The sequence below is a fragment of the Haemophilus haemolyticus genome, from assembly GCF_001679045.1.
In the GTDB taxonomy this organism is placed as follows: domain Bacteria; phylum Pseudomonadota; class Gammaproteobacteria; order Enterobacterales; family Pasteurellaceae; genus Haemophilus; species Haemophilus haemolyticus.
Genome location: NZ_LYCK01000001.1, coordinates 303,479 through 361,149 on the forward strand (window position 1 = coordinate 303,479; position 57,671 = coordinate 361,149).

Below are 57,671 nucleotides of genomic sequence, written 5' to 3' on the forward strand. Positions count from 1 at the left end.
CGCATCCAAACCACGTTTTTTAGAGAGTGCGTGATACCAATGATTGCCGATATACACATGGCCAATTTCATCGTGCAAAATAATATCCAAAATGTTCACAGCGGCAAAATCTTTACGTTGTGCGATTTTTTCTTGCAGAACAGGTGTTGCATCGAGGCCTCTTGCTTCTAATACACGAGGAACTAACGCCATTCGTTCCCAAATATCGTGCGCGGTGGCTTGCGCCATTTCCCATAATCCAGCATGAGCTTCAAAATCACCATATTGATAACCCAATGTTTTCAAATGTTCATTGACTAAGGAAAAGTGAGTGCTTTCTTCACGAGCGACACGTAACCAATCTTTCACAAAAGCCAAACCTTCGCCAAGTTCTTCTTGGGCATTATGCCCGAATCGCCAAGCTGCATCTAAGCCTAAATTAATCGCATTAAACTCAATATGTGCGATAGCGTGCAATGTGGCAGCATAGCCTTCTTCTGTAGCAAAAGAACGTTTTGGCACATCTTTCGGTGCAACTAAGAGCGGTTTTTCAGGAAAAGCGGCAATATTATCTTGCGGCATGACTTCGGGAAAATCTTCTAATTTTATCAACTGAATTTGTGGCAGAAGATTATCGTAGAGATCATTAACTAAACGACATTTTTCTTGTGGATTAGCTGTTTTTAGTGCGGTTTCAACTTGTTGCCAAAATCGTGTAATAAGTGCGGTCATTTTTTCTCTCTTATTCGTTAAAACGGATCAAGCCTTCTTGTTGTGTTGTTGCGATTAATTGACCATCTTGCGAGAAAATTTGTCCGCGTGCCAAACCACGGCCTCCAAAGGCATTATTGCTTTCAATTGCGTGCAAATGCCAGTGATTTAAATCAAACGGACGATGGAACCAAATACTATGATCAATCGTTGCAACTTTCATTCCTTTTTGTAAAAAGCCTTTTTCGTGCGGATGAAGTGCGGTCAAAATACAGTGAAAATCGGAAAAATAAGCCAATAAACATTGCTGAATTTTTATATCAAGCGGCGTTTCACCATTGGTTTTAAACCAAGAATATTGCTCGGCTGGCAATTTTGTCCCATTAAATGGGTTATTCAAATATTTGGTTCTCACCTCAAATGGACGCTCAGCTGCAAATTTTTCATTGAGTGGTTCCGGCAAGGTTTGAGCCACTTTTTGTAGCATCACATTTTCATCTGTAAAGTCTTCAGGCGCGCCAACATTTGGCATTGTATTTTGATGTTCAAAACCTTTTTCAGGCACTTGGAAAGAAGCGGTTACATGACAAATGGTATTTTTATGTTGAATGGCTTTTACGCGTAATGCAGAAAAGTTACGCCCGTCACGCAAGGTTTCCACATCGTAAATAATCGGATATTGACTGTCTCCTGGAGCAAGAAAATAGGCATGACAAGAATGTAAAATGCGATCTTCTGGCGCCACCTGCATTGCCGCAGATAACGCCTGCGCCACAACTTGCCCACCAAATACTTGGCGAAAACCTAAATCTTGGCTTTCACCACGAAAGATTAAATCATCAATTTTTTCAAGCTTAAGAAGATGAATAAGGTTATTGAGAATATTTGACATATTGCTTTCCTTGAGGATAAGAAAAAGTGCGGTTATTTTAGCGGAGATTTTGGGGAATGCCAAAGTTGGAAACAAAAAGCACGCATTAAAAAACGCGTGCTATTGCTAGAGAGTTAAATCAAAGGTGTTTAACTCTTCTTTTCACTTCTTCCTGTTTTCCCGCATTAAATGGGCGGGCATCAGGGCTGCCTAGATAGCCACATACGCGACGAGTGACAGATACTTTTGTGCTATCGTGATTGCCACATTTTGGGCAAACAAAACCTTTACTGGTACATTCAAATTCGCCGGTGAAACCACATTCATAACATTCGTCAATCGGTGTGTTTGTGCCGTAGTAAGGCACGCGATCGTAGCTATAATCCCACACATCTTCCAATGCTTTTAAGTTGTGTTGAATATTTGGATATTCTCCGTAGCAAATAAAACCGCCGCTGGCGAGTGGGGGATATGCCATTTCGAAATCCAGTTTGTCGTAAGGATTTACTTTCTTTTCTACATCTAAGTGGTAACTATTCGTGTAGTAGCCCTTATCCGTGACGCCTTCAATCACGCCAAATTTTCTGGTGTCTAGACGGCAAAAGCGGTCGCATAAGTTTTCACTTGGCGTGGAGTAAAGGCTGAAGGCATAGCCTGTTTCTTTTTGCCAACGTTTTACTGCCTCACTAAGGTGGCGAACAATCGCAATGCCTTTTTCGCGTAATTGTTCATCATCAAAAATATGTCCTTTGTTATATAGCGCATTAATGGTTTCGTGAATACCGATATAGCCAAGGGAAATAGAGGCGCGTCCATTTTTGAAAATTTGTGCCACATTTTCATCCGCTTTTAACCGTACTCCGCATGCGCCTTCCATATAAAGAATGGGGGCAACGCGAGCTTTGGTATTCTCAAGGCGGGCAATACGCGTCATTAATGCTTTTTTCGCAATAGCCAAACGTTCATCTAAAGTGCGGTAGAAATCTTCTTCATTTTTGGACTCCAACGCAATACGCGGTAAATTCAAACTCACTACGCCAAGATTATTACGCCCATCGTGAATTTCGTGGCCGTCTTCTTCGTATGCACCTAAAAAGCTACGACATCCCATTGGGGCTTTAAAAGAGCCTGTGACTTTGACAACTTGATCGTAATTGAGAATATCTGGATACATACGTTTTGATGCACATTCCAATGCGAGTTGTTTGATATCGTAATTTGGATCGCCTTGAGTTTGGTTCAAGCCTTTTTTAATAGTGAAAACCAATTTTGGAAATACAGGAGTTTTATGATTTTTTCCAAGTCCACGAATCCGATTTTTCAAAATAGCTTGCTGAATTAAACGGGATTGCCAGCTTGTACCTAAACCAAAACCAAAGGTCACAAATGGTGTTTGCCCGTTTGAAGTATGCAATGTATTTACTTCATATTCTAAAGATTGGAAGGCATCGAAACATTCTTTTTCAATCAATGCTTTGGCGTAACCTTCAACATCAGGCACGTTCCATTCTTGGGCATGTTTGAGGTGTTTTTCGTAACTGATTTGCACATAAGGGGAAAGTACTTCATCAATACGGTTAATGGTTGTGCCGCCGTAAATATGGCTGGCAACTTGGGCGATAATTTGTGCAGTCACTGCAGTAGCGGTGCCAATGGATTTAGGGGGTTCGATTTCCGCATTACCCATTTTGAAACCACGAGAAAGCATCCCTTCTAGATCCACTAACATACAGTTAAACATCGGGAAGAATGGCGCGTAATCTAAATCGTGATAATGAATTTCACCTTTTTCATGAGCATCTACTACATCGCGTGGAAGAATATGGTGCTTGGCATAATGTTTTGCCACAATTCCAGCAAGCAAATCACGTTGCGTTGGAATCACTTTCGCGTCTTTATTGGCGTTTTCGTTAAGTAATTCTACGTTGCTTTGTTCAATCAAACCTTCAATTTCTTTTGTTAGCTGGCTACGTTTTTCTCGCTCTAAATCACGATCATGACGATATTCAATATACGCACGAGCAACCTCGGGATAACGATTTGCCATCAATTTATCTTCAACGATTTTTTGAATCTGATTAATATCAATCTCGCCTTGATGATGGGTGAAAATCTCATTTCCTACTTCTTGCCCAATTTGGTGGCAATAAAATTCATCGGAAATATTGACCGCACTTGCGGCTTTTTTAATGGCATTGATGATACGTTGAATCTCAAATTCCGCACGAGAACCATCGCGCTTGATGACCCCAAAGTTACTCATGATATAGCTCCAATATATAGTGTTTTTGAAATGCGTGGTGCACTATATATAGATCTAAAAAGATAATCAACACACAATATATAGTGTTTTTAGACCTTTTATCGTAAGAGAATTTTGTTAAAGATTGATTTTATTAGAAAAATATCAAATTAAGTTGTTGAGAACTTTTCTCAAATATTTTTTGATTTTGTGAGCGAGATCAAAGTTTTGATTTTTTAAATGGAGGGAGAGGGTGAACAATAAAATTAATCATATAATTTTTATTGATGGATATAAAAAAACGGACGAAAATTCGTCCGCTCTTTTTATCTTATAGCTTATGCTGCCACCATTACCATCGCTGGGCGAATGACTCGACCATTTAAGGTGTAGCCTTTTTGCAATACAACGCTAATTTGATTGCTTTCAAAGCCTTCAGCCGGTTGCATTGAAATGGCTTGATGTAAGTCAGGATTAAATGCTTCACCGACAACTCCCACAGCTTCCACGCCAAAACGACCAACGGTTGAAACTAATTCTTTTAAGGTAAGTTCTACGCCGTCAAATAAGGCTTTTACGCTTTCATCTTCTTTATTTGCTGGAGTGGCAAGCGCACGCTCTAGGTTATCGATAGTATTCAAAATGTCTTTTGAGAATTTTTCCAATGCGAATTTATGTGCTTTTTCTACGTCTTGTTCAGTGCGACGACGAAGGTTTTCAATTTCAGCACGAGAGCGAAGTAAAATATCCTGTTCTTTGTTTGCCGCTTCTTCTATTTGATTTTTTAGCTGCTCTTCAAGTTCTTGCACTCGGGCAATCGCTTCTTCTAAAGGATCAAGTTCTTGAGAAGGCTCTGTTTGTTGTGTTTCTTCCACAACAGCGTCTTCTTGTTTTTCTACTTCTGGGGTTTCAATTTTTTGTTCTTGTTCTGACATTTTTTTCTCCGTAAATACAAAATTCGCCATAGTCGTTAGCTATAGTCTAACAAAAGACTATATAATGACGAAAATGTTAAATTCAAGTGCGGTTTATTTTATGAATAATTTATATCGTTCCTTTAAAACCATTGGGCTTGTAGGAAAACCTAGAAATGACATTAACCTACAAATGCATAAAAATTTGTTTCACTGGTTAACGGAACGTGGCTATCAAGTAATGATGGAAAAAGATGTTGCTGAAAAACTGGGGCTTCCTGCAGAAAATCTTGCAACACTTGATGAAATTGGTTGCCAAGCACAGTTGGTTATCGTGATTGGTGGGGATGGCAATATGTTGGGGCGTGCTCGCGTATTAGCAAAATATGATATTCCATTGATTGGTATTAACCGCGGTAATTTGGGATTTTTAACAGATATTGACCCGAAAAATGCCTATGCTCAACTTGAAGCTTGTTTAGAACGCGGTGAATTCTTCGTGGAAGAACGTTTTTTATTGGAAGCAAAAATTGAGCGTGCAGGTGAAATTGTATCGACAGGGAATGCGGTGAATGAGGCGGTTATCCACCCTGCGAAAATTGCGCATATGATCGATTTTCATGTATACATCAATGATAAGTTTGCCTTTTCACAACGTTCTGATGGATTAATTGTTTCTACTCCAACAGGTTCTACGGCTTATTCTCTTTCCGCTGGTGGCCCGATTTTGACACCAAACCTTAATGCTATTGCGTTAGTGCCTATGTTTCCACATACATTAACTTCTCGTCCTCTTGTTATTGATGGTGATAGTAAAATATCGATTCGTTTTGCTGAGCATAATACATCTCAATTGGAGGTGGGCTGTGATAGTCAAATAGCCTTACCTTTTACGCCTGATGACGTGGTGCATATTCAAAAAAGCGAGCATAAACTCCGATTGCTTCATCTAAAAAATTATAATTATTACAATGTATTAAGTACCAAATTAGGTTGGTTGAAATCATTTTAATTTTTATAAAAAAGCATAGTAGAAACGCATCATTAAAATACTGTAAAAAAATCCTTTACTGTAAATTAAATCAGTTGTAATATGATTGATATACAGTTAAAGGATTTTGCTATGCTTACTCAACTTACTATCAATAATTTTGCGATTGTTCGCCAGCTTGATATCGAATTGGCGAAAGGAATGTCTGTTATTACTGGGGAAACTGGGGCAGGTAAATCTATCGCCATTGATGCTTTAGGTTTATGTTTCGGACAAAGAGTAGAAAACTCAATGGTACGAGAAGGGCAAGAACGCGCAGAAATTTGTGCGACTTTCCAACTAGAATCGAAAAATCCTGCTTATCAATGGTTGAGTGAGCAAGAATTGCAAGATCCAGATAATCCCACTGAGTGTATTTTGCGTCGTGTGATTAATGCCGACGGACGTTCTAAAGCTTTTATTAATAGTACTCCTGTATCTGCGTCTCAATTAAAAGAAATTGGTCAATATCTTGTTCATATTAATGGGCAGCATGCTTCCCAATTATTGCTAAAAAATGACTATCAGCTTCAGTTAGTTGATAATTTTGCCGCTCATCCTGAATTACTTGTGAAAATGCGTGAAGATTATCAGGCATGGAAAAATCTTCAAAATCAAGTTAAAACCTTTCAACAAAAAGTGGCAGAAAATGAAGCACGTAAACAACTTTTACAGTATCAAGTGGATGAATTAGATGAATTTAATCTTCGACCAAATGAATATTTAGAATTAGAAGATGAACAACGTCGTTTATCTAGCAGTGAACAGTTAACTCAACTTTCTCAATCAGCCCTGCAAATTTTAAGTGAAAATGACACGGTAAATATCGATAGTTTGCTTTATCGTGCGACACAATATATTGATGAATTAGCTGAACTTGATCCGCAATATGCTGAAGTGCAAAGTATGTTGAATGATGCGTTGATTCAAGTGCAAGAAGCAACCAGTGAAGTGCGAAATTTATCAAGTAATATCGAGCAAGATCCTCAACTTTTACAGGAAATCGAACAAAGAATTAGTCAGGCTTTACAACTTGCTCGTAAACATCAAGTTAAACCTGAAGATCTTGTGGAACATCACAAAAAATTAAAAGCAGAATTAACCGCACTTTTAGATTTTTCTGAAAGTGAAGATATGTTGATTGAGCAAGAAAAACTCGCATTTGAACAAATGCAAGAAACTGCTAGAGCATTAACAGCAAGTCGTCAGCAATCTGCAGCTCGCTTAGCGCAGAATGTCACGCAGTCGATAAAACAACTTGCAATGGAAAATGCTGAATTTTATGTAGAGTTGAATACGGATTTAGATAAAGTAGGATCAAACGGTGCGGATAATGTGATTTTTACTTTGCGTAGTAATTTAGGTCAACAACCTCAAGCGTTAGCTAAAATTGCCTCTGGTGGTGAGCTTTCTCGTATTTCTTTGGCGATTCAAGTTTTAACTTCTGATCAATCTGCTATTCCAACGTTAATTTTCGATGAAGTGGACGTGGGCATTAGCGGAAAAACAGCAAGCGTTGTCGGAAAACTCTTACGTCAATTAAGTGAACGTTGCCAAGTATTATGCGTAACTCACTTACCACAGGTTGCTTGTCATGGCCATCATCAATTCAATGTAGAAAAATTTACTGTGGATAATAAAACTGAAACACAAATGACCGCACTTTCACAAGCTGAACGTGTACCGGCCTTGGCAAGACTATTGGGCGGAAGTGAAATTACAGAATTAGCCTTAGCCAATGCGCAGGAAATGCTAAATTTAGTTCATTAAAAATGGGATTTAATTGCTATTTTATGAATTAAATAGCTTATCCCAAAATGCTTGAATAAATGACCGCTCTTTGACAAATTCAGTTTCATCTACAACAGGGGATTTGCCGATCAAATTTAAATGGTGAATAGCATTGCGTAAATCGACATAACTTTGTTTTAAAGCGTCGCAGTCTGTTTGGCTAATAATTTTAGCCTCTGCCATATCATCGAAAATACGTACGTTGTCTGACCATTTTGTTAGTTGTGGGTTTTTCGGGGCATTGGCGAGCATTAAATATTGAGCGATAAATTCAATATCAGTGATACCACCGCGATCTGTTTTAAGGTTAAATTCACCATCTTTTGAATGGGACAAATGCGTGAACATTTTTCCTCGCATTTCCACAACATCTCGCTTTAATTGCTCAAGATCTCGTGATGTAGAAAGTACTTGTTGGCGGATATGCTCAAATTTAGCTTTAAGAGATGATTCACCAAAAACAGGGCGAGCACGCACAAGCGCTTGTTTTTCCCATGTCCAAGCTTCATTTAATTGATAATGGGCAAATGCAGAAAGAGAGCAGCCAATTAAGCCAGCATCGCCAGAAGGGCGTAGGCGCATATCTGCCTCATAAAGTACGCCAGCGGAAGTATTTATGCTGAAAATACTTACAATCTTTTGTGCCAAGCGTAGGTAAAATTGATTGCTATCAATCACTTTTTTGCCACCTGTTGTTTGACTTTCTACGGCATCGTACAAAAATACGAGGTCTAAATCGGATTTATAACCGAGTTCAATACCTCCCAGTTTTCCATAACCAATCACTAAAAATCCTTTTTCATCATTTTGTAAATGTTCAGGTACGCCAAATCTAGATGAAACTTGTTTCCAAGCTAGATTCACAACGACTTCAATAATTGCTTCGGCAAGATAGGTTAAATGATCGCTTACCTTCATCACCGGTAATGCCCCCAATATATCTGCTGCGGCCACTTTTAATAGGGTTGCTTGTTTAAATTGACGTAAAGCATCAATAAGCTGTTCTTCATCATCAGGTGGTAAACGAAGCAAATATTGGTGTAACTCCGCAGGATATTGGGTAAATGGCAATGGATGGCGTAGCGCTTCTGTATTAAGCAATTCATCTAATAAGATAGGATGGCGGGCCAGTTGCTCTGAAATAAGTTGAGACTGTGCACAAAGTTCAATAACTTGCTGAAGTGCACGAGGATTTTCCAATAATAATTCTAAATAAGTCGTGCGACTCGAAATTTTTTCAATAATGTTCAGAATTCGGGGGAGTAAAGTGCGGTAATTTTCTTGCTGAAAAATGAGTGCAAGTACTGTTGGCATCAAATGACTCAAAACATCACGCCCACGCGAACCAATCACTCTGTGATTTAGGTCGTCTTTGAATTGAGCAAGCTTTTCTAAAACTTCGTCAATATTATTTTCTGATATGCCGTTCTCTAATAATGTCTGTTCAATATCCTCAAAATCTGCTTCTAAAAAATCTTGCCATTGGCTATCAGTTTGTGAAGGCTCATCTTGTTCATCACCGATTAATTGAGCAAATACCGCCCGCACTTTTTCTTGTTTTTGTTGTAAAGTGCGGTAAAAATCGTCCCAATTTTCTATTGGATAATGTTTTTCAATGGTTTGATTATTTTCATTTAAACAGGTGAATGTTTTACATGCCTCGACTAAACGAATTTGATCTATTTCATCGGTTGGTAGTGTTTGAGTTTGTTGATCGTTAATTGCTTGTAGAATGTTTTCTACGCGGCGTAAAAAAATATAACTTTCACGTAAATCGTGGAATTGTTGTTCGGTAATTAATCCTAGTTTGGTAATTTCAGGCAAGATCTTTAAGAGTGAATGTTGTTGTAGATTGATTTCTCGCCCGCCTCGAATGAGTTGAAAAACTTGCACGATAAATTCGACTTCACGAATACCACCAGCACCTAGTTTAATATTATCTTTCAAATTACGACGGCGTACTTCTCGCTCAATTTTTCCTTTCATTTCGCGTAAAGATTGAATCACACTAAAGTCAATATAGCGACGATACACAAAGGGGCGTAACATTTTTTGCAATTTTGAAGCGTTGGGATCCTTTGTTTGTGCGCCCAATACTCGTCCTTTAATCATTGCATAGCGTTCCCAATCTCGACCTTGATCTTGATAATATTGTTCCATTGCTGCAAAGCTGAGAACAAGCGCACCGCTGTCACCAAATGGGCGCAATCGCATATCGGTTCGATACACAAAACCATCAGAGGTAAATTCATCTAAGGCAGAAATAAGGCGTTGCCCTAAACGTGTGAAAAATTTCGTATTATCCACAGAACGTCGAGCATTTGTATTCTCAATGGACGTTTCTCCTTGTGATAGATAAGTGAAAATTAAATCAATATCTGAGGAAAAATTTAGTTCAAAACCGCCTAATTTCCCCATTCCTAGAATATAAAGCTGTTGTGGATTGCCTTGTTCATCCATTGGAGTACCCATTTCCGCACAGGCTTGATGATAAAGCCAATCGCGGGCAGCGATAATTAAACTTTCTGCAAGTTGTGAAAGCTGAACAAAAATTTCCTCAACAGTCACAAGATTCAAACTTTGACAAAAACTTAATTTTGCCATTTCAATGTTACGGAATTGGCGTAATGTTTGATAGAGTGCAGTTTCGTCATGTACATTGGCTAACTCTCTATTCAAACGTTCAATGTAGGCAGAGCAATCTGCAAAACAGGGGGATTTTTCCCACCATTGTTTCACCAAGTGCGGGTATTTTTGCAAGACTTTTTCCACAAAGTCAGACATTGCTATGGCATAGCTTAATTGATAAATAGGCAGTTCTGGATGATTTGAATTTTGTTGAATAGCTTCGTGAATTTTTTCTGGGGAAAGTTCTGGAAAAGATTGGCACAGGATTGTGCCAAGAGATTGTAATTTTTGTTCAATGAGGGCAGAAAGTGCGGTCATTTTTTCTAACCTTTTTGATAAGAATCTAAGTGACGTAATACGGTTTCTTTCGCTTGTTGAGGTTGCAAACTATCTAGCCATTGTATTGGTGTTTTCCAACCGCGCAGCCAAGTGAGCTGGCGTTTTGCAAGTTGGCGCGTAGCGCAAATACCACGGAAAATCATTTCCTCGTGATCGTAATCACCTTGTAAATATTCCCACATTTGACGATAGCCTACACAGCGAATTGACGGTAGATTAATATTTAAATCATCACGCGCATAAAGTTTTTCTACTTCTGCTTGAAAGCCTAGTTCAATCATTTTATGAAAGCGTTGTTCGATGCGGTCATGCAAAATATGACGATCTTGCGGGGCAATCGCAAATTGCACAAAATCATAAGGCAAGGATTCGCCTTTTTCTTCCGTCAGCTCTGTGAGTGATTTTCCTGTGATGTAAAAAACTTCTAAAGCACGATTGATTCGTTGAGAATCACTTGGATTAATTCTGGCGGCAGAAATGGGATCGATTTTGGCGAGTTCTGTATGTAATGCTGCCCAACCTTGTTGTTCTGCTTTTTGTTCAAGCTCGGTGCGAATATTTTCATCAGCAGAAGGCAAGGGAGAAAGCCCTTCAATTAATGCTTTGTAATACAACATCGTACCGCCCACTAGTAACGGAATTTTGCCTTGTGCGGTAATATCCGCCATTTCGCGTAGCGCGTCATCGCGGAAATTCATTGCGGAATAGCTTTCTGAAGGATCTAAAATATCAATCAAACGGTGAGGTGCAAGGTCAAGTTCTTCTTTTGATGGTTTCGCTGTGCCAATATCCATTCCCTTATAAATAAGAGCTGAATCCACACTAATCACTTCGACTGGAAGTTGGCTTCGTAGTTGAATGGCTAAATCCGTTTTGCCTGAGGCCGTAGGGCCCATTAAAAAAATTGCGGTTGGTTTCATGAAGAATCTAAATTTCGTCTAATAAAGGCTGCCAATTTACAGGTTTGAGTAATTGGGTGAAGGCCGTGCGATTCGTTTGCGTGAGTAAACGTTCCGTCTCGCTCAATAAATTGAGTGCGTCCGCTAAAGCGTCAAAGGTTTTACATTCTAATTGTGAGCAAAGTGCTGTTAAAAATGGTGATGAATTTTCATCTCTAGTCAGCATTGCCATCACGCATTTTTGTAGATTTTGTGTGCGTAATACAGTTGGCACTTTATTTAAGGTTAAGCGTAATTGTGCTTGATTTTCGATAAATTCAAAGCCAATTTTTTTGAAGGCATCTGAATATTGTTGCCATGCTTGAAATTGTGATTCAGTTAAGCGAAACACGATGGGAATCAATAAAGGCTGTTGTTCAATGTGTATTTGTTTTAACGCTAGTTGCCATTGCAAGCGTTGTAATTTTTCCAATGAAAGCAAAAAGAAATCTTGGTTTTGTTGTAATAACAGCGCGCGATTTTCAATAAGTGAAAGGGCGAGCAGATGTGATGAGTTCTCAATTATTTCAGTTGAGATGATTTTAGCGGTATCTGAAATATTTTGTTGTGATGTATCCTTTTGCTCTGTAGGAGGTAATGAGCGTAACAATTTACCATATAAACGTTGCTCAGTTTTACTCGGTGCATCAGAACGGTAATCTCGATAACCAGTACTTATATGATTTGACAACACTGGCGTATTAGAAAAGTGCGGTTGATTTTGCTGTGGTTTTTCATGATATTGTGGCGCAAAGATATTTTGCCCCGCAGCTGAACGATTAGGACGAATGCTGTAATTTGGTTGGGGCTCACGCACCGCATTTTCTTCGTGATTTTCTACCGCACTTTGGTCTGTGTGCCAATTAAGTTGTTCTTGATTGTTTAGCGCATGGCTGATGCCTTCGTAAATGAAATCATGAATGAGGCGTTGTTGGTGAAAGCGCACTTCATGTTTGGTTGGATGAACATTGACATCCACATCGTGTGGGTTTAAGTCAATAAACAACACAAACGCAGGATAAGCATCGGTTGGTAAATATTGTGCATAGGCTTGTCGAATAGCATGATTGATCACTTTATCTCTCACCATTCGACCATTAATATAGCAATAACTTAAATCATTTTGAGTTCGGCTAAAATTTGGTGTAGCTACCCAGCCCGATAAGTGCAAATCATCGTGTTTCCAATCAATTCGTAAGGCATTTTTGACAAAATCATCACCACAAATAGCTGCGACACGTTTTAGTTGCTGATTGAGCGCTTCAGCAGGACGATATTGACGGATGATTTTCCCATTATGCGTTAATGTAAATGCCGTATTGAATTTTGTTAAAGCAATACGACGAATGACTTCATCAATATGAGCAAATTCCGTTTTATCTGTGCGCAAAAATTTTCGGCGGGCTGGTGTGTTGAAAAAAAGATTGGCAACTTCAACTGTTGTGCCGACAGGATGTGATGCGGGTTTGATTGTGGTTTCCATATCACGACCTTGCGCATAAACTTGCCAAGCTTCAGTTTGCGCTTCGGTGCGAGAGGTGAGCGTTAAGCGCGATATAGAGCTGATACTTGCCAAAGCTTCACCACGAAAACCTAAACTTAAAATCGCCTCGAGATCGTCAAGATCGGCTATTTTACTCGTAGCATGTCGTGCCAAAGCAAGACTTAATTCTTCTTTTGGAATACCACAGCCATTGTCACGAATGCGGATTAAATTTGCCCCACCATTTTCGATATCAATTTGGATTTTATTTGCACCTGCATCAAGGCTATTTTCCACTAATTCTTTCACCACAGACGCAGGGCGTTCTACTACTTCACCAGCAGCAATTTGGTTAGCAAGTTGTGGGGAAAGAATTTTAATCGGCATTTATTTTTCTCTTAATTTAATTTTTTGTCCGCTCAGGGCTTTACCATCTTTTAATTTTGGATTTAGTTTTAAAATTTGGTTAACTGAAATATTGTATTCTCGCGATACAGCATAGATTGTCTGATCTTTTTGAATGACATGGTAAAGCGGGATTTCTTTTTTCTCATCCAATTTTTTAGTGGATGAGGGTTCCTCTTTTTTCGTTTTATTTGAGGATTTATTTTTATCCGTTTTATTTTCTGATTTTTCTATTTTTGGATTATTATTTTTTTCAGTCGTTTTCTCTGTATTTTTCACCGCACTTTCTTTATTTTTTGATGAATTTACTTTTTCATCTTGTGCTTTCTGAGTTTTTCCATTATCTGGAATTTTTATGGTTTCACCAATCCAAAGCGCTTCGCGTTTTAATTTGTTTAACGCCACAATGTCCGCCACTTTGACATCGTATTTATTCGCAAGGCTTCCTAAACTTTCCCCATTTTTGACTGTATGGCGAAGGCCGCTATCTTTCACTGCGTTCTCATTGGTATTTTTATCGGAAGTGCGGTCATTTTTTTCAGTATTTTTTGTATCACTTTGTTTGCTATTCTGAACAATATCATCACTTATGAAAGATTTGACTTTTCCTCCACGGAAAACCACTAATCCCTCATAAATCATATAGGCGATACGACGGCGATAAGCAGGAGAGTTAAGTTTTTGTTCTTCATCAGAATTTGATAGAAAACCTGTTTCCACTAATACGGAAGGAATATCGGGCGAACGTAAAACACCAAGGCTTGCGTGTTGAGGAACGCTGCGGCTTAAGGTCGTCACTTTTGAAAAATGACTTAAAATATGTTTACCAAGCTCATAACCAGTACGTTGGCTATGACCAAATTGTAAATCAAGCACAGTTTGGTCAAGATATTTATCGTTATTGTGTGAAAGTACTTTTCCTGCGCCACCAAGTAATTCGGAGCGTTTTTCATCGTCTTCTAACCATTGACCCATTTCATCATTAGCTCGACGATTTGACAACACCCACACTGAGGCGCCGCGGCGCTCAGGTGATTCCGATGAGTCCGCATGAATGGAAATGAGATAATTCGCTTTAAATTTACGTGCGATTTCTGAACGCTCAGGCACGGAAATATAGTAATCACCACTTCGTGTTAATACACCGCGAAAATTTGGATCTTTATCGAGTAAGGCTTTTAACTCTTTTGCAATCGAAAGAGTGACATTTTTTTCATAAATGCCCAAGTTTCGGCTGATTGCACCTGGATCTTTTCCTCCATGACCTGGGTCAATCGCAATCGTAATTGGGGCTGCAAAAAGAGAGAAGCTAAACGTTGAGAAAAAAAGAAAAAATAAAATTTTAGTTTTCATAAATAAATTAATTAGAAAATTCGCTTATAATATTTTCACCTAAGTTTGTTTGTGCGATTAATTCAATATTTCGTGCATCATCGTAATAATCAATATTTACTAAAATATCCGCTTCCGGCAATATGCCTTGGCCTTTTTCAGACCATTCAATTAAGCAGATGCTATCCGTATTAAAATAATCTCTAATGCCCATAAATTCGAGTTCTTCAGGATCTGCTAAACGATATAAATCAAAATGATAAATCATTTTGCCAGCAATATAGTATTCTTCAACCAGCGTATAAGTTGGGCTTTTTACATTACCCTGATGACCGATACCTTGCAGCATTCCGCGTGTTAGCGTTGTTTTTCCTGCACCAAGATCACCGTTAAGATAAACCATAATTGCTTTTTCGGTATGCAATTTTAAAAGAATTTCAGCAAATTTTTTGCCAAAGCGGAGCATAGAAAATTCATCAGGGATATATTGAGTCAAGCTTTTCATAACGGGTCATGAATGAAGAAAAATGTGGGCTGATTCTACCGCACTTTTGAGGTTCATAAAAGTGCGGTGAAATTTCTAGGGATTTAATTTTATCATTTCATGGTCATCAAATTGCTTGACCAAATCTGCTAGTGGTTGAGTGTTAGGTAAGGCCAAATCCGATGCGATTTCAAATAACGGTACAATGACAAACTCACGGTTATGCATATCATAATGGGGAATCGTTAGGCGCTCGTTTTGAATGATTTCGTTGCCGTAAAGCAAAATATCCAAATCTAACGTACGTTCACGCCAGCGACGTAAACGTACTCGACCTTGCTCATTTTCAATGCGTTGCAATTCATCTAATAGAGCAAGTGGGCTGAGCTCAGTTTCAATTTTTGCAACGGCATTCACATAATCGGGTTGATCTTGTGGACCGAGCGGTTTGCTTTTATAAAAAGAGCTCGTCGTTACCAAATGAGTGTTTGGTAACTGACTTATCGCTTTAAGCGCAGCATGTAATTGTTCTACTGGCGTGTTTAAATTGCTACCTAGAGCAATATATGCAGTAATCATCTTTTCCCTTATTCTGCTGAGCGCGTTGTTTTACGACGACGTGGACGATAGTATTTTTTCTTTGGTTTGGGATGTAAGCGTTGTTGCTCGTGTACCAACTGCTCGCGCTGTTCACCATTGCTGAATTGATATTCGTGCCACCATTTGGCTAATTCAATCGTTTCGCCACCTTCAATTTCCGCACGCATAGCCAGTAAATCAAAGCCAGCACGGAATTTTGGATGTTCCATGGTACGCATTGGTGCTGAACCAGTACGTTTTAATAATTGTAGTTGTAAGAACCAAATATCACGAATGACCGCAGTATGACGACGTGGTGCAGCCAAAGCGCGACAGAATAAATCTAAAACCTCATTACCCGCTAAAGCATAAGCATCATGATTATTTAAACCGCCTTCATTTTTCAAAATTTCCACTTTTTCGCGTAATGGATACCAGAAAAATGCTGCAAATAAGAATGCAGGATTAATACGAAGTTTATCCGCAACACGTTCATCCGTAGAAGTAAGCGCGGTGACGATCATGCGTTCTGCAAAGCTATCTTCTTTCTCTGTAAAATATGCGCTTAATGCAGGGAAAAGTTGTTCAAATAAACCATATTGGCGTAATAAACGATAGGTTTTTACCCCTTGTCCCGCCTGCAATAATTTTAAACTTTCGTCAAATAAGCGAGCTGGCGGAATATTTTTTAATAAAGGCGCAAGTTCACGAATTGGTTGTTCGCTTGGTTTTTCAAGGAACATATCAAGTTTTGCCATAAAACGAATTGAGCGTAGCATGCGCACAGGATCTTCTTGATAACGAGTGACTGGATCACCAATTAAGCGTAGTTTTCCCGCTTTGAGATCCTGAATACCATCAAAATAATCACGTAAGGTATTGTCTTGCGGATTGTAATACAGCGCATTGACCGTAAAGTCTCGGCGTTCTGCATCTTGTTCGATCGTGCCGTAAACATTATCGCGCAGTAACATGCCTTCATTGCTCTGCTTCGCTTGATTTTCATTGCGAGCATCACTGTGATTAGCACGGAAAGTGGCGACTTCAATAATATCTCGACCAAACATAATATGTGCTAATCGGAAACGGCGACCCACTAAACGGCATTGGCGTTGAAAAATATTTTGGATTTGCTCAGGACGGGCGTTTGTTGCAACATCAAAATCTTTTGGTTTTTTACCGAGCAATAAATCGCGGATACATCCACCGACGATATAAGCCTCGAAACCTTGACGTTGCAGTTTTTCCACTACGGTGAGTGCATTACGGCTAAAATCACGCGGTGAAATATCAAATTGAGCCGCTTTAATCACATTTTTATCGTAGCGGTGTGTTTGTTCTGATTTTTTTGCCCGCGCTTTTGGCATTTGAGTATTAGAACGCTCAACTCGTTTAGAATGAGCACTTGTTTTGGCAACCTCTTTTGATTTTTTTGTCTTCTTGCCAAACAAATTTTTGATATAAGTAAGAATAATTTACTCCGTTTTTTTAGTTGGAAATAAATGACTTGGCTCTTTTTCATAAAGAAAAAGGCAAGGGGATTTTTCCGCATTTTTAAATACAAAAAAGTGCGGCTAATTTTAACCGCACTTTTGTATTTTTCAATAGAATGAATTAACCAGCGACTTGTTTTTCGCGGATTTCAGCTAACGTTTTGCAGTCAATGCAAAGATCTGCTGTTGGGCGTGCTTCTAAACGGCGAATGCCAATTTCTTCACCACAACAATCGCAGTAACCGAAATCATCGGTATCAAGTTTTTTTAAGGTTGCTTCAATTTTTTTCATTAGTTTACGTTCGCGATCGCGATTACGTAATTCTAGACTGAATTCCTCTTCCTGAGTTGCTCGGTCTGCGGGATCGGGGAAATTGGTCACTTCATCCTGCATATGTGCAACGGTGCGAGAAGCTTCTTCCACGATTTGTTCGTGCCAAGCATTAAGAATTTTTCTGAAATGAAGAATTTGCTCTTCATTCATATATTCTTCATCTTTTTTCATTTGATAAGGCTTAACGCCTGCTAAATCTAGCAAGCTCAATGATGCTCTTGACATCTCTCACTCCTAATACATACAGAATTTAAGCGTGAACTTCACGACTTCCTGTCTTGTTATTTTAGTTTGTTCCTGACAGCACTTTTAGGAACCCAATTTTTGAGGGCGGTATAAATATCAGAAGTTGTTTATTTTAGCAAGTAAATTTTCCTGAAACATTTATTTTTGCGATATAGATCGCAGAAATGCCAGCAACCTTTTGCACATTGAGACGAATCTATTTTAGGCTTAGAACGATAAGCCTAAAATTGCTATAAAAATGAAATTAAACTTAATAACTTTGGTTATCTTATTGATTGCTGCGGATTTAACGTTGTTATTTCTACCGCAGTCATTGCTACTGCCTTGGCAAGTTGCTCTCGTTATTGCGTTTGCTTTGATTTTTCTTTTTATCTTTATTCGCAGAAACTTCTTAGTTTTTCTTGCTTTTTTTGTCGTTTCTCTAGGGTATGCACATCATTCAGCGATTAGTTTGTTACAACAGGCTCAAAGTATTACTGCTCAAAAACAAGTGGTGACGTTTGAGATTCAAGAAATTTTGCACCAGCAGGATTATCAAACGCTTATCGCCACAGCAACATTGGCGGGTGACTTACGAGCGCAACGAATTTTTTTAAATTGGAAGGCAAAAGAGGTGCCTCAATTATCGGAAGTTTGGCAAGCGGAAATTTCCTTACGCCCCCTTTATGCGAGATTAAATTTTGGTGGATTTGATCGGCAACAATGGTATTTCTCAAAGGGAATTACCGCTGTTGGAACCGTAAAAAGTGCGGTGAAAATTTCTGATGTTTCATCATTGCGCGCAGAAAAATTGCAACAAGTAAAAAAGCAAACGGAAGGATTATCTCTACAAGGTTTATTGATCGCGTTAGCTTTTGGCGAACGGGCTTGGTTAGATAAAACCACGTGGTCAATTTACCAACAAACCAATACCGCGCATCTTATTGCCATTTCTGGCTTACATATTGGGTTGGCTATGGGAATTGGATTTTACTTGGCGCGTGCTGTGCAAGTATTTTTTCCTACCCGTTTTATTCATCCTTATTTTCCTTTAGTTTTTGGTGTTTTATTTGCTTTAATTTATGCGTATTTGGCTGGTTTTAGCGTGCCAACTTTTCGTGCCATTTCAGCACTTGTTTTCGTTTTCTTCGTTCAAATAATGAGGCGACAGTATTCGCCTCTTCAGTTTTTTACATTGGTTGTCGGATTCTTGCTTTGCTGCGCTCCATTAATGCCGCTTTCAGTCAGTTTTTGGCTTTCTTGTGGTGCAGTTGGTTGTTTGATCGTCTGGTATCGTTATGTGCCTTTTTCTCTTTTTCAATGGAAAAATCATCCATTTTCACCAAAAGTGCGGTGGATTTTGAGTGTATTTCATTTGCAATTTGGGTTATTGCTCTTTTTTACGCCTTTGCAACTTTTTCTATTTAATGGCTTATCGCTAAGTGGATTTTTAGCTAATCTTATTGCCGTACCACTTTATAGTTTTTTCCTTGTGCCCTTGATTTTATTTGCTGTTTTTACCAACGGCGCAGTTTTTTCTTGGCAACTTTCAAATAGGCTAGCCGAAGGAATTACTTGGTTAATTTCTGTTTTTCAAGGAAATTGGTTCAATGTTTCATTTAATTTAGCGCTGGTTTTAACCGCACTTTGTGCGGGAATTTTTATGTTAATTATTTGGAGTATTTACCGAGAACCTGAGGTTTTATCATCGAGCTGGCAAATAAAACGAGCAAGATTTTTTACATTAAATCTCAGTAAGCCTTTGCTAAAAAATGATCGAATCAACGTTTTACGATGTTCTTTCGGCATTATGTCGCTTTGTTTTATGATTTTGTTATTTAAACAATTGAGCAAGCCAACTTGGCAGGTAGATACTTTAGATGTGGGGCAGGGCTTGGCAACGTTGATTGTGAAAAATGGTAAAGGGATTCTCTATGATACAGGCCCTGCATGGCAAGGGGGAAATATGGCTGAATTAGAAATTTTGCCTTATTTTCAAAGAGAAGGGATTGTTTTGGAAAAGTTGATTTTGAGCCACGATGATAACGATCATGCAGGTGGTGCTTCGACAATCTTAAAGACGTATCCCAATGTGGAATTTATTACCCCTTCACGAAAAAACTATGGGGAAAATCACCGCACTTTTTGTACTGCTGGACGTCATTGGGATTGGCAAGGGCTACATTTTCAAATACTTTCGCCGTATTCTATTGTGGAGCGAGCAGATAATCCCCATTCTTGTGTGATTTTAGTCGATGATGGAAAGTATAGCGTTTTGCTAACTGGCGATGCTGAAGTAAAAAATGAGCAAATTTTTGCCCGCACTTTAGGCAAAATTGATGTGTTACAAGTAGGGCATCACGGGAGTAAAACATCGACAAGTGAATATTTACTTTCCCAGGTTAGACCAGATATAGCGATCATTTCTAGTGGGCGTTGGAATCCGTGGAAATTCCCTCATTATTCGGTTATGGAAAGGCTACATCGTTATAAAAGTGCGGTAGAAAATACCGCTATTTCAGGGCAAGTAAGGGTAAATTTTTTTAAAGACAGATTAGAAATCCAACAAGCACGCACAGAATTTTCCCCTTGGTATGCGCGTGTAATTGGATTCTCGAGCGAATAAAAGGTACAATGCGTGCAATTTTTACCATTAGATAGCGATTATGCAAGAGCAAAAATTACAAGAAAATGATTTTTCAACCTTACAAACTTTTAAGCGTTTATGGCCAACAATTAAACCTTTTAAAGCGGGGCTTGTTGTTTCGGGCATAGCATTAGTTTTGAATGCGTTGGCTGATTCAGGTTTGATTTACTTGTTAAAACCTTTGTTGGACGATGGTTTTGGCAAGGCAAACCATTCATTTTTGAAAATTATGGCTTTTGTCGTCGTTGGGATGATTATTTTACGGGGCATTACCAACTTTATTTCTAATTATTGTTTGGCGTGGGTATCAGGCAAAGTTGTCATGACAATGCGTCGCCGCTTATTTAAACATTTGATGTTTATGCCAGTGAGTTTCTTTGACAGAAATTCAACGGGGAAATTACTTTCTCGTATCACTTATGATTCTGAGATGATTGCAAGTTCTTCTTCAGGATCTTTGATTACCATTGTGCGAGAAGGGGCATATATTATTTCGCTATTGGCCGTAATGTTTTATACAAGCTGGGAATTAACCCTTGTTTTATTTGTTATCGGGCCAATTATTGCGGTATTGATCACTATCGTGTCAAAAATTTTCCGTAAGTTGAGTAAGAATTTACAAGATTCAATGGGAGAATTAACCGCGACGACTGAGCAAATGTTGAAAGGACATAAAGTGGTGCTTTCTTTTGGTGGTCAGCTTGTAGAGGAAGAACGTTTTAATAAAGTCAGTAACAATATGCGTCGTAAGGGCATGAAAATGGTTACTGCTGATTCTATTTCCGATCCGGTGGTGCAGATTATTGCTTCTCTTGCTTTGGCGGCAGTATTGTTTTTAGCGACGACTCCGTTGATTGCGGAAGATAACCTAAGTGCGGGTTCTTTTACGGTGGTTTTCTCATCTATGTTGGCGATGATGCGTCCATTAAAATCTTTAACCAACGTAAACTCTCAATTCCAACGAGGAATGGCGGCGTGTCAAACACTATTTGCCATTTTAGATTTAGAACCAGAAAAAGATAATGGGACTTACCACGCTGAACCAGCGAAAGGTGCGTTGGAATTTAAGAATGTGAGTTTTGCATATCAAGGAAAAGAGGAAGTTGCATTAAATAATATTTCTTTTAGCGTTCCAGCAGGAAAAACCGTTGCTTTGGTTGGACGTTCTGGATCGGGTAAATCAACTATTGCTAATTTAGTGACCCGTTTTTACGATATTGAGCAAGGTAAAATTTTACTGGATGGTGTAAATATTCAAGATTATCGTTTATCCAATTTACGCGAAAACTGCGCGGTGGTTTCTCAACAAGTCCATTTATTTAACGATACCATTGCGAATAATATTGCTTATGCAGCACAAGATAAGTATTCTCGCGAAGAAATTATTGCTGCAGCAAAAGCGGCTTATGCTTTAGAGTTTATCGAAAAATTACCACAAGGTTTTGATACGGTAATTGGTGAAAACGGTGCGAGCTTATCCGGTGGGCAACGTCAACGTTTAGCGATTGCTCGTGCTTTATTGCGTAATTCTCCAGTATTAATTTTAGATGAAGCCACATCTGCATTAGATACAGAGTCAGAATGCGCCATTCAATCTGCATTAGATGAATTGAAGAAAGATCGTACTGTTATCGTAATCGCTCATCGTTTATCAACCATTGAAAATGCGGATGAAATTCTTGTGATTGATCATGGTGAAATTCGTGAGCGTGGTAACCATAAGGCATTGCTTGAACAAAATGGTGCCTATAAACAGTTACATAGCATGCAGTTTAGTGGCTAATTTGTTGATTATCGAAAACGCGAGTTGAAAAACTCGCGTTATTTTATCCGCACTTATTAGAAAGGATTTTCTATGCCCTTCTGGTATTCCAATTCCAAGCTTATTTGGCTCTTATCGCCTTTTTCTTTATTGTTTTGGTTGATTAGCCAACTTCGTCGCGCCTTATTCTCTTTGGGGCTCAAGTCTTCTTATCGCGCACCCAAACCGGTGATAATTGTGGGGAATTTGTCTGTTGGTGGAAATGGCAAAACGCCTGTGGTTATTTGGCTTGTGGAAGAATTAAAAAAACGAGGTTTGCGCGTAGGTGTTATTTCTCGTGGTTACGGAAGCAAATCTAAAACTTATCCGTTATTCGTCACTGAAAATACGAATCCAATTGAAGGTGGCGATGAGCCAGTATTGATCGCGAAACGTACCAATGCGCCGGTAGTGATTTCCCCGAATCGCCAGCAAGCGATTGAATTACTCTTAAGCCAAGCAGAGTGCGATATTATTATTTCTGACGATGGCTTGCAGCATTATCAATTACAGCGTGATTTGGAAATTGTCGTAATGGACGCTGAGCGCGCGTTGGGAAATGGTTTTGTATTGCCAGCAGGCCCATTGCGTGAATTACCAAGTCGATTAAAATCCATAGATTTTGTGATCACTAATGGTGGAAAAAATCAGTATTCAGATGTAGTTATGCGTCTCGTGCCTCATTTCGCGATTAATTTAAAAACCAATGAAAAACGCCAATTAAATGAATTTCAATCAGGCGTTGGTATTGCAGGGATTGGCAATCCTCAGCGTTTTTTTACCATGTTAGAAAAGTTAGGGATTCAACTACAGCAAACTCAAGCATTTCAAGATCATCAACATTTTGAAGCATCTCAATTAGAAAAACTTGCTGAAAATCAACCGCTCTTTATGACGGAAAAAGATGCCGTAAAATGCCAATCTTTTGCTAAAGATAATTGGTGGTATGTCCCTGTGGATGCGGAGATTATTGAGGCTGAAAAACAACGTGAAAATTTACCGCTCTTTTGGGCCAAAATAGACAAACTTGTGGAGCAATACAGAAATGTCTGAAAAGATTAATCCTCAGTTGCTTGAAGTGATTGCTTGCCCTCGTTGTTTAGCTTGATTGCAATATGATCAAGAAAATCAACGATTAATTTGTTGTTATGAACATATTGCTTATCCTATTAAAAATGGTGTGCCAGTGTTGCTTGCCGATAAAGCTGAAATATTAAAGAATAAGGAATAAATTATGTCATTTACCGTGATTATCCCCGCTCGTTTTGCATCAAGTCGTTTGCCTGGAAAACCTCTTGCTGATATTGCGGGTAAGCCAATGATTCAACATGTATTTGAGAAAGCACTGCAGTCTGGGGCGAGCCGAGTGATTATTGCCACCGATAATGAAAATGTGGCTGATGTTGCCAAAAGTTTTGGTGCGGAAGTGTGTATGACTTCGGTTAATCATAATTCTGGTACAGAACGTTTAGCGGAAGTGGTAGAAAAATTAGCGATTCCTGACAATGAAATCATTGTCAATATTCAAGGCGATGAGCCTTTGATTCCTCCCGTTATCGTGCGACAAGTGGCAGATAATTTAGCAAAATTTAATGTAAATATGGCAAGCCTTGCGGTAAAAATTCATGATGCGGAGGAATTATTCAATCCAAATGCAGTGAAAGTGTTAACAGATAAAGAGGGCTATGTACTGTATTTTTCCCGTTCAGTTATTCCTTACGATCGTGATCAGTTTATGAATTTACATAATGTTCAGAAAGTACAGCTCGCGGATGCTTACTTACGTCATATTGGCATTTACGCATATCGTGCGGGGTTCATAAAACAATATGTGCAATGGGCGCCGACTCAACTTGAAAATCTAGAAAAACTTGAGCAGCTTCGTGTGTTATATAACGGTGAACGCATTCACGTGGAACTTGCGAAAGAAGTGCCTGCAGTGGGGGTCGATACCGCTGAAGATTTGGAAAAAGTGCGGGCAATTTTAGCGGCGAATTAAAATGTTTGATGCTAAAAAATTCTTAGCGGATGTCTCTCACGAACCTGGTGTTTATCGTATGTATGACGATAAAGATCAGGTTATCTATGTTGGGAAAGCAAAGGATTTAAAAAAACGTCTTTCAAGCTATTTTCGTAAAAATCTGAGCAGTAAAAAAACAGAAACGTTGGTGGCATCCATTCATCATATTGACACCACGCTAACTTCATCTGAAACGGAAGCTTTACTGCTAGAGCATAATTTTATCAAGCTTTATCAGCCTCGTTATAACGTATTATTACGTGATGATAAATCCTATCCATTTATTTTATTAACCAAAGAACGTCATCCAAGAATCACTTCCTATCGTGGATCTAAAAAATTTGCAGGTGAATATTTCGGGCCTTATCCTCACGCGGGAGCCGTGCGTGAAACCTTATCGCTTTTGCAAAAACTTTTCCCTGTTCGACAATGTGAAAATTCCGTTTATTCCAACCGCTCTCGTCCTTGTTTGCAATATCAAATTGGGCGTTGTACTGCGCCTTGTGTACAGGGATATGTTTCTGATGAAGAATATAATCAGCAAGTTGAATTAGCCCGTTTATTTTTACAAGGCAAAGATCAACAGGTGTTAGATTATTTAATCGGTAAAATGGAGCAGGCAAGCAGAAATTTAGATTTTGAACAGGCTGCGCGTTATCGTGATCAGATTCAGGCGGTACGTTCAGTTATTGAAAAACAATTTGTATCCAATGAACGTTTAGATGATATGGATATTATGTCCATCGCTTATCAACACGGTTTAGCCTGCGTACAAGTGATGTTTATTCGTCAAGGAAAAGTGCTAGGCAATCGCAGTTACTTCCCAAAAGTACCCGCCAATACGGATTTATCAGAACTTACCGAAACTTTTGTCGGGCAATTTTATTTACAAGCTCATCAAGGACGAAGTATCCCGAATAGCATTATTGTCGATCGTCAATTAGCTGAAAAATCAGAGCTTGAACAACTTCTTACAGATCAAGCCGGCAGAAAAGTGATGATTCAAGAAAGCGTAAAAGGCGATAAGAGTAAATACTTACAGCTCGCACAAGTTAATGCTAAAGCGGCTTTAAATGTACAACTTAAACAATCTTCACGAATGTCAGAGCGTTATCAAGCGTTGTGTGATCTGTTAAATCTTCCTGAAATTAAGCGTATGGAATGTTTCGATATAAGCCACACGATGGGAAATCAAACGGTAGCATCTTGTGTTGTCTTTAATCAAGAAGGTCCAATGAAATCTGATTATCGTCGTTTTAATATTGAAGGGATTACTGGTGGGGATGATTATGCTGCGATGGAACAAGCGTTGCAGAAACGTTATGAGCGTGATTTAGAAGAAGATAAAATTCCTGATATTATTTTTATTGATGGTGGAAAAGGGCAATTAAATCGTGCATTGAATGTATTCCAACATCTTCAAGTAAAATGGGATAAAAATAGACCGCACTTAATTGGCGTAGCAAAAGGTGTGGATCGTCGAGCAGGGCAGGAAGTACTGATCATCAGCAAACAAGACCGCGAAATTCATTTGCCTGATGATAGTTTAGCATTGCATTTGATTCAACACATTCGTGATGAAAGCCATAATCACGCAATAAGCGGGCACCGTAAAAAACGTCAAAAAGCCTTTACACAAAGTGGTTTAGAAACCATTGAAGGTGTGGGCGCTAAACGTCGTCAGGCTTTACTGAAATATCTTGGTGGTTTGCAAGGTGTGAAAAAGGCGACTTTAGATGAAATAGCCTCTGTACCTGGAATTTCCCTTAAACTTGCCGAAACGATTTTTGAAACGCTCAAAAACGATTAATCAATTATCTCTTAAATGTAAATAACGATTGCTTTTCATCATAAAGCCATTATGATCCGCACTTTCGGATTTATTTAACTCTATTATAGGAAAAATTATGTTTGAATGGATTACTGATCCTGAAGCGTGGATATCACTTGCAACACTTGCTGCTTTGGAGATCGTTTTAGGGGTCGATAATATTATTTTTATTAGTATCCTAGTTGGGCGTTTACCTGAAAGCCAACGCCAGTCTGGTCGTATTGTTGGACTTGGTTTAGCAATGCTGACAAGAATTTTACTTTTAATGTCACTGGCGTGGATGATGAAGCTTACTGCACCGTTATTTACTGTGTTTAATCAAGAAATTTCTGGGCGTGATTTGATTTTATTAATCGGTGGTTTATTCCTGATTGTAAAAAGTTTAGGCGAAATTAAAGAAGCAATCAATCATCAAGACCATCATGAATCGGAAAGAAAAAATAAAGTGAGTTATCTTGGCGTATTAATTCAAATTGCAGTGCTAGATATTGTATTTTCTTTAGATTCCGTGATTACAGCAGTAGGTATGGCAAGCCACCTTCCTGTTATGATTTTGGCGATTATTATTGCCGTTGGCGTGATGATGTTTGCGGCAAAACCAATCGGCGATTTTGTGGATACACACCCAACGTTGAAAATTCTAGCTTTAGCCTTCTTAGTTTTAGTAGGAATTAGTTTAATTGCAGAAAGTTTAGATATTCACATCCCGAAAGGTTACATCTATTTTGCAATGGGATTCTCTGTTGTGGTCGAAATGATCAATATTCGAATGAGAAAACGGATTAAATAGAAGATTAAAAATAATTTAAGGGCTGAGTTCTGTGATTTGAGGAACTTGGCCCTTTTAGTTTATTTAGTTAATTTTTATATAACTAAATTATCTATTCAGTTCCATTTCAACATAAAGCAGACTCTTTTAGTGTGGTATTATTTCAATAAAAGTTTTTATTTGAAAGGGGACATAATGAAATTACAACGATTGGTTAAACAATATCAACTAGGTTTACTTTTTCAGCAAGGTCAATTTGGTTTAGAAAAGGAAAGTCAACGTATTGACGATAAGGGGAATATTGTGACGACCCCCCATCCACGAGTATTTGGTAACCGTTCTTATCATCCCTATATTCAAACAGATTTTGCCGAGAGTCAGCTTGAGTTGATTACGCCACCAAATGCTAAACTGGAAGATAGCCTACGTTGGCTTTCTGCAATTCATGAGGTGGTGCAGCGTTCTTTACCTGAAAATGAATACATTTTCCCATTTAGTATGCCTGCAGGATTACCACCAGAAAATGAGATTCAAGAGGCTCATCTTGATAAACAGGAAGATGTTGAATATCGCGAGCATCTGTCTAAACAATATGGAAAATACAAGCAAATGGTAAGTGGAATTCACTACAATTTCCAACTGTCATCTGAATTTGTGAAAGCTGTATTCCTGTTGCAAGATGAATATGTTCATCTTAAAGATTTTCAGAATGCTTTATATATGAAATTGGCTAATAATTTTCTACGATATCAGTGGATTTTAGTTTATTTACTTGCAGCAAGTCCGACAGTGGAAGCCAATTATTTTTCTCGAAATAGCGTACTGAATTTTCCTTTGAAAGAGGGGCAGTTAGTACGTAGTTTACGTTCTAGTCCCTATGGTTACGTTAATTCATCTAATGTTGTAGTGAATCATGATAACCTTGAAAATTATGTAGAAACATTAGAGTTTCAAGTTAAATCTGGCCATTTGATTGCAGAAAAAGAATTTTATTCTAATGTTCGTTTACGAGGTTCGAAAAAAGCCCGTGAATTGCTAGAAAAAGGCGTTCAATATGCAGAATTTCGTTTGTTTGATTTGAATCCACTTGAGCCATATGGTATCAGTCTAGATGATGCAAAATTTATTCATACTTTCTTATTAGGAATGTTATGGCTTGATGAGACAAGTGGTCAAAAAGAAGTAGAGCTTGGTAAACAAAGATTATATCAAGTATCCCTTGAAGATCCTCGTGAGCAAACAGCATTTCGAGAAGAGGGGGAAGCAATATTGCGCCAAATTGTTAATATGTTGAAAATTATCAATGCAGATGAAAGAGCGGTTAAAATTTCGGAAGAAAAATTGGTGCAATTGGCAGAGCCAAGTCTAACAGTAAATGGAAAATTGCTTAAAGCGATTGAGCAGGAGGGAAGTTATAAAGCCTTGGGGGTAAAACTTGCGAAGCTATATAAAGCTCAAGCTTTTAAACGTTTTTACGCTTTATCTGCATTTGATAATATGGAGCTTTCTACTCAAGCTTTATTATTTGATTTAATTCAAAAAGGTGTTACAACTGAAATTTTAGATGAGAATGATCAATTTCTTGCACTTAAATTTGATGAACGCCTTGAATATGTTAAAAATGGTAATATGACTAGCTACGATCAATATATCTCACCGTTGATTATGGAAAATAAAGTAGTGACGAAGAAAGTATTATCAAAGGCTGGTTTTAATGTACCAAAAAGCTTGGAATTTACATCGATTGAACAAGCTGTTACACATTATGCTTTATTTGAAGGGCGCGCTGTCGTTATTAAGCCAAAATCTACAAATTATGGTTTAGGGATCACAATTTTCAAACAGGGTGTTACACATAGAGATGATTTTGTCAAAGCGATTGAGATTGCTTTTCGCGAAGATAAAGAAGTGATGGTTGAAGATTATTTAGTTGGTACAGAATATCGCTTCTTTGTTTTGGGGGATGAAACGCTTGCAGTGTTGTTGCGTGTACCTGCAAATGTTATTGGTGATGGAAAGAACACGGTGCGTGAATTGGTCGAGATAAAAAATTCAGATCCTTTGCGGGGAGATGGTTCTCGTTCACCTCTCAAAAAGATCGCTTTAGGTGACATAGAATTATTACAGTTAAAAGAACAAGGATTAGCACCTGATAGTATACCTCAGGCTGGTCAAATTGTGCAGTTACGTGCTAATTCTAATATCAGTACAGGTGGTGATTCTATTGATATGACTGATAAAATGCATGAGAGTTATAAACAGATTGCTGTAGGGGTTGCTCGTGCGATGGGGGCTAAAGTTTGCGGGGTCGATTTAATTATTCCTGATTTAACAAAACAAGCTGAACCATCCTTAAATTCCTGGGGAGTAATTGAAGCTAATTTTAATCCAATGATGATGATGCATATTTTCCCTTATCAAGGTAAATCAAGAAGATTGACTAAGAACGTCATTAAAATGTTATTTCCAAATATAGAAATGTAGTATCAACTTAAGTTAAGAAATGATCTGTATCCCAAGAGTTGGATTAAACAAACCAACAATTGAGGTGCAGATTTTATTATGGGTAAAAACTACACAATCGAATTTAAATTATAGGTTCTCCAATCTATTCTGAATTGAAAAATGATTATCAGAGAATCGGCTCATTTTTATAATATTCCCTCAGATACATTAGTTGGAACCTAGTTGAAACGCATTGAAAAAATAGCATAAATAGGCTGATTCCTTGTAATCCATTAGAACGACCCTCTATGAAATAAATATGCCCAAATGCCTCCTTCTAAAACGGAAGAAGACTGCTTACGTTTGATAATTTTACAGCTGGAAGCGGAGGTGGCTTATTTAAAGGGGGGCGAATACTCCAACTTTAGGATGAAATCAAACAACGGAAATTATCCAAACGCCAAAGGATTAAACAAAGCTTGTGGTGTCATTTTATTCAGCCCAAGGCTGGCAGTATTAAATGGTGATTTATCGTTGAATCTTGGCTGAACATGGTATCATTCAAAGTATGTCGAGAAAAGGGAATTGCTTGGACAATGCCGCAATGGAAAGTTTCTTTGGGCGATTAAAAACGGAATGTTTTTACAAGAGGGAATTTAACAGTAGAGAGGAGATAATTGATGCTGTCAGGGATTATTGGGATTACTATAATCACCGACGGATTCAACTAAAATTAAAAGGACTGAGTCCGATACAATATCGAAAACAATCCTTTAAATAACAGTCTAACTTTTTGGGGTCAGATCATTTAGACCGCATTTTTTTCGATTAAGCTTTTTTCAAAAACTCAGATTTCAACATGATTTTGCCGCAATCGACGTTATGATCGCCATTTACTAAGCGGATGTTTTTGAATTTTGTACCTTTTTTCAATACTTCTGATGAACCTTTTAATTTTAAATCTTTAATCAAAAGTACATCATCACCATCCGCAAGCAAATTCCCATTGCTGTCTTTTACGATCAGTTGATCGTCATCTGATTCTTGAATTTCATTATTATCCCATTCATTACCACAATCAGGGCAAACAAAATTAATTGAATCGTGGTAAACGTATTCACTTTGACATTTTGGGCAATTAGGCATTTGATCCATTGGGTTTTCCTTCTTGATTACATATAATAGGCGCGCGAGTATAGCAAAAAAGATGTCTTTCGCCAAAGCGTGAAAGTTTTTAATAAATTTTTGAGGAAAATGTATGAAAAAACAAATTCTTGCCTTAGTTTGTGGCGTGATGTTTAGTAGTTCGACTTGGGCACACAATTTGCAATTAGAGCAATCTTTACCATCGGTCAAAGTGAGTGAGTATGGTGAAATTGTACTTTCTGGAAAAGATACCGCGTTTCAACCTTGGGGTTCTGCGGGATTAGCGGGTAAAGTGCGTGTTGTCCATCATTTGGCTGGTAGAACTGCAGCAAAAGAGAAAAATCAGCCAATGATTGATGCTATAAAAGCATCTCATTTTAATCCTGCAAAATACCAAACAACGACCATTATTAATGCAGATGATGCGGTTGTTGGTACAGGTATGTTTGTAAAAAATAGTGCACAAAAAGGAAAACAGGAAAATCCACATAGCCAGGTTGTATTAGATGATAAAAGTGCGGTGAAAAATGCTTGGGGATTAAATCCTAAAGATAGTGCAATTATCGTGTTAGACAAAACGGGAAAAGTAAAATTTGTGAAAGAAGGAAAATTGTCTGATAGCGATATTCAGGCTGTTATTTCACTGGTGAATGGATTGACCAAATAACGTAATACAAAGTAAAAATCCCTAAGCCTTTCGACTTAGGGATTTTTTTAATTCTGATGGCGGAGGAATAGGGATTCGAACCCTAGGAGGGCGTAAACCCTCGCCGGTTTTCAAGACCGGTGCCTTCAACCACTCGACCATTCCTCCGTGATTGATGGGCGTAGTATAATGAATATTTTATTGATGTAAACAGAAATCTCATGATTTAAGTTTAGGTGATGATAATTTATTCATTTTGATGAAATTAATTCTATCAATACCATTGACTTTTTTACCCTTAGCCCTTACTTTACAGAAGAATTTTTACTTATTTTACAAGGAGCTTTTATGCAATCACGTCTTATTGTGGATGCTCAGCAGGAATCTCTACTCAGTACACATAAAGTGTTGCGTAACACGTATTTTTTATTGGGATTAACCATGGCATTTTCAGCGGTTGTTGCGTTTATTTCAATGAGCCTAAACTTGCCATATCCAAATATTATTGTGTTATTAGTGGGTTTTTATGGCTTACTTTTCTTAACAAATAAATTAGCTGATCGTCCTGCTGGTATTTTGGCGGCCTTTGCTTTCACCGGATTTATGGGATATACCATCGGGCCAATTTTAAATATGTATGTGGCACGTGGAATGGAAGATTTGATTATGCTTGCATTCGCAGGAACTGCTATCGTATTTTTCGCGTGTTCTGCTTATGTATTGACTACGAAAAAAGATATGTCATTTTTATCAAGCGCAATGTTTGCATTATTTATTGTGCTATTACTTGGTATGATGGCAAGTTTCTTCTTCCAAATTCCTGCGTTATCAGTCGCAATTAGTGCATTATTTGTTGTGTTTTCTACAATGACTATTTTGTATGAAACCAGTAATATTATCCATGGTGGTGAAACGAATTACATTCGCGCAACCGTGAATATTTATGTTTCAATCTACAATTTATTCTTGAGTTTATTAAGATTACTTTCTATCTTCTCAAGCGATGAATAATGATTGAATTTTGACGTTGTGACCCCACTTTTTAGTGGGGTTATTTTTTGGAATTGGCAATGGAAAAACAAATTTTTGAACATGCAGTCAACGTTGAGGAAGAACAATATCAGCCTAAGCAAGAGTTTCATCATGTAGAAACAAAGCTGGATGAAACATTGGAAGGGGAATTACTTGATGCTCAACTTGAACAGGCATTGAAACCAAAATCAGGTTTTGGAAAAACGGTATTAAAATTTACCGCACTTTTATTTGGCGCAGCGACAGTTGCGCAATCCGTACAGTGGATTTGGGATAGCTATCAACAACATCAATGGATTTATCTTGCTTTTGCTTTAGTCAGTTTAATTGTCATTTTATTGGGGATTAAAGAGATTATTGGTGAGTGGCGACGTTTAGTTCGTTTAAAAAAACGTGAGCAATTGCAACAACAAAGTCAGCAGATTTGGTTAGAGAGTGCGGTAAAAAATGGTGATGTTTTTTCTGTTCATAACGTAGAAAAAAGTAAAGTTCTTTGCTTAGATATTGCAAAATCTCTACGTTTGGAAAATGATTCTCCAGCGGTAATTCAATGGCAACACCAATTAAATGAAGCTTATTCAGCGAAAGAAATTACGCATTTATTCAGCCGTAATGTTTTGTCTTCTTTTGATGCACAAGCTAAAAAATTGATTAGTAAAATGGCCGCTGAATCAGCTGTGATTGTCGCGATTAGTCCACTTGCTGTAGTGGATATGTTTTTTATTGCGTGGAGAAATCTTCGATTAATGAATAAGATTGCTGACATTTATGGGATTGAATTAGGGTATTTTTCACGTATTCGATTGTTAAGAATGGTATTGGTCAATATCGCTTTTGCTGGGGCAACCGAAGTGGCACAAGATATTGGAATGGATTGGCTTTCTCAAGATGTGACCGCAAAACTTTCTGCGCGTATAGCTCAAGGAATCGGTGTGGGATTGCTCACTGCTAGATTAGGCGTGAAAGCAATGGAGCTTTGTCGCCCATTAGCATTTCAATTAAATGAAAAACCAAAGCTCTCACATATTCAACAGGAATTACTTAGCTCGGTGAAAGATATTGTTCTCGGTAAAAATAAGATTTACAAAAAGGAGCAAGTCTGATGAAAATCGAGGTTGTTTATCAACATAGCGATTTTATTATTATCAACAAGCCTGAAGGAATTAGTGTTCATAAAGATCAAGAAGAACAAGGCTTAACAGTACTTGTTGCAAAACAACTGAATGTGCCTAAAGTATGGTTGGTTCATCGCTTGGATAAAGTGACGTCGGGTCTATTAATTTTGGCACTGAATGCTGAAAGTGCGGCTGAATTTTCACGACTTTTTTCTGAACATAAAATTCATAAAACGTATCTGGCATTAAGTAACCAAAAGCCTAAAAAGAAACAAGGTTTGATTATCGGGGATATGAAGAAAGCTCGAGATGGCGCTTGGAAACTTTGCCAAACAAAAGACAATCCCGCAATTACGCGTTTCGAAAGTGTAAGCAGTGAGCCTAATTTACGTTTATTTATTTTAAAACCACAAACGGGGAAAACGCATCAATTACGTGTTGCGATGAAAAGTTTAGGTAGTCCGATTTTAGGCGATGGACTTTATGGTAAAAATACTGAAAAAATTGACCGCACTTATTTGCATGCTGCCCAATTGGAATTTGATTATTTGAATGATTTTATTTCGGTAACTTATTTACCCTCTCAAGGTCAATTTTGGATTAAATCCAGTGTGTTTGAGCAAATTAAGGCTTATCTGGCAAAGCCGTTTTTATCAAAATAGAAATCTCTGTATAATAAAGCCAATTTTACTCTTTAATAGGAACAAAAATGAAATTTATCTCTTTTAATATAAATGGTTTACGTGCTCGTCCACATCAACTTGAAGCCATTATTGAAAGATATCAGCCAGATGTAATCGGCTTGCAAGAAATTAAAGTCGCTGATGAGGCTTTTCCTTATGAAATTACAGAAAACTTAGGTTATCACGTATTTCATCACGGACAGAAAGGCCACTATGGCGTAGCATTATTGACTAAACAAGAACCTAAAGCGGTTCGTCGTGGTTTTCCAACAGACAATGAAGATGCGCAGAAACGCATTATTATGGCTGATCTTGAAACTGATTTTGGTTTGTTGACTGTCATTAATGGCTATTTTCCTCAAGGGGAAAGTCGTGCGCACGAGACTAAATTTCCAGCTAAAGAGAAGTTTTATGCGGATCTCCAACAGTATTTAGAAAAAGAACACGATAAATCGAATCCGATTTTAATTATGGGTGATATGAATATTAGTCCAAGTGATTTAGATATTGGTATCGGAGATGAAAATCGTAAACGTTGGTTACGCACAGGTAAATGTTCTTTTTTACCTGAAGAACGAGCGTGGTATCAACGTTTGTACGATTACGGATTAGAAGATAGTTTCCGTAAGCTGAACCCGACAGCAAATGATAAATTCTCGTGGTTTGATTACCGTTCTAAAGGTTTTGATGATAATCGAGGTTTACGAATTGATCATATTTTAGTAAGTCAAAAATTAGCTGAACGCTGTGTCGATGTGGGTATTGCACTAGATATTCGAGCAATGGAAAAACCTTCTGATCACGCACCGATTTGGGCTGAATTTAAATAGGAAAGTGAAATGGATATGGCAAATTGGCAGAATTATCGTTCTACCGTGAATGGTATGCCCGCCGTTTTTACCGCAAATATTGAAGATGTTGAAAAATATCACGGTAAAGATCTCGATAAAATAGTGCAATTCACTATCGCTTATAAAGCAGATGATGAAACAGGTTTGCCCTCAGAAGTTGAATACGATAAGTTAATTAATCATATATTTAAAATTCTGGCGCAATTAACCGCACTTCCGAATGTATTTTTTGCGGGACATTTTATTTGTAATTCCCAAGCGAAAATGCATTTTTACTGTGAGCATGAAAATCTTATTGTAGAAACTTTACAACAAATTGATTTTGTTAAAGATATTAATGTGCAAAAGGATTTAAGTTGGGATACTTATTTTGACTTTTTGCTTGCTTCTCCATTAGAGATTAAATTAAATGCAACGGAAGAGTTACTTGATTTGCTGAAAAATAAAGATCGTGATTTAAGTGATACGTATCTGGTGGAGCATAGTTTTCATTTTGATGAAGAAGAAAAAATGTTCCCTTTTATGGATGAACTTAGTTTAGGGGATTATTCTTTCACGACATTACAATATTCCGCACAAGCTATTCAGTTTAATGAAGATGATGAACCTTATTTCTTGGTGAAATTAGAGCAAGAAATTTCATTAGATAATGGTGAGATTTTTGAACAAGTAGAACGGTTTGAAAAACTGGCTGGACAATTTGCGGGAGAGTATATCGGCTGGGAATGTGATTCTTTGATGGATGCGAATAAGCAGCTGAATTAGTTCTTTTAGATACTCGTAAGTCATAAAAAAGAGAGATATTTATCTCTCTTTTTTAATGTAATTTAACTTTTCTGCGCATTTTACGCATTAATAAAAATACCCATGGCCATAGTATTCCCGACGCTAAAGCCCCAAAGATTTCTTGCCAGTTAAAAAATGCGGTATGCAGGGAGAATTCGACTAAGAAAATAGCTAATCTGACAATAAATACAAACGCAATCACTAAAAGACTTTGAAACCAAAGCGATAAATTTCTGAGTACGAGATAGTTTTTTGCCACAAAATAAATTGTCACAGAAAGGACTAGGGCATGAATACCTAATGTGGAACCTAGGATTAAATCCCATACCAGACCTAATAAAAATGCCCATCCAATACTGACTTTATTTGGAATAGCCAGAACCCAGTAAAGTAAAACGAGAACTAACCAAGCAGGCTTAAATGCCTGAAAACCAAGTGGCCAGGGGGCGAGTTCTAGCACTAATGCCACGACAAAGAAGCTTAAAATTGTGAGCCATTGTAAAATAAAGCGAGTTTGCATTAATCTTCTTCCCTATGTTCTTGTTGTTCTGACGGTACAGCTTCTTCATTTTGCGGTGCGTCGGTTGGAATTTCAGGTTCAACCGTTGATTGATCCTTATTTTCTTGAAGATTATCGTCTGTTAACGGGGCTTTTTTTACTTTGTAATCAGCTTCATTCGCTTGGCTTTCTAAACGTTTTTGCACTAAATTACGCACTTCTTCTGGAGACATAGATTTTACTTTAGACATATCTAAATTGCTTGGCCAAAGTAGTAATACATAGCGTAAGCGTTCAAGGGCTGCGAGAGGTTTGGCTTTGACAGTTGCAAAGTAATTGGAACCATCGCGTGAAACGCTTTGTACAACCGCTACTGGATAGCCTTCAAGGAAGCGGCCACCAAGACCTGACGTTACAAGCAAGTCGCCTTTTTCGATATCCACAGAACGAGGTACATTATCAAGAGTTAGCTCATCAGTATGTCCAGTTCCACTTGCAATGACGCGAACATCGTTACGTAGAACTTGTACTGGAATAGAATGAGTGACATCAGTTAAAAGCAACACTCTGCTTGTATTTTCACCCACAGAAATAATTTGACCAATGACGCCTTTTTCATCAATTACAGGCTGACCTACATAAGCACCGTCTTTTTCGCCTTGGTTAATAACAATTTGTTGACGATAAATATCAGTTTCTGCAGTTAAAATTTCCGCAATCTTTTTGTATTCATCGGTGCGTAAAGGGGAGTTTAACAATAAACGTAAACGTTGATTCTCGACTTTGAGTTGATCTAGTAAGAGTAAATCTGCATTTTTTTCACGTAATTGTTCGCGTAATACTTTATTTTCGATTTGTAATTTACTGGTATCCACTAAATTATCTGATACCCCATCTAATACGGTACGAGGGCTATTGGCAAGATAATAGAGCCCACCCACTGCAGTTTCCATAGCACTGCGAGCTTTAGTCATTGAATTAGTTTGACCATCAGCTAAGATGAAAGAAAGGGAAGCGGCTACAGCTAATAATAATCGAATGCCAAGCGGGGGGGCTTTACCGAAAATAGGCTTCATTAAGCGTCCTACGTTGAGATAAAAAGATTAAAAGGAAAAGTGCGGTCATTTTTAACCGCACTTTTTATTTTTGGTCTAAATTAAATTTCGTCACTAAAAATGTCGCCACCGTGCATATCGATCATTTCTAGTGCCTCACCGCCACCGCGAGCAACACAGGTTAATGGATCTTCTGCGATAATGACTGGAACGCCAGACTCTTTAGAGAGAAGCGTATCAATATTACGCAATAGTGCACCACCACCAGTTAACACCATACCTCGTTCAAAAATATCAGCTGCGTGCTCTGGTTGACATTCCTCAAGAGCAGTACGAACAGCGGTTACGATACCATTTAATGGCTGTTGAATAGCTTCTAAAACATCGCGTGAGGTTAAGGTGAATGAACGAGGTGCGCCTTCAGCAAGATTGTGACCATGTACTTCCATTTCTTTAATTTCATCACCTTCTTGAATATAGGCTGTGCCGATTTCTTGTTTGATTCGTTCTGCTGTTGGTTCGCCGATAACAGAACCAAAAGTGCGGCGAACATAAGAAATAATTGCTTCATCAAAACGGTCACCACCGATACGAACTGAAGAAGAATATACGATACCGTTTAAGGAAATAACAGCGACTTCAGTTGTACCACCACCGATATCAATTACCATAGAACCAACTGCAGTCGAAACAGGTAATTTAGCGCCGATTGCGGCTGCCATTGGCTCTTCAATTAAATATACTTCACGCGCACCAGCACCGATTGCGGATTCTTTAATTGCACGACGTTCTACTTGTGTTGCACCAGCAGGCACACATACCAGTACACGAGGGCTTGGGCGCATAAAATTACCACTGTGAACTTGTTTGATAAAGTATTGCAACATTTTTTCTGTAACAAAGAAATCTGCGATTACGCCATCTTTCATTGGGCGAATGGCAGCAATGCTTTTTGGTGTGCGTCCAAGCATTAATTTCGCTTCTTTACCTACAGCTGCGATGCTTTTTAGTGAACCAACGCGATCTTGTCGAATTGCAACAACCGAAGGCTCATCTAAGACAATACCTTGACCTTTCACATAAATTAACGTGTTTGCAGTACCTAAGTCGATAGAAAGATCGTTTGAAAAAAGTCCACGAATTTTTTTAAATAACATAATTATCCTATTCTAAAATCAGAGTTAATTTTGCTTGGCTGAAAAAGTGAAATTATCTCATCGCCAAGCACGCAAAAAAATTGTGCTAAATGTACCAAAAAATGTGTTGAAATTACAGTTGTTTTTCGTGTTTTTTACGTTAGTTGCCACTGGCCTTTATCTTGTAGAGTCAGTTGTTGCTGATGTAAAGCTTTCAGCGTTGAACGGTGGCCAACACTGATTAGCGTGGTTTTTGGTAGCTCTTGTTTTAATAGTTGATACATCGCAAATTCTAAACCTTCATCCATGCTTGCTGTGGCTTCATCTAAGAAGGCTACGGCAGGTTTGTGTAGAATCAAACGAGCAAACGCTAAACGCTGTTGCTCACCAAGCGAAAGAATACGCGTCCAGTCTTGTGCTTTTTCTAATTGTTCAGCCAAGTGTCCCAGTTGCACTTTATTTAGTATTTCTACTGCTTGCGTATGTGAAATATTGTCAGGCTTATTGGGATAAGTTAATGCTGAAATCAAATTTCCTTGTGGCACATAGGGTTTTTGCGATAAGAAAAGTTGACTGTTTATTGGGCAACTCACTTCACCTTCTGCGTAGCTCCAGAGCCCAGCGATTGTTCGTAAAAGTGTCGTTTTCCCTGCACCAGATTTTCCTTGAATGAGTAAACTACTTCCTTGCGGTAGCGTAATGTTGAGATCTTCTACCAGAGTGTAACCTAATGGATTTTTAACACTTAAGTTGTTGAAAATAACATCTGTAGGGTGATTGTGGATTTGTATTTGCGATTCATGATTCACCATTTCAATGGCGTAGCTGAAACCGGTTAAACGATCGAGCGTCGCTTTATACCCTGCAAAACTATCATAAGTATTACGGAAAAATGAAAGATTGCTGTGCAATTTTCCAAATACTTGTAAAGTTTGCATTAAATCACCGAGTTTTATTTGTTTTTCAAAGTAACGTCCAACTTGAATTAACAATGGAAAAACAACAGAAACTTGACTTACAACTAAGTTAAATCCTGAAAATTTTAGCGTTCTAAATACTATGACCCACATGTTATGGATGACAGCATTGAATTGTTGGTAAAGCTGATTTTTTTCTACTTTTTCACCTGCATAAAAAGCAATGCTTTCGGCATATTCTTTTATGCGAATTAAAGAATAACGGTAGTTTGCGTTTAAGTGTTCATTAATAAAATTTAACGATATTAATGGACGACCGAGCCAAAATGCAATGAGGGTAGTGAAAATGACATAGCCAAACACTAAGAACACCATCATATGTGGAATTTCCACGCCAACTACTATCATTGGACCGGCTAATCCCCATAACAAAATCGTGTAAGAGATCATAGAGGTGACAGCATCAATGACTCCGGTGCTTAAAGAAAGCGTGGTTTTTACATAAGATTGGACATCTTGTTGAATACGTTGATCGGGGTTATCTAGGTTTTCTGATAAATACTGTGTTTTATAATAGGCTCTATGTGCCATCCATTTATCAACAAGCTGCTCATTAAGCCACTCAATCCAGTTGATGACGAAACGTTGCTCTAAATAATAGCTTACTAATGCTACTGAAACAGAACTTGCGGCAATGACACAGAACAAGCCCATTTGTTGCCAAAATACATGTTCATTAAATTCTTGCAATGATGTGTACATATTTTTGTACCACTCAGAATGTACAAGGCTGATACGTACGCTGAGTAATGTCATCGCAACAATAAGCAGAAAGAATAGGATAGGTTTTATGCTGCGTTTAGGTGAAAGATAGCCACCTGCAAACATCCAAAATTGTTTTCCCCATTGGGTAAAACGCACCAAAAGAAAAATGCCAAAACTAAAGACGACAGAGGTGATGGCTAGCGTTTGTAAAATCCAAATAAGAGAAGTAATGGCTTCTTGGCCGTAATCCATAAATATTCCATCCGAGATAAAAGTGCGGTGAAAAATAACCGCACTTTTTATAAAAGGGTCAAAAATTTTTGGTATTGTAGAGTCTATGCTCAATTTCGCAAGAAAAAATGTGACGAACGTATCATTTTTTGAGTTTGGTTAAGGTTTTCAAAAAACAACTTGGATATAATCCGAAGGAGTTAAATTTCATTTTTAAGGGGTCAATATGAGTGATATTGCAATCACGATTAGTCTTCTTGCCCTTGTTGCCGTAATCGGTTTATGGATCGGGCATTGGAAGATTCGTGGGGTTGGGCTTGGTATCGGTGGTGTGCTGTTTGGCGGCATCATTGTGGCTCATTTCACCAATCAATATGGTTTGCAACTAGATGCGCGTACGTTGCATTTTGTGCAGGAATTTGGCTTGATTCTGTTCGTTTATACGATTGGGATTCAGGTTGGGCCTGGCTTTTTTGCATCTTTAAGAAAATCAGGTTTAAAACTCAATGCTTTTGCCATTTTAATCGTTGTTCTGGGTTCTGTTGCTGCGGTGATCGTGCATAAGGTTGCGGATGTTCCGTTAGATATTGCACTTGGTATTTATGCGGGGGCGGTAACTAACACGCCAGCCCTTGGTGCTGGTCAGCAAATTTTGACTGAACTTGGCGTGCAACAAACTACAGTGACAATGGGGATGTCTTATGCGATGGCTTACCCATTCGGGATTTGTGGTATTTTGCTTGCAATGTGGTTAATCCGCCTATTTTTTAAAGTCAAAGTGGACGATGAAGCCGCTCGTTTTAATGCAGAGAGCGGTCAAGAAAAAGAAAGTTTGCATAACATTTCAGTGAAAGTGACTAACCAAAATTTAGATGGTTTAACGCTGATTGAAGTGCCTGGATTTAGTGATGAGGAAGTGGTTTGCTCTCGCCTAAAACGTGAGGACATGGAAATTGTTCCAAAGGCTAGCACAGAAATTCGTACCAATGATATTTTGCAATTAGTCGGCGATGATGCCGCTCTATCCAAAATGCGCTTGATTATTGGTCATGAGGTAGATGCGCCAACATCTTCTTATAGTGGAGAGATTCGTGCCGAACGTGTAGTGGTTACTAATGAAAAAGTCTTAGGTAAAAAGATCCGCACGTTGGGTATTCATCAAAAATATGGTGTGGTGATTTCTCGCTTGAATCGAGCGGGTATTGAATTAGTGCCAACAGCGAATACAACTTTGCAATTTGGTGACGTACTTCATATGGTGGGGCATACCGATGTGCTAAATAAAGCTATTTCCGTAATTGGCAATGCACAACAAAAATTGCTTCAAGTGCAAATGTTACCTGTGTTCATCGGTATTGGTTTAGGTGTGCTTGTCGGCTCGATCCCATTCTATATTCCAGGTTTCCCCGTTGCGTTAAAATTAGGGCTTGCTGGTGGGCCATTAGTCGTTGCGTTGATTTTAGCGAGAATTGGCACGATTGGTAAACTTTACTGGTTTATGCCACCTAGTGCTAACTTGGCATTGCGCGAAATAGGGATTGTTCTTTTCTTGGCTGTGGTAGGTTTAAAATCAGGCGGAAGTTTCTTTGATACCTTGTTGAATGGCTCAGGTCTTGAATGGATGGGATACGGTATTTTTATCACCTTTATTCCATTAATGATTACTGGTATTTTGGCTCGTCTATATGGCAAACTGAATTACCTTACAATCTGTGGTTTACTTGCAGGTTCCATGACAGATCCTCCTGCTTTAGCATTTGCTAATGAAATTAAAGAAGATAACGGTGCAGCAGCACTTTCTTATGCCACTGTGTATCCATTGGTGATGTTCTTGCGGATAATGTCGCCGCAGTTATTAGCAGTGCTATTGTGGGCAGCATAGTCAAAATAAGTTCAATTTATACAAACAAAAGCGCGGTTAATTTCGCGCTTATTTTTTGCGTGGATTTTGCGCGAGAGGGTATTCAATGATAGAATCTCGCACTTTTATTGCGAAGCGAGAACAAAATGGCACTAGTTGAATTTTTGATGAAAACCTTAGATGGCTTAAAGGGAACAGATATTGTACATTTTGATGTACGTGGAAAATCCTCGATTACGGATAATATGATTATTTGCACGGGTACATCGAGCCGCCAAGTTTCTGCAATGGCAGATAATTTAATTACAGAATGTAAAAAAGCAGGTTTTGAAACTTTTGGTGAAGAAGGTAAAAATACTGCAGATTGGATTGTGGTGGATCTTGGTCAAGCAATCGTACATATCATGCAACGTGACGCGCGTGAAATGTATCAATTAGAGAAACTTTGGGCGTAAATTTTAGTAAAGTGCGGTGAAAAATAACCGCACTTTTTAGATAAGGATGACTTGTGAAAATCACGTTAATTGCTGTCGGAACAAAAATGCCTTCTTGGGTTACAACGGGTTTTGAGGAATATCAACGCCGTTTCCCAAAAGATATGCCTTTTGAACTGATTGAAATCCCAGCAGGCAAGCGTGGAAAAAATGCTGATATTAAACGTATTTTAGAGCAAGAAGGTAAGGCAATGTTAGCCGCCTGTGGAAAAGGCAAAGTCGTGATGTTAGATATTCCAGGTAAACCTTGGACCACACCGCAGTTAGCCGAGCAATTAGAAGCCTGGAAAAACGATGGCCGTGATGTATGTTTGTTGATCGGTGGGCCAGAGGGACTTTCGCCTGAATGTAAAGCAGCTGCAGAGCAAAGCTGGTCGCTTTCACCATTGACATTACCTCACCCGCTTGTTCGTGTTGTGGTGGCTGAAAGTTTATATCGTGCGTGGTCGCTCACGACTAATCATCCTTATCACCGAGAATAGTAAATCCTCATTTTAGTCAGATGAATTTAAAAAGATTCTTCAATACGCCAACTCATGAGCCGTTCCGCGATAAAAAAGCGGAGCGTAACCTTTTTGCACGCCGAACTTTAGTGGCTTTTTTTGGGATTTTGCTATTAACAGGCGTGTTATTCACCAATATTTATCAGCTACAGATTGTTAATTTCGATACTTACCAAACGCGTTCCAATGGTAACCGAATTAAATTATTACCTTTACCTCCAACACGTGGCTTAATCTATGATCGTTACGGGAAATTATTAGCCGAAAATCTTACTTTTTTTGGTTTATACATTGTTCCAGAAAAAACTGAAAATTTAGACCGCACTTTAGATGAATTACGCTACATTGTGGGATTGACGGATAATGATATTGAAAATTTTAAAAAGGAACGTCGCCGCGGAACGCGTTACACGCCTATTTTATTGAAACCGAATTTAACAGAAGAACAAATCGCACGTTTTGCAGTGAGTGGCTATCAATACCCGAGTTTAGATGTACGTCCTTATTTCAAACGCTATTACTTATATGGCGAGATTATGACGCATATTTTAGGTTATGTGGGAAAAATCAACGATAAAGACGTTGAACGTTTGAAAAAAGATGAAAAATTTGCCAATTATTCTGGTAGCAATGATATGGGCAAATTGGGGATAGAACGCTATTACGAAGATGAGTTACATGGCACCACAGGTTTTGAAGAAGTAGAAATCAACAATCGCGGTAAAGTTATTCGTAAGTTACGTGAACAACCTTCAGTAGCAGGAAAAAGTATTTATCTTACTATCGATTTAGAATTGCAGCGTTACATAACAGATCTTTTGGCAGGGCAAAAAGGCGCGATTGTTGTATTGGATCCTAAAGATAGTGGTGTGCTGGCTATGGTGTCCACGCCAAGTTATGACAATAATTTGTTTGTTGATGGTATTTCCTCAGAAGATTATAAGCGCCTATTAAATGATCCTGCTCGCCCGCTTTATAGTCGAGCGACTCAAGGTGTGTATCCTCCTGCTTCTACGGTGAAACCTTTTATTGCAGTGGCTGCACAAACTGAAAATGTGATTAGCCAAAATACGACGATTTTTGACCCTGGCTATTGGGTATTGCCAAATACGACTAAGCGATTCCGAGATTGGAAAAAGAGCGGTCATGGTTATACAGATTTAAATAAAGCAATTACAGAATCATCCGATACTTATTTTTACCAAGTGGCTCATAGTATGGGCATTGATCGTCTTTCTGATTGGATGAAACGATTTGGCTTTGGTATGCCAACTGGGATTGAAATTCAAGAAGAAACAGCTGCCAATATGCCAACCCGAGAATGGAAACAAAAACGCTATAAACGCCCTTGGGTACAAGGTGATACTATTTCTGTGGGAATTGGCCAAGGGTATTGGACTGCAACTCCGTTACAAGTGGCAAAAGCAACGGCTGTATTGGTGAACAATGGAAAGGTGAATACCCCACATTTAATGAAAGCAATTGAAGTATCTACTCTAAAACCTTATGAAGATCCTTTGCTTTATCCTGATATTACAGAGGCTAAACAAAGCTATTGGGATGCCGCAAAACGTGGAATGTATAATGTTGTCAATTCAGCTTTAGGGACGGGGAGAAAGGCTTTTGCTGGAGCAAATTATCGTGTGGCAGGAAAATCTGGTACTGCTCAAGTATTTAGTTTAAAAGAAAATGAAAAATACAATGCGGCGGGATTGAAAAAAGAACTACATGATCACGCATGGTTTACCGCATATGCGCCTTATGAAAATCCTAGATTGGTTGTGACAGTTATTTTGGAGAATGCGGGTGGTGGATCAAGTAATGCCGCACCATTAGCGCGTAAAGTGATGGATTACTATTTAAATCAGCGTTTACCTCAAGTTGAAAAATATAATGCATCTATTCAGCAAAAAGAAGATTTACCACAAGAGAGCGAGCAAATAAATGGAAGATAAAATCCCTTTCTGGTTGCGCGCATGGCAACGTTTGCATATTGATTTTTGGCTTTTTATTGGCTTAGTTGCAATAACAGCCTATGGCATGCTTGTGCTTTATAGTGCCACTGGTGCGAGTGAAACCATGTTTAACAACCGGATTATTCAGGTTTTTCTTGGATTTACTGTTATGCTCGTCATGGCACAATTTCCACCTAAATTTTATCAACGCATTGCGCCTTATCTCTATCTAATAGGCTTTATCATGTTGATTTTAGTGGATGCTATTGGAACAACGAGTAAAGGTGCACAGCGTTGGCTTGATCTTGGATTTATTCGTTTTCAACCATCTGAAATTGTAAAGCTTGCGGTGCCATTGATGGTCGCAGTGTACTTAGGTAATCGTCCACTTCCACCTAAATTAAGTGAAACATTTATTGCGATTGCAATGATTATGATTCCGACTTTACTTGTGGCTATACAACCAGATTTAGGCACATCAATTTTGGTAAGTGCGTCAGGTTTATTTGTAGTATTTTTAGCTGGAATGAGTTGGTGGTTGATTTTAGCTGCAGTGATTAGCTTAGCTGGATTTATTCCGATCATGTGGTTATATCTAATGCACGATTATCAACGCACTCGCGTTCTCACATTATTGGACCCAGAAAAAGATCCTCTCGGTGCTGGCTATCATATTTTACAATCAAAGATTGCGATTGGCTCTGGTGGCCTTTGGGGAAAAGGCTGGATGCAGGGTACGCAATCCCAGCTTGAATTCTTACCTGAGCCTCATACAGATTTTATTTTTGCTGTAATGAGTGAAGAACATGGAATGGTTGGTTTTCTTATTTTGATCTCCATTTATCTGTTCATTATTGTACGTGGTTTGATAATTGCCGTGAACGCTCAAACTTCTTTTGGGCGAATTCTTGCTGGTGCAACGACGTTAATTTTCTTTGTTTATGTGTTTGTTAACATAGGCATGGTAAGTGGTATTTTGCCTGTAGTGGGGGTGCCATTACCTTTATTCAGCTATGGTGGTACGTCTTATGTTGCTATTATGGCTGCTTTTGGCTTGGTGATGTCAGTTCATACACATCAAGTAAAATTTATGAAAGGGAACTAATTTCATTTTTGCTTTTCTTAAAAGAGTAAATAAATGAAAATAGTCAACGCTTATGAAATTAAAAACATTATTAAATCTGACCGCACTTGCTTTGTTTGCTATAATTACTAGTTCTTCAGCACATGCGGACACTCACAAAATGTATGGTATCCAAGGGGATAAACTTTCGATTATAACTAAAGTACCTGCTCCTAGTACTTATTCCGTGAAAGGGCAAACTTACACGACCAAAACTGAAGATGATGCTAAATCCTATACGAAAGAAGGGATGGCTAGTTACTATCATCTCAAATTTAATGGGCGTAGAACTGCAAGTGGTGATGTTTATAATTCAACGCAATTTACTGCGGCACATAAAACATTGCCAATAAATTCTTATGCTTTGGTAACCAATTTGCATAACAATCGTAAAGTTATCGTACGTATTAATGATCGTGGGCCTTTTAGTGATAAACGTTTAATTGATCTTTCTCATGCGGCGGCGAAAGAAATAGGATTGATTTCTCGCGGTATGGGGCAAGTTAGAATTGAAGCCTTACATGTTGCAAAAAATGGACAACTATCTGGCGCAGCGACGAAAACGTTAGAAAAGCATGCTAAAACACAAGAAGCGATGGATCGTTTGGTGGTAAAAAAAGATGCTTCGACAATAAAAAATACAAACGTGGTAAATAGCCAAAAAGGGAGGGATAGTTATAGATTGAAAATGCTTGAACTGGCTTCACGTAGTCAAGCAGATAAATTTATTACTCAGTTGGCTTTAGATAACGTTACCGCTGAAGTTAATCGAACAGGCGAAAAATACGAAATTCATATTGGACCTTTTGATACAAAAGAGAAGATGGTTCAAGTAAGAAATCAATTACAAAAAATGGCAGTAAACAAGCCACTAATTGTTTACACATATAAAAATTAATTGTAGGAACACACTATGTTGAAAAGAACAACAAAAATCGCATTTTTATCAAGTTTTGTGGCACTTAGTGCTTTTTCGGTATCTGCAGAGGATATGCAGTTTGGCGTAACTCCACCTCAAATTACTGCTCAAACTTATGTATTGATGGATTACAATTCAGGCGCAATTTTAGCCGCACTTAATCCTGACGAGCGTCAATATCCTGCATCTTTAACTAAAATGATGACAAGTTATGTGGTAGGGAGCGCTTTAAAACAGGGTAAAATTCACAATACCGATATGGTAACCATTGGTGAGAGTGCTTGGGGGCGTAATTTCCCAGACTCATCAAAAATGTTTTTAGATTTAAATTCACAAGTATCTGTAGCAGATTTGAATCGTGGTGTGATTGTTGTTTCTGGTAATGATGCGACAGTGGCATTAGCTGAACACATTTCTGGCAATGTACCGAACTTTGTAGAAACAATGAACAAATATGTTCAACAATTTGGTTTGAAAAACACGAATTTCACCACGCCGCATGGTTTAGACGATCCTAATCAATATTCTTCTGCTCGTGATATGGCGCTTATTGGTGCACATATTATTCGTGATTTACCTGAAGAATATAAAATTTACTCCGAAAAAGATTTTACATTTAATAAAATCAAACAGCCTAATCGTAATGGTTTATTATGGGATAAAACCATTAATGTTGATGGAATGAAAACAGGCCATACTAGCCAAGCTGGATATAACTTAGTTGCTTCAGCGACTACACCAAACAATATGCGTTTAATTTCTGTAGTGATGGGTGTTCCAACTTACAAAGGTCGTGAAGTAGAAAGTAAAAAACTTTTACAATGGGGCTTTGCTAATTTCGAAACATTTAAAACTTTAGAGGCAGGCAAAGAAATTTCAGAACAACCTGTTTATTATGGTAATAAAGGTAGTGTGAAATTAGGAACATTACAAGATAGCTTTATCACAGTTCCGAAAGGCAAACAAAATGAGCTTAAAGCTCGATATGAGTTAGAAAGTAAAAACTTACAAGCGCCTTTAGCAAAAGGCCAAGTCGTAGGTAAAGTCATTTATCAATTAGAAGGTAAAGATATTGCAGCGGTAAACTTACAAGTGATGGATGAAGTGGGCGAAGCTAGTATTTTCGGAAAAGCTTGGGATTGGCTCGTGCTCACTGTAAAAGGCTTATTTGCATAAAATATTCCAGAAATTTACCGCACTTTTTTCATTTTTAATTGAGGCATTCGTAATGTGTGGGTGGTGTACCATTCACACATCATTTTTATTATTGGGAAATAATATGACAACAGAAAACGATTACGCAAAACTTAAAGAATTAATGGAATTTCCAGCAAAAATGACATTTAAAGTTGCTGGAATTAATCGCGAGGGGTTAGCGCAAGATCTAATTCAGGTCGTCCAAAAATATGTTAAAGGCGATTATATTCCTAAGGAAAAACGGAGTAGTAAAGGTACCTATAATTCGGTTTCAATCGACATTATTGCTGAAAACTTTGAGCAGGTAGAAACACTTTATAAAGAACTTGCTAAAGTTGAAGGCGTAAAAATGGTTATCTAGCATGAATAATTCCCTTATCGTTCGTCAGTTAGGGTTGCAAGATTATCAAGAAATTTGGCATAAAATGCAGAATTTTACAGATAGCCGCACCGTGGAAACGCAAGACGAAATTTGGTTGGTGCAACATCCTCCAGTATTTACCCAAGGGCAAGCAGGTAAACCTGAGCATCTTTTACAACGTAGTGAAATACCTGTAGTGCAGTCGGATCGTGGTGGGCAAATAACCTATCATGCACCCGGTCAGCAAGTGATGTATGTGCTCATTGATATTAAGCGTCATGAGAATTTAAATGTACGTCAATTAGTTACCGCACTTGAACAAACGGTGGTAAAAACTTTAGCTGAATATGGTATTGAAAGTTATCCAAAACCTGATGCACCAGGCGTGTATGTGGATGGAAAAAAAATTTGTTCTCTTGGACTGCGTATTCGTCGTGGGTGCTCTTTTCACGGGTTAGCATTGAATATCAATATGGATCTGAATCCATTTCATTATATTAATCCATGTGGCTATGCCGGTCTTGAAATGTGTCAATTATCAGATTTTGTTAATCAAGATGAAGCTAATTGCGATAAGGTTTCACCAAAATTAATTAAACACTTTGCCGAGCTTTTAGGCTATAATGTAACAAATTTGTAATATTTAATGATCAAAAATGCCCTGTTTGGGCATTTTTATTTAGGAACGCTTATGTCTACGCCTTTCAAAATGGAACGCGGTGTAAAATATCGCGATGCGGCAAAAACGTCGATTATTCCAGTAAAAAATATTGATCCAAACCAGGAGCTATTGAAAAAGCCTGAATGGATGAAAATTAAACTTCCGGCAAATTCACTTAAAATTGAAAGCATCAAAAATGGAATGCGTCGTCATGGTTTGCATTCCGTGTGTGAAGAAGCATCTTGTCCAAATTTACACGAATGTTTTAATCATGGAACAGCAACTTTTATGATTTTAGGTGCAATTTGCACGCGCCGTTGCCCATTCTGTGATGTTGCACATGGGAAACCATTACCGCCCGATCCTGAAGAGCCACAAAAATTGGCTGAAACTATCCAAGATATGAAACTTAAATATGTGGTGATTACATCGGTGGATCGCGATGATCTGCCTGATCGTGGCGCGGGTCATTTTGCAGAATGTGTAAAAGCTGTGCGCGAGCTTAATCCTAACATTAAGATTGAAATTTTAGTGCCTGATTTCCGTGGTCGCATTACACAGGCATTGGAAAAATTAAAAGATAATCCGCCAGATGTTTTCAACCATAATTTAGAAAATGTGCCGCGCCTATATAAAGAGATTCGTCCTGGAGCAGATTACGAATGGTCACTGAAATTATTGCGTGAATTTAAAGAAATGTTCCCGAATATCCCAACTAAATCAGGTTTAATGGTGGGATTAGGAGAAACCAACGAGGAAATTTTACAAGTCATGCAAGATTTACGTGATAATGGTGTGACAATGCTCACGTTGGGGCAATATCTTCAACCTAGCCGCCATCATTTACCTGTTGCGCGTTATGTTCCGCCAAGCGAATTTGATGAATTCCGTGAGAAAGCCAATGAAATGGGCTTTGAACATGCGGCTTGTGGACCATTTGTTCGCTCTTCTTATCACGCTGATTTACAAGCTAGTGGCGGATTAGTGAAATAATTTAAAACTGCTCTGAATTAAGCCGCACTTTTTGCTTGTCACGAAAGTGCGGTTTATTTTTGATGTTTTTTTTCACCGAATATTTACTAGCCAGAATTATTGCAAGCCTGTAAAATAGCCGACCGCTTTATTCGACTAATTATTTATAACACCTGACGATATTGTAGAAAATGACTCAAAAATTACATATTAAAACTTGGGGCTGCCAGATGAATGAATATGATTCATCTAAAATGGCCGATCTTTTATTAAGTACTCATGGATTAGAACTTACTGAAATTCCTGAAGAAGCAGACGTATTATTATTGAATACCTGTTCTATTCGTGAAAAAGCACAAGAAAAAGTGTTCCACCAACTTGGTCGTTGGAAAGAATTAAAGAAAAATAATCCAAATTTAGTGATTGGTGTGGGCGGCTGTGTAGCTTCTCAAGAAGGGGAACATATTCGTCATCGTGCGCCTTATGTAGATATTATTTTTGGTCCGCAAACTTTGCACCGTCTGCCTGAAATGATTAACCAAATTCGTGGTGGTAAGAGTTCTGTTGTAGATGTAAGTTTCCCTGAAATTGAGAAATTTGACCGCTTACCTGAACCTCGTGCAGAAGGTCCAACGGCATTTGTTTCGATTATGGAAGGCTGTAATAAATACTGTACTTTCTGTGTTGTACCTTATACACGCGGTGAAGAAGTCAGCCGTCCTGTGGATGACGTGCTATTTGAAATTGCCCAGCTTGCGGATCAAGGTGTGCGTGAGGTCAACCTACTTGGCCAAAATGTAAATGCTTATCGTGGGCCGACACATGATGGTCAAATTTGTAGCTTTGCTGAGTTGCTTCGTCTTGTGGCGTCTATCGATGGTATTGACCGTTTACGTTTTACAACCAGTCATCCAATAGAATTTACGGATGATATTATTGACGTATATCGTGATACGCCTGAATTGGTGAGTTTTTTACATCTTCCAGTCCAAGCGGGTTCTGACCGTGTATTAACGATGATGAAACGTGGTCATACAGCATTAGAATATAAATCTATTATTCGTAAACTTCGTGCTGTGCGTCCTGATATTCAAATCAGCTCTGACTTTATTGTTGGTTTCCCTGGTGAAACTGCAGAAGATTTTGAGCAAACTATGAATTTGATTGCACAAGTGAACTTTGATATGAGCTTCAGTTTTGTGTACTCAGCCCGACCAGGTACACCAGCTGCAGATATGCCAGATGATGTAACAGAAGATGAAAAGAAACAGCGTCTTTATGTGTTACAAGAGCGTATTAATCAACAAGCTGCACAGTTTAGCCGTCGCATGCTTGGCACAGAACAACGCGTGTTAGTTGAAGGGCCATCGAAGAAAGACATTATGGAATTAACGGGACGTACTGAAACGAATCGTATTGTCAATTTCCAAGGTTCTCCAGAAATGATAGGTAAATTTGTGGATGTGAAAATCACTGATGTTTATACCAATTCTCTACGCGGTGAAGTGGTGCGTACAGAAGATGAAATGGGATTACGTATTGCGCAGTCTCCACAAGAAGTGATGAATCGCACACGTAAAGAAGATGAATTAGGTGTAGGGCGTTACCACGGTTAATTGAAATCTTGAAATATTTAACCGCACTTTGAGAAATTAAAGTGCGGTTATTTTTTTAGGGATATATGGTTTAGATTTGCCAATCTATCGGTTTTATTCCGTGGCTTTCCAAATATGAATTTGTTTTGGAAAAATGATGACAGCCAAAGAAACCTCGATGAGCTGAAAGTGGGGAAGGATGTGGAGCCGTTAAAACAAGATGACGAGTGCGGTCAATAATTTGCCCTTTTTTTTGTGCGTGACTGCCCCAAAGTAAAAACACGAGTTTTTCACGATGTTCATTAAGCGCTGCAATAACACGATCAGTAAACGTTTCCCAGCCGAAATTAGCATGTGAATGTGCCATCCCTCGTTCTACAGTAAGTACTGTGTTGAGCAGCAATACCCCTTGTTCTGCCCATTTGACTAAATAACCATGTGATGGCATTTGGAATCCCGAAATATCTTGTGTGAGTTCTTTATACATATTTAATAGGGAAGGGGGGATGGCAACCTCGGGTTTTACTGAAAAAGCCAATCCATGAGCTTGGTTTGGTCCATGATAAGGATCCTGACCTAAAATCACCACTTTTACATCTTCAAAAGCGGTATATTTGAATGCGTTAAATACATCTTCTTGTGGGGGATAAATCGTTTTCCCGCTTGCTCTTGCAAGATGAACCTGTTGTAGTGCGTGTTGAAAGTAAGGTTGTTCTTTTTCTTTTCCGATAACATCTGTCCAGGTTTTCATTATTTTGATCCCATTAATAAATTTGCTCTTATTATAAACAAAAAGATTAAGGCAATAAAAAGTTTAAAGGTTAAATTCATGTTAAATTATTTTGGGCGAATCGTGATTTAAATAAGTAAAGTTTAATTTAGATCAAATTTGTAAAATTGTCTTAAAAAGATAATCTGTTCTTTATCAAAAAAATCCAAAATAATTTGAAATCTTCAAATTATTTGATAAAATTTGTACAGTTTTTATGATTATTCCAATGCCAATTAGGAGGCTATTATGATTAAAGGTATTCAAATTACTCAAGCGGCAAATGACAATTTGCTTAATTCATTCTGGTTATTAGACAGCGAAAAAAATGAAGCGCGTTGCTTATGTGCAAAAGGCGAATTTGCTGAAGACCAAGTTGTTGCTGTTAGCGAATTAGGTCAAATCGAATACCGTGAATTACCAGTAAACGTAGCGCCAACTGTTAAAGTTGAAGGTGGCCAACACTTAAACGTAAACGTATTACGTCGTGAAACTTTAGAAGATGCGGTAAATAACCCAGATAAATATCCACAATTAACTATCCGTGTTTCTGGTTACGCAGTACGCTTCAACTCTTTAACGCCAGAACAACAACGCGACGTTATCACTCGTACTTTCACTGAAAGCCTATAATTTCAGTTTGAATGAAAAAAGAAACCCCGAAGTAATTCGGGGTTTTGTTTTATCTAAAAGGTTAAAAAATTTGACCGCACTTTTCCCTTTCATCCCTAGCGATTTCCACGCTTTTCAGGTACAATCCGCTAGTTAAATTTAATGATTTTTGAGAAAAACTATCTTTTATGAAGAATATTCGCAACTTTTCTATTATTGCCCATATTGACCACGGTAAATCGACGCTTTCTGACCGTTTGATTCAAACTTGTGGTGGCCTTTCGGATCGTGAAATGGAAGCTCAAGTGCTAGATTCAATGGATCTTGAGCGTGAGCGTGGAATTACCATCAAAGCACAAAGTGTTACTTTAAATTATAAAGCCAAAGATGGCGAAACTTATCAATTAAACTTTATCGATACACCGGGACACGTGGACTTTTCCTATGAGGTGTCTCGCTCTCTTGCTGCTTGTGAAGGGGCGTTGTTGGTGGTCGATGCTGGCCAAGGGGTAGAAGCCCAAACTCTGGCAAACTGTTATACCGCAATTGAAATGGATTTAGAAGTAGTACCGATTTTAAATAAAATCGACTTACCAGCTGCTGATCCTGAACGGGTAGCTGAAGAAATTGAAGATATCGTGGGAATTGATGCGATGGAAGCGGTTCGATGCTCTGCTAAAACGGGTGTAGGTATCGAAGATGTATTAGAAGAAATCGTTGCGAAAATTCCTGCACCAGAAGGTGATCCTAATGCGCCATTACAAGCATTGATTATTGATTCTTGGTTCGATAATTATTTGGGCGTGGTGTCTTTAGTGCGTATTAAAAACGGGATATTACGTAAAGGCGATAAAATTAAAGTGATGTCTACCGGACAAGCTTACAATGTAGATCGTTTAGGGATTTTCACGCCAAAACAAGAAGACACTACTATTTTAGAATGTGGCGAAGTTGGTTGGGTAGTTTGTGCGATTAAAGATATTTTAGGTGCGCCAGTTGGGGATACTTTAACGCTTCAACATAATCCAGCAACTGAGGTTTTACCAGGCTTTAAAAAAGTAAAACCGCAAGTTTATGCAGGCCTTTTCCCGGTTAGCTCAGATGATTATGAAGCATTTCGTGATGCACTGAGTAAGTTGAGCTTAAATGATGCTTCACTTTTCTATGAGCCGGAAACTTCAACCGCACTTGGCTTTGGTTTCCGCTGTGGTTTCCTTGGCCTTTTACACATGGAAATCATTCAAGAGCGTCTAGAGCGTGAGTATGATTTAGATCTTATCACTACTGCGCCAACGGTTATTTACGAAGTGCAATTAACGAATGGTGATGTTGTTTACGTCGATAGCCCATCGAAATTGCCTCCGCTTAATAATATTGCTGAAATCCGTGAACCGATTGCTGAATGCAATATGTTAGTGCCGCAAGAATATTTAGGTAACGTCATTACACTTTGTGTGGAAAAACGTGGCGTACAAACCAATATGGTATATCATGGTAATCAAATTGCGCTGACTTATGAGATTCCAATGGGCGAAGTTGTTCTAGACTTCTTTGACCGTTTAAAATCAACATCGCGTGGTTATGCTTCGTTAGATTACGGTTTCAAACGTTTCCAAGCTGCAGATATGGTTCGCGTGGATATTATGATTAACAGCGAACGAGTAGATGCTTTGGCTTTAATCGTTCATAAAGATAATTCACAATATCGTGGCCGTGAATTGGTTGAAAAAATGCGTGAGTTAATTCCTCGTCAGCAATTTGATATTGCTATTCAAGCAGCGATTGGAAACCATATTATTGCTCGTTCTACGGTGAAACAATTACGTAAAAACGTATTAGCAAAATGTTATGGTGGTGACGTGAGCCGTAAGAAAAAACTCTTACAGAAACAGAAAGAAGGTAAAAAACGTATGAAGTCTTTGGGTAACGTAGAAGTGCCACAAGAAGCGTTTTTAGCAATTTTACATGTAGGAAAAGATAAATAAGGGAAATTATGTCAAATTTATTTTTTGTGATTTTACTGGCGGTTGGTTTTGGTGTTTGGAAAGTTTTAGATTATTTTCAATTACCAAACACATTCAGTATTGTATTGCTAATTTTGACCGCACTTTCAGGCGTATTATGGTGTTACCATTATTTTGTGGTAACGCCAAAACGTAATCGTAAAATTGCACGTGCTGAACAGCGTTCAGGCCAAGTATTAACTGACGAAGAAAAAGCAAAAATTGAACCGATTTCCGAAGCCTCCGAGTTTTTATCATCTCTTTTTCCGGTGCTTTCTGTCGTATTCTTAGTACGCTCTTTTTTATTTGAACCATTTCAAATTCCATCAGGTTCAATGGAATCAACCTTACGAGTTGGTGACTTTTTGGTAGTGAACAAATATGCTTATGGCGTGAAAGATCCGATTTTCCAAAACACCATTATTGCTGGTGAAAAACCACAACGAGGTGATGTAATTGTGTTTAAAGCACCACAACAAGCTTTGATTCGTACTGGTCTTGGTGCAACTCGAGCAGCCTTTGCAGAAAATTTAGCGTTAAGCTCAAAAGATAATATGTCTGGTGTCGATTATATTAAGCGTATTATTGGAAAGGGCGGAGATCGCGTCATTTTTGATGCGGAACAAAAAACGCTAAAAGTGGTATATGGTAAAGAAGGCAAACCTTGTGAAGTTGATTGCGAAACCAAGGCGTTTGAATATACACAAAATCCAACAAATCCTGCTTTTCCTAATGAATTAGAATTGACTGAAAAAGGTGATGTGACACACAATGTGTTAATTAGTGAGTATCGTCGTTATTCAGGTCCTGAGTTTTTCCCACAAGAAGGTATGCAAACTGCAGAATGGCTTGTGCCAGAAGGACAGTATTTTGTGATGGGTGATCATCGCGATCACAGCGATGATAGCCGTTTCTGGGGCTTTGTGCCTGAAAAAAATATTGTGGGTAAAGCTACTTATATTTGGATGAGCTTAGAAAAAGAAGCGAATGAATGGCCAACAGGTTTCCGTTTTGATCGTTTCTTTACAGCAATAAAATAAGATGAATCATTTAGATCGACTTGAGCGCAAAATCGGCTATCGTTTTAATGATATTGCGCTCTTAAAGCAGGCACTTACGCATCGAAGTGCGGCGACTCAACATAATGAACGCCTAGAATTTCTAGGCGATTCTATTCTTAATTTTACTATCGCTGAGGCGCTTTATCATCAGTTTCCACGTTGTAATGAAGGTGAACTGAGCCGTATGCGTGCTACTTTGGTGAGAGAACCCACTTTAGCGATTTTAGCGCGTCAATTTGAATTGGGCGATTATATGTCTCTTGGTTCTGGTGAGCTAAAGAGCGGTGGTTTTCGCCGCGAATCTATTCTTGCCGATTGTGTAGAAGCGATTATTGGCGCAATGTCTTTGGATCAAGGATTGACCGTGACGATCCAAGTGATTAGAAATTGGTATCAACAATTATTGGCTGAAATCAAACCGGGTGATAACCAAAAAGATGCGAAAACTCGTTTACAAGAATATTTACAAGGTAAACATCTGCCATTGCCAACTTATGAAGTGGTCAATATTCAAGGGGAAGCCCATTGCCAAATTTTCACGGTTGAATGCAAAGTGAAAAGTGCGGATAAAATTGACCGCACTTTTGTGGCAAAAGGATCTAGCCGTCGTAAAGCTGAACAAGCGGCAGCGGAACAAATTTTAAAAGTACTGGACATCAAATGACCGAACAATTCGACAAAACCTATTGCGGCTTTATTGCTATCGTAGGTCGCCCAAATGTGGGTAAATCAACGCTCTTAAATAAAATTTTAGGACAAAAAATTTCAATTACATCACGTAAAGCACAAACCACGCGTCACCGCATTGTGGGAATTAAAACTGAAGGGGCGTATCAAGAAATCTATGTGGATACTCCAGGACTTCATATTGAAGAGAAACGTGCTATTAACCGTTTAATGAACCGCGCAGCAAGTAGTGCTATCGGCGATGTTGATTTAATTATTTTTGTAGTAGATGGTACATACTGGAATGCAGATGATGAGATGGTGCTAAACAAATTACGCAATGCAAAAGAACCAGTTGTGCTTGCTATCAACAAAGTAGATAACATCAAAAATAAAGATGATTTGTTGCCGTTTATTACAGATCTTAGCAGTAAATTTAACTTTGCTCACATTGTGCCAATTTCTGCACAGCGTGGTAATAATGTTCATGAATTAGAGAAAATTGTACGTCAATCTTTACGCGAAGGCGTGCATCATTTTCCAGAAGATTATGTCACAGACCGTTCGCAACGTTTTATGGCCTCGGAAATAATCCGTGAAAAATTAATGCGTTTTACGGGTGAAGAATTGCCTTATTCTGTTACTGTTGAAATTGAACAATTTAAAGTGAATGAACGTGGCACTTATGAAATAAATGGCTTAATTCTCGTTGAACGTGAAGGCCAGAAAAAAATGGTAATTGGTGCGGGCGGTCAAAAAATTAAAA

The 57,671-nt window shown here is 38.3% G+C and carries 49 protein-coding genes, 1 tRNA gene and 2 pseudogenes (2 of these 52 running past the window's edge); 33 read left to right on the forward strand and 19 right to left on the reverse strand.

Annotation, left to right across the window (positions count from 1 at the left end; translation table 11 throughout):
* From A8M50_RS01595 to grpE, 4 genes are all read right to left on the reverse strand, one after another.
* A protein-coding gene (locus tag A8M50_RS01595) for a ferritin-like domain-containing protein (protein ID WP_005646055.1) crosses the window boundary here: on the reverse strand, window positions 1–711 show its 5' portion. Its footprint begins 156 nt before the window's first position; the window shows 711 of its 867 coding nt (coding positions 1–711); the start codon lies at window positions 709–711; its stop codon lies beyond the left edge, outside the window.
* A gap of 10 nt (window positions 712–721) precedes the next feature.
* Window positions 722–1,582, reverse strand: a complete 861-nt coding sequence (gene tesB / locus A8M50_RS01600; RefSeq protein WP_005708204.1) for an acyl-CoA thioesterase II — start codon at window positions 1,580–1,582, stop codon at window positions 722–724.
* Window positions 1,583–1,700: 118 nt separating this feature from the next.
* Window positions 1,701–3,824, reverse strand: a complete 2,124-nt coding sequence (nrdD, locus tag A8M50_RS01605) for an anaerobic ribonucleoside-triphosphate reductase (protein WP_005646062.1) — start codon at window positions 3,822–3,824, stop codon at window positions 1,701–1,703.
* 317 nt (window positions 3,825–4,141) lie between these two features.
* A complete protein-coding gene (gene grpE / locus A8M50_RS01610) occupies window positions 4,142–4,738 on the reverse strand; it encodes a nucleotide exchange factor GrpE (protein ID WP_032826574.1) in 597 nt (198 codons plus the stop codon).
* Between the two features lie 100 nt (window positions 4,739–4,838).
* Here grpE and A8M50_RS01615 point away from each other — a divergent pair, with 100 nt between their 5' ends.
* Together A8M50_RS01615 and recN are read left to right on the forward strand one after the other, a co-directional pair.
* Entirely contained in the window at window positions 4,839–5,729 is an 891-nt protein-coding gene (locus A8M50_RS01615; RefSeq protein WP_032825633.1) for an NAD(+) kinase, read from the forward strand.
* Between the two features lie 111 nt (window positions 5,730–5,840).
* Window positions 5,841–7,517 (forward strand): DNA repair protein RecN, encoded by a 1,677-nt coding sequence (recN, locus tag A8M50_RS01620; protein WP_005646040.1) that lies wholly within the window; start codon window positions 5,841–5,843, stop codon window positions 7,515–7,517.
* Between the two features lie 21 nt (window positions 7,518–7,538).
* Here the strand turns inward: recN and glnE are convergent, their stop codons facing one another.
* The 8 genes from glnE to dksA form a co-directional block, all read right to left on the reverse strand.
* The gene (glnE, locus tag A8M50_RS01625; protein ID WP_005646084.1) at window positions 7,539–10,484 is read right to left on the reverse strand and encodes a bifunctional [glutamate--ammonia ligase]-adenylyl-L-tyrosine phosphorylase/[glutamate--ammonia-ligase] adenylyltransferase; all 2,946 of its coding nucleotides are present in this window, start codon (window positions 10,482–10,484) and stop codon (window positions 7,539–7,541) included.
* Between the two features lie 5 nt (window positions 10,485–10,489).
* The gene (gene miaA / locus A8M50_RS01630) at window positions 10,490–11,425 is read right to left on the reverse strand and encodes a tRNA (adenosine(37)-N6)-dimethylallyltransferase MiaA (RefSeq protein ID WP_005646079.1); all 936 of its coding nucleotides are present in this window, start codon (window positions 11,423–11,425) and stop codon (window positions 10,490–10,492) included.
* Between the two features lie 7 nt (window positions 11,426–11,432).
* On the reverse strand, window positions 11,433–13,313 hold the full coding sequence (gene mutL, locus A8M50_RS01635) for a DNA mismatch repair endonuclease MutL (protein WP_005646060.1): 1,881 nt from the start codon (window positions 13,311–13,313) through the stop codon (window positions 11,433–11,435).
* Window positions 13,314–14,684 (reverse strand): N-acetylmuramoyl-L-alanine amidase, encoded by a 1,371-nt coding sequence (locus tag A8M50_RS01640; protein WP_005646051.1) that lies wholly within the window; start codon window positions 14,682–14,684, stop codon window positions 13,314–13,316.
* A 7-nt stretch (window positions 14,685–14,691) separates the two neighbouring features.
* The gene (tsaE, locus tag A8M50_RS01645; RefSeq protein WP_005646042.1) at window positions 14,692–15,168 is read right to left on the reverse strand and encodes a tRNA (adenosine(37)-N6)-threonylcarbamoyltransferase complex ATPase subunit type 1 TsaE; all 477 of its coding nucleotides are present in this window, start codon (window positions 15,166–15,168) and stop codon (window positions 14,692–14,694) included.
* Window positions 15,169–15,243: 75 nt separating this feature from the next.
* On the reverse strand, window positions 15,244–15,726 hold the full coding sequence (gene folK, locus A8M50_RS01650) for a 2-amino-4-hydroxy-6-hydroxymethyldihydropteridine diphosphokinase (protein WP_005646094.1): 483 nt from the start codon (window positions 15,724–15,726) through the stop codon (window positions 15,244–15,246).
* 8 nt (window positions 15,727–15,734) lie between these two features.
* On the reverse strand, window positions 15,735–17,093 hold the full coding sequence (gene pcnB / locus A8M50_RS01655; protein ID WP_032826576.1) for a polynucleotide adenylyltransferase PcnB: 1,359 nt from the start codon (window positions 17,091–17,093) through the stop codon (window positions 15,735–15,737).
* A 247-nt stretch (window positions 17,094–17,340) separates the two neighbouring features.
* The gene (gene dksA / locus A8M50_RS01660; protein WP_005630220.1) at window positions 17,341–17,778 is read right to left on the reverse strand and encodes an RNA polymerase-binding protein DksA; all 438 of its coding nucleotides are present in this window, start codon (window positions 17,776–17,778) and stop codon (window positions 17,341–17,343) included.
* Window positions 17,779–18,037: 259 nt separating this feature from the next.
* Here dksA and A8M50_RS01665 point away from each other — a divergent pair, with 259 nt between their 5' ends.
* The 9 genes and pseudogenes from A8M50_RS01665 to A8M50_RS01710 form a co-directional block, all read left to right on the forward strand.
* Window positions 18,038–20,404, forward strand: coding sequence for a DNA internalization-related competence protein ComEC/Rec2 (locus tag A8M50_RS01665; RefSeq protein WP_005646074.1), 2,367 nt, complete (start codon window positions 18,038–18,040; stop codon window positions 20,402–20,404).
* A 40-nt stretch (window positions 20,405–20,444) separates the two neighbouring features.
* On the forward strand, window positions 20,445–22,208 hold the full coding sequence (gene msbA / locus A8M50_RS01670) for a lipid A ABC transporter ATP-binding protein/permease MsbA (protein ID WP_005646087.1): 1,764 nt from the start codon (window positions 20,445–20,447) through the stop codon (window positions 22,206–22,208).
* A gap of 72 nt (window positions 22,209–22,280) precedes the next feature.
* Entirely contained in the window at window positions 22,281–23,279 is a 999-nt protein-coding gene (lpxK, locus tag A8M50_RS01675) for a tetraacyldisaccharide 4'-kinase (protein WP_005646091.1), read from the forward strand.
* A gap of 4 nt (window positions 23,280–23,283) precedes the next feature.
* Window positions 23,284–23,457: pseudogene (locus A8M50_RS01680) on the forward strand (Trm112 family protein).
* Between the two features lie 3 nt (window positions 23,458–23,460).
* A complete protein-coding gene (gene kdsB, locus A8M50_RS01685) occupies window positions 23,461–24,225 on the forward strand; it encodes a 3-deoxy-manno-octulosonate cytidylyltransferase (protein WP_005646071.1) in 765 nt (254 codons plus the stop codon).
* Between the two features lies 1 nt (window position 24,226).
* Window positions 24,227–26,056 carry an excinuclease ABC subunit UvrC gene (uvrC, locus tag A8M50_RS01690; RefSeq protein ID WP_005646085.1) on the forward strand — a complete coding sequence of 610 codons (1,830 nt, stop codon included), beginning with the start codon at window positions 24,227–24,229 and terminating at the stop codon, window positions 26,054–26,056.
* 97 nt (window positions 26,057–26,153) lie between these two features.
* Window positions 26,154–26,867 carry a TerC family protein gene (locus A8M50_RS01695; RefSeq protein WP_005646083.1) on the forward strand — a complete coding sequence of 238 codons (714 nt, stop codon included), beginning with the start codon at window positions 26,154–26,156 and terminating at the stop codon, window positions 26,865–26,867.
* A gap of 174 nt (window positions 26,868–27,041) precedes the next feature.
* Window positions 27,042–29,330, forward strand: a complete 2,289-nt coding sequence (gene gshAB / locus A8M50_RS01700) for a bifunctional glutamate--cysteine ligase GshA/glutathione synthetase GshB (RefSeq protein WP_005646077.1) — start codon at window positions 27,042–27,044, stop codon at window positions 29,328–29,330.
* A 454-nt stretch (window positions 29,331–29,784) separates the two neighbouring features.
* Window positions 29,785–30,072, forward strand: a pseudogene (locus A8M50_RS01710) (IS3 family transposase); the annotation flags it as partial.
* Between the two features lie 47 nt (window positions 30,073–30,119).
* Here A8M50_RS01710 and A8M50_RS01715 read toward each other — a convergent pair.
* The gene (locus A8M50_RS01715) at window positions 30,120–30,446 is read right to left on the reverse strand and encodes a zinc ribbon domain-containing protein YjdM (protein WP_005628024.1); all 327 of its coding nucleotides are present in this window, start codon (window positions 30,444–30,446) and stop codon (window positions 30,120–30,122) included.
* A gap of 103 nt (window positions 30,447–30,549) precedes the next feature.
* Between A8M50_RS01715 and A8M50_RS01720 the strand changes: the two genes are divergently transcribed.
* On the forward strand, window positions 30,550–31,104 hold the full coding sequence (locus tag A8M50_RS01720) for a YtfJ family protein (protein WP_005646095.1): 555 nt from the start codon (window positions 30,550–30,552) through the stop codon (window positions 31,102–31,104).
* Window positions 31,105–31,161: 57 nt separating this feature from the next.
* On the opposite strand, the gene A8M50_RS01725 is transcribed toward A8M50_RS01720, so the two are convergent.
* Window positions 31,162–31,251, reverse strand: a tRNA-Ser gene (locus tag A8M50_RS01725).
* A 180-nt stretch (window positions 31,252–31,431) separates the two neighbouring features.
* Here A8M50_RS01725 and A8M50_RS01730 point away from each other — a divergent pair.
* The 5 genes from A8M50_RS01730 to A8M50_RS01750 are packed head-to-tail and all read left to right on the forward strand — an operon-like array spanning window position 31,432 to window position 35,529.
* Window positions 31,432–32,094: a Bax inhibitor-1 family protein gene (locus tag A8M50_RS01730; RefSeq protein WP_005646338.1), complete on the forward strand. Its 663-nt coding sequence runs from the start codon at window positions 31,432–31,434 to the stop codon at window positions 32,092–32,094.
* Window positions 32,095–32,153: 59 nt separating this feature from the next.
* Window positions 32,154–33,218, forward strand: coding sequence for a YcjF family protein (locus A8M50_RS01735; protein WP_005646267.1), 1,065 nt, complete (start codon window positions 32,154–32,156; stop codon window positions 33,216–33,218).
* Window positions 33,218–33,892 (forward strand): TIGR01621 family pseudouridine synthase, encoded by a 675-nt coding sequence (locus A8M50_RS01740; RefSeq protein ID WP_005646360.1) that lies wholly within the window; start codon window positions 33,218–33,220, stop codon window positions 33,890–33,892. The genes A8M50_RS01735 and A8M50_RS01740 overlap by 1 nt, the downstream gene beginning before the upstream one ends.
* Window positions 33,893–33,939: 47 nt before the next feature.
* Window positions 33,940–34,743 (forward strand): exodeoxyribonuclease III, encoded by an 804-nt coding sequence (gene xthA, locus A8M50_RS01745; protein ID WP_005628039.1) that lies wholly within the window; start codon window positions 33,940–33,942, stop codon window positions 34,741–34,743.
* A 9-nt stretch (window positions 34,744–34,752) separates the two neighbouring features.
* Window positions 34,753–35,529, forward strand: a complete 777-nt coding sequence (locus tag A8M50_RS01750; RefSeq protein WP_005646362.1) for a TIGR01619 family protein — start codon at window positions 34,753–34,755, stop codon at window positions 35,527–35,529.
* Between the two features lie 52 nt (window positions 35,530–35,581).
* Here A8M50_RS01750 and mreD read toward each other — a convergent pair whose 3' ends face one another.
* The 4 genes from mreD to A8M50_RS01770 form a co-directional block, all read right to left on the reverse strand.
* Window positions 35,582–36,070, reverse strand: coding sequence for a rod shape-determining protein MreD (gene mreD, locus A8M50_RS01755; protein WP_005629096.1), 489 nt, complete (start codon window positions 36,068–36,070; stop codon window positions 35,582–35,584).
* Window positions 36,070–37,125 carry a rod shape-determining protein MreC gene (gene mreC / locus A8M50_RS01760; RefSeq protein ID WP_005646265.1) on the reverse strand — a complete coding sequence of 352 codons (1,056 nt, stop codon included), beginning with the start codon at window positions 37,123–37,125 and terminating at the stop codon, window positions 36,070–36,072. Before mreC ends, mreD begins: the two co-directional genes overlap by 1 nt.
* 80 nt (window positions 37,126–37,205) lie before the next feature.
* A complete protein-coding gene (locus A8M50_RS01765) occupies window positions 37,206–38,261 on the reverse strand; it encodes a rod shape-determining protein (RefSeq protein ID WP_005635474.1) in 1,056 nt (351 codons plus the stop codon).
* Between the two features lie 134 nt (window positions 38,262–38,395).
* On the reverse strand, window positions 38,396–40,174 hold the full coding sequence (locus A8M50_RS01770; RefSeq protein ID WP_005646448.1) for an ABC transporter ATP-binding protein/permease: 1,779 nt from the start codon (window positions 40,172–40,174) through the stop codon (window positions 38,396–38,398).
* 205 nt (window positions 40,175–40,379) lie between these two features.
* On the opposite strand from A8M50_RS01770, the gene A8M50_RS01775 reads away from it, so the two are divergent.
* From A8M50_RS01775 to miaB, 11 genes are all read left to right on the forward strand, one after another.
* Complete coding sequence (locus A8M50_RS01775) at window positions 40,380–42,035, forward strand: putative transporter (protein ID WP_005646433.1); 1,656 nt, start codon at window positions 40,380–40,382, stop codon at window positions 42,033–42,035.
* 125 nt (window positions 42,036–42,160) lie between these two features.
* Window positions 42,161–42,469 (forward strand): ribosome silencing factor, encoded by a 309-nt coding sequence (rsfS, locus tag A8M50_RS01780; protein WP_005628770.1) that lies wholly within the window; start codon window positions 42,161–42,163, stop codon window positions 42,467–42,469.
* A 53-nt stretch (window positions 42,470–42,522) separates the two neighbouring features.
* Window positions 42,523–42,990 carry a 23S rRNA (pseudouridine(1915)-N(3))-methyltransferase RlmH gene (gene rlmH / locus A8M50_RS01785; protein ID WP_005646326.1) on the forward strand — a complete coding sequence of 156 codons (468 nt, stop codon included), beginning with the start codon at window positions 42,523–42,525 and terminating at the stop codon, window positions 42,988–42,990.
* Window positions 42,991–43,010: 20 nt separating this feature from the next.
* Window positions 43,011–44,966 (forward strand): penicillin-binding protein 2, encoded by a 1,956-nt coding sequence (gene mrdA, locus A8M50_RS01790; RefSeq protein ID WP_005646390.1) that lies wholly within the window; start codon window positions 43,011–43,013, stop codon window positions 44,964–44,966.
* Complete coding sequence (gene rodA / locus A8M50_RS01795; RefSeq protein ID WP_005646335.1) at window positions 44,956–46,071, forward strand: rod shape-determining protein RodA; 1,116 nt, start codon at window positions 44,956–44,958, stop codon at window positions 46,069–46,071. The genes mrdA and rodA overlap by 11 nt, the downstream gene beginning before the upstream one ends.
* A gap of 52 nt (window positions 46,072–46,123) precedes the next feature.
* Entirely contained in the window at window positions 46,124–46,987 is an 864-nt protein-coding gene (locus A8M50_RS01800) for a septal ring lytic transglycosylase RlpA family protein (RefSeq protein ID WP_005646297.1), read from the forward strand.
* A 15-nt stretch (window positions 46,988–47,002) separates the two neighbouring features.
* The gene (locus A8M50_RS01805; RefSeq protein WP_005646280.1) at window positions 47,003–48,184 is read left to right on the forward strand and encodes a D-alanyl-D-alanine carboxypeptidase family protein; all 1,182 of its coding nucleotides are present in this window, start codon (window positions 47,003–47,005) and stop codon (window positions 48,182–48,184) included.
* 103 nt (window positions 48,185–48,287) lie between these two features.
* Window positions 48,288–48,566 (forward strand): DUF493 family protein YbeD, encoded by a 279-nt coding sequence (gene ybeD, locus A8M50_RS01810; protein ID WP_005646399.1) that lies wholly within the window; start codon window positions 48,288–48,290, stop codon window positions 48,564–48,566.
* 1 nt (window position 48,567) lies between these two features.
* A complete protein-coding gene (gene lipB, locus A8M50_RS01815; RefSeq protein ID WP_005646309.1) occupies window positions 48,568–49,206 on the forward strand; it encodes a lipoyl(octanoyl) transferase LipB in 639 nt (212 codons plus the stop codon).
* 51 nt (window positions 49,207–49,257) lie between these two features.
* Entirely contained in the window at window positions 49,258–50,220 is a 963-nt protein-coding gene (lipA, locus tag A8M50_RS01820) for a lipoyl synthase (RefSeq protein WP_005646364.1), read from the forward strand.
* Window positions 50,221–50,390: 170 nt separating this feature from the next.
* Window positions 50,391–51,815, forward strand: coding sequence for a tRNA (N6-isopentenyl adenosine(37)-C2)-methylthiotransferase MiaB (miaB, locus tag A8M50_RS01825; RefSeq protein ID WP_005630294.1), 1,425 nt, complete (start codon window positions 50,391–50,393; stop codon window positions 51,813–51,815).
* A 70-nt stretch (window positions 51,816–51,885) separates the two neighbouring features.
* On the opposite strand, the gene ung is transcribed toward miaB, so the two are convergent.
* Window positions 51,886–52,545 (reverse strand): uracil-DNA glycosylase, encoded by a 660-nt coding sequence (ung, locus tag A8M50_RS01830; RefSeq protein ID WP_005630296.1) that lies wholly within the window; start codon window positions 52,543–52,545, stop codon window positions 51,886–51,888.
* Window positions 52,546–52,812: 267 nt separating this feature from the next.
* Between ung and grcA the strand changes: the two genes are divergently transcribed.
* From grcA to era, 5 genes are all read left to right on the forward strand, one after another.
* Window positions 52,813–53,196: an autonomous glycyl radical cofactor GrcA gene (gene grcA, locus A8M50_RS01835; RefSeq protein WP_005628746.1), complete on the forward strand. Its 384-nt coding sequence runs from the start codon at window positions 52,813–52,815 to the stop codon at window positions 53,194–53,196.
* 167 nt (window positions 53,197–53,363) lie between these two features.
* Window positions 53,364–55,160, forward strand: a complete 1,797-nt coding sequence (lepA, locus tag A8M50_RS01840) for a translation elongation factor 4 (RefSeq protein ID WP_005646332.1) — start codon at window positions 53,364–53,366, stop codon at window positions 55,158–55,160.
* Between the two features lie 8 nt (window positions 55,161–55,168).
* A complete protein-coding gene (gene lepB / locus A8M50_RS01845; RefSeq protein ID WP_005646283.1) occupies window positions 55,169–56,218 on the forward strand; it encodes a signal peptidase I in 1,050 nt (349 codons plus the stop codon).
* Between the two features lies 1 nt (window position 56,219).
* Entirely contained in the window at window positions 56,220–56,903 is a 684-nt protein-coding gene (gene rnc / locus A8M50_RS01850) for a ribonuclease III (RefSeq protein ID WP_005646354.1), read from the forward strand.
* Window positions 56,900–57,671 carry the 5' portion of a GTPase Era gene (gene era / locus A8M50_RS01855; protein WP_005646435.1) on the forward strand. The gene runs 137 nt beyond the window's last position, so the window shows 772 of its 909 coding nt (coding positions 1–772); the start codon lies at window positions 56,900–56,902; its stop codon lies beyond the right edge, outside the window. Before rnc ends, era begins: the two co-directional genes overlap by 4 nt.

Excerpts from the sequence above, each read along its gene's own strand:
- tesB (WP_005708204.1), bottom strand. The coding sequence starts at position 1,582 with ATGTCAAATATTCTCAATAACCTTATTCATCTTCTTAAGCTTGAAAAA.
- nrdD (WP_005646062.1), bottom strand. The coding sequence starts at position 3,824 with ATGAGTAACTTTGGGGTCATCAAGCGCGATGGTTCTCGTGCGGAATTT.
- grpE (WP_032826574.1), bottom strand. The coding sequence starts at position 4,738 with ATGTCAGAACAAGAACAAAAAATTGAAACCCCAGAAGTAGAAAAACAA.
- A8M50_RS01615 (WP_032825633.1), top strand. The coding sequence starts at position 4,839 with ATGAATAATTTATATCGTTCCTTTAAAACCATTGGGCTTGTAGGAAAA.
- recN (WP_005646040.1), top strand. The coding sequence starts at position 5,841 with ATGCTTACTCAACTTACTATCAATAATTTTGCGATTGTTCGCCAGCTT.
- glnE (WP_005646084.1), bottom strand. The coding sequence starts at position 10,484 with ATGACCGCACTTTCTGCCCTCATTGAACAAAAATTACAATCTCTTGGC.
- miaA (WP_005646079.1), bottom strand. The coding sequence starts at position 11,425 with ATGAAACCAACCGCAATTTTTTTAATGGGCCCTACGGCCTCAGGCAAA.
- mutL (WP_005646060.1), bottom strand. The coding sequence starts at position 13,313 with ATGCCGATTAAAATTCTTTCCCCACAACTTGCTAACCAAATTGCTGCT.
- A8M50_RS01640 (WP_005646051.1), bottom strand. The coding sequence starts at position 14,684 with ATGAAAACTAAAATTTTATTTTTTCTTTTTTTCTCAACGTTTAGCTTC.
- tsaE (WP_005646042.1), bottom strand. The coding sequence starts at position 15,168 with ATGAAAAGCTTGACTCAATATATCCCTGATGAATTTTCTATGCTCCGC.
- folK (WP_005646094.1), bottom strand. The coding sequence starts at position 15,726 with ATGATTACTGCATATATTGCTCTAGGTAGCAATTTAAACACGCCAGTA.
- pcnB (WP_032826576.1), bottom strand. The coding sequence starts at position 17,093 with ATGCCAAAAGCGCGGGCAAAAAAATCAGAACAAACACACCGCTACGAT.
- dksA (WP_005630220.1), bottom strand. The coding sequence starts at position 17,778 with ATGTCAAGAGCATCATTGAGCTTGCTAGATTTAGCAGGCGTTAAGCCT.
- A8M50_RS01665 (WP_005646074.1), top strand. The coding sequence starts at position 18,038 with ATGAAATTAAACTTAATAACTTTGGTTATCTTATTGATTGCTGCGGAT.
- msbA (WP_005646087.1), top strand. The coding sequence starts at position 20,445 with ATGCAAGAGCAAAAATTACAAGAAAATGATTTTTCAACCTTACAAACT.
- lpxK (WP_005646091.1), top strand. The coding sequence starts at position 22,281 with ATGCCCTTCTGGTATTCCAATTCCAAGCTTATTTGGCTCTTATCGCCT.
- kdsB (WP_005646071.1), top strand. The coding sequence starts at position 23,461 with ATGTCATTTACCGTGATTATCCCCGCTCGTTTTGCATCAAGTCGTTTG.
- uvrC (WP_005646085.1), top strand. The coding sequence starts at position 24,227 with ATGTTTGATGCTAAAAAATTCTTAGCGGATGTCTCTCACGAACCTGGT.
- A8M50_RS01695 (WP_005646083.1), top strand. The coding sequence starts at position 26,154 with ATGTTTGAATGGATTACTGATCCTGAAGCGTGGATATCACTTGCAACA.
- gshAB (WP_005646077.1), top strand. The coding sequence starts at position 27,042 with ATGAAATTACAACGATTGGTTAAACAATATCAACTAGGTTTACTTTTT.
- A8M50_RS01715 (WP_005628024.1), bottom strand. The coding sequence starts at position 30,446 with ATGGATCAAATGCCTAATTGCCCAAAATGTCAAAGTGAATACGTTTAC.
- A8M50_RS01720 (WP_005646095.1), top strand. The coding sequence starts at position 30,550 with ATGAAAAAACAAATTCTTGCCTTAGTTTGTGGCGTGATGTTTAGTAGT.
- A8M50_RS01730 (WP_005646338.1), top strand. The coding sequence starts at position 31,432 with ATGCAATCACGTCTTATTGTGGATGCTCAGCAGGAATCTCTACTCAGT.
- A8M50_RS01735 (WP_005646267.1), top strand. The coding sequence starts at position 32,154 with ATGGAAAAACAAATTTTTGAACATGCAGTCAACGTTGAGGAAGAACAA.
- A8M50_RS01740 (WP_005646360.1), top strand. The coding sequence starts at position 33,218 with ATGAAAATCGAGGTTGTTTATCAACATAGCGATTTTATTATTATCAAC.
- xthA (WP_005628039.1), top strand. The coding sequence starts at position 33,940 with ATGAAATTTATCTCTTTTAATATAAATGGTTTACGTGCTCGTCCACAT.
- A8M50_RS01750 (WP_005646362.1), top strand. The coding sequence starts at position 34,753 with ATGGATATGGCAAATTGGCAGAATTATCGTTCTACCGTGAATGGTATG.
- mreD (WP_005629096.1), bottom strand. The coding sequence starts at position 36,070 with ATGCAAACTCGCTTTATTTTACAATGGCTCACAATTTTAAGCTTCTTT.
- mreC (WP_005646265.1), bottom strand. The coding sequence starts at position 37,125 with ATGAAGCCTATTTTCGGTAAAGCCCCCCCGCTTGGCATTCGATTATTA.
- A8M50_RS01765 (WP_005635474.1), bottom strand. The coding sequence starts at position 38,261 with ATGTTATTTAAAAAAATTCGTGGACTTTTTTCAAACGATCTTTCTATC.
- A8M50_RS01770 (WP_005646448.1), bottom strand. The coding sequence starts at position 40,174 with ATGGATTACGGCCAAGAAGCCATTACTTCTCTTATTTGGATTTTACAA.
- A8M50_RS01775 (WP_005646433.1), top strand. The coding sequence starts at position 40,380 with ATGAGTGATATTGCAATCACGATTAGTCTTCTTGCCCTTGTTGCCGTA.
- rsfS (WP_005628770.1), top strand. The coding sequence starts at position 42,161 with ATGGCACTAGTTGAATTTTTGATGAAAACCTTAGATGGCTTAAAGGGA.
- mrdA (WP_005646390.1), top strand. The coding sequence starts at position 43,011 with ATGAATTTAAAAAGATTCTTCAATACGCCAACTCATGAGCCGTTCCGC.
- rodA (WP_005646335.1), top strand. The coding sequence starts at position 44,956 with ATGGAAGATAAAATCCCTTTCTGGTTGCGCGCATGGCAACGTTTGCAT.
- A8M50_RS01800 (WP_005646297.1), top strand. The coding sequence starts at position 46,124 with ATGAAATTAAAAACATTATTAAATCTGACCGCACTTGCTTTGTTTGCT.
- A8M50_RS01805 (WP_005646280.1), top strand. The coding sequence starts at position 47,003 with ATGTTGAAAAGAACAACAAAAATCGCATTTTTATCAAGTTTTGTGGCA.
- ybeD (WP_005646399.1), top strand. The coding sequence starts at position 48,288 with ATGACAACAGAAAACGATTACGCAAAACTTAAAGAATTAATGGAATTT.
- lipB (WP_005646309.1), top strand. The coding sequence starts at position 48,568 with ATGAATAATTCCCTTATCGTTCGTCAGTTAGGGTTGCAAGATTATCAA.
- lipA (WP_005646364.1), top strand. The coding sequence starts at position 49,258 with ATGTCTACGCCTTTCAAAATGGAACGCGGTGTAAAATATCGCGATGCG.
- miaB (WP_005630294.1), top strand. The coding sequence starts at position 50,391 with ATGACTCAAAAATTACATATTAAAACTTGGGGCTGCCAGATGAATGAA.
- ung (WP_005630296.1), bottom strand. The coding sequence starts at position 52,545 with ATGAAAACCTGGACAGATGTTATCGGAAAAGAAAAAGAACAACCTTAC.
- grcA (WP_005628746.1), top strand. The coding sequence starts at position 52,813 with ATGATTAAAGGTATTCAAATTACTCAAGCGGCAAATGACAATTTGCTT.
- lepA (WP_005646332.1), top strand. The coding sequence starts at position 53,364 with ATGAAGAATATTCGCAACTTTTCTATTATTGCCCATATTGACCACGGT.
- lepB (WP_005646283.1), top strand. The coding sequence starts at position 55,169 with ATGTCAAATTTATTTTTTGTGATTTTACTGGCGGTTGGTTTTGGTGTT.
- rnc (WP_005646354.1), top strand. The coding sequence starts at position 56,220 with ATGAATCATTTAGATCGACTTGAGCGCAAAATCGGCTATCGTTTTAAT.